The following is a 56830-nucleotide window of genomic DNA, read 5'->3' as shown; positions in this document are numbered from 1 at the left end:
GCGGATGGGGCTTCCAGATCGGCGATCTCGGCGGCGGCGCCCGCCTCGGCCGTCAACTGCTCGAGGAAAGCCTGCTCGCCCATGACTGGATCCGCGCGCAAACGGCGCTGACGGCGGCGGTTCTGGCCCGGTTCGACCAGGATCCGCGCCGGATGGTGACCTTCGCCGCCACCGCCAGGCCGCGCGATTTCGGCGCGTTCGTGCCGGTCGTGTTCGATTTCGCCGACCAGGGAGACCCGCTGGCCGCGCGCCTGCTGGACGAAGCGTCGGCGCATGTCGAGGCAGCCCTCGCCGCGCTCGATCTGCACCCGACGGATCGGCTTTGCCTGCTCGGCGGCCTCGGCGCGCGCATCGCGGCCAGGCTGGGGGCGCCGTTTTCGGCCATGCTGCGGGCGCCGATCGCCGATGCGCTGGGCGGCGCGGTGGCGATGGCGGCACGCCGCTTCGGCGCGGCGGCGGGGCATTGAGATGACGGTGCTGACCCGGCATATCCTGGCCGGCCTGCACGCGGGCGACGGCCACGGCACGCCGCTTTACCTGCGGCTGCGGCGCAGCATCGAGGACGCGCTGAGCCGCGGCGTCATCCGGCCCGGCGACGCGCTGCCGTCGGAACGCGAGATCGCCGCGCGCATCGCGGTGTCGCGCGTGACCGTGCGCAAGGCCGTCCAAGACCTGGTCGCCAGCGGGCTTTTGATCCAGCGCCACGGCTCGGGCACCTTCGTGGCGCCGCGGGTCGACCGGGTCGAGCAATCGCTGTCGCGGCTGACCTCCTTCACCGAAGACATGGCCCGGCGCGGCATGGCCGCGCGTTCGCAATGGATCGATCGCGGCATCTACCCGCCCTCGCCCGACGAGATGATGGTGCTGGGGCTGTCGTCGCGCGAACTGGTCGCCCGGCTGTCGCGGCTGCGGCTTGCCAACGACACGCCGCTGGCGATCGAACGCGCCACGCTGTCGAGCGACGTGCTGCCCGATCCCGGCGCGGTGACGCGTTCGCTCTACACGGTGCTGCAGAAAACCGGCAAACGGCCGGTGCGCGCCGTCCAGCGCATTTCCGCGACCAATCTCGAGGCGGACGACGCCGCGCTTCTGGGCGTGTCGGCCGGCGCAGCCGGGCTCAGCATCGAACGCATCTCCTATCTGGCCTCAGGGCGGGTGATCGAGTTCACACGCTCGATCTATCGCGGCGACACCTATGATTTCGTGGCCGAACTGCGACTGGGCGAGGCCGACGAGACCCCGAGCGCGGAGGCGTCATGAGCGGGCCGACCCATATGTGGCGGGAAATCCGCGAAATCCCGGACGCCGCGGCCGATTTGCTGCGCGACGGCGACAAGGCCCTGGCGGCGGCCGGTACCGCGCTCGCGGCGCGGGATCCGCGCGTTCTGGCCACCGTCGCGCGCGGCTCGTCGGATCATGCGGCGTCGTTCCTGAAATACGCCACCGAACTCACCGCCGGCGTCCCGGTCGCCTCGCTCGGCCCGTCGATCGCCTCGATCTACGGCGCAAGGCTGAAGCTCGCCGGCGCGGCCGCGATCGCGATTTCGCAATCGGGCAAAAGCCCCGACATCGTCGCCATGGCCGAGATGGCGCGCGCGGCGGGGGCGCTGACGATCGGCATCACCAATACGGCCGGCGCGCCGATCGGCCGTCATTGCGACCATGAGGTCGACATTCTGGCGGGCACGGAACGCAGCGTCGCCGCCACCAAGACCTTCGTCAATTCAGCGCTTGCCGGCCTGGCGATGCTCGCGCACTGGACCGGCTCGGATAGGCTTGCCGGCGCGCTGCGCGCCTTGCCGCCGGAGCTGGAAAAGGCGGTCGGCTGCGACTGGTCGCCGCTCGTGGCCGCGCTGCAGCAAAGCGAATCGCTCTACATTCTGGGGCGGGGCCCGGGCATGGCGATCGCCCAGGAGGCGGCGCTGAAATTCAAGGAAACCAGCGGCGTGCATGCCGAAGCCTATTCGGCCGCGGAAGTCATGCACGGGCCGATGGCGCTGGTGAAGCCCGGCTTTCCGATCCTGGCGCTGGCGGTGCGCGACCAGTCCGAACCCTCGATGCTGGCGGCGATCGAGAGCCTGGCCGCGCGCGGGGCCACCGTTTTTGCGACCAGCGACAAGGCGGGCCGCGAGGCGGCGCTGCCGGTCGCGGCGACGGGCCACGCGCTGACCGACCCGCTCGCCCTGATCGCCTCGTTCTACGGCTTCGTGGAAAGCTTCGCCCGCGCACGCGGGCTCGACCCCGACCGGCCGCCCAATCTGCGCAAAGTGACGGAAACCCTATGATGACCACGACCGCCTTTGTCGGGGCCGATATCTTCGACGGCGCGCGCCGCCGCCAGGGCATGGCTCTGATTGTCCGCGACGGCACAGTCGCCGACATCGTTGCGGACGGCGAGCTTCCAGCCGAGGCCGAAACCGTCCGGCTCGACGGCGGGCTATTGGCGCCGGGCTTCGTCGATCTGCAGGTCAATGGCGGCGGCGGCGTGATGCTCAACGACCGTCAGGATGTCGCCACCATCCGCACCATCTGCGCCGCCCATGCCGGATTCGGGACGACGGCCCTGCTGCCGACCCTGATCACCGATAGGCCGGCCGTGAGCCGGGCGGCGATCGAAGCGGCGGCCGAGGCGGCCGCCGACGGCGTGGCGGGCCTGATCGGGCTGCATCTGGAAGGACCGTACCTGTCGCCGGCGCGCAAGGGCGCGCACGACCCGGCCCTGATCCGCCCGATGGACGACGACGACGAGGCCTTCCTCCTCGCAGCGCGCAAGACGCTGCCGGCCCTGCTGGTGACGCTGGCGCCGGAGGCGGTGGCGCCCGAGCGGATCGCACGGCTGACCACGGCCGGGATCGTCGTCAGCCTGGGCCATTCCAACGCCAGCTACGCGGCGGCGGCCGAGGCGGCCGAGGCCGGGGCGTCGATGGTCACGCATCTGTTCAACGCCATGAGCCAGATCGCCAACCGCGAGCCGGGCCTGGTGGGCGCGGCGATCGATCTCGGCGCGCTGTCGGCTGGGCTGATCGCCGACGGCATCCATGTCGACGCCGCCAATATCCGCACCGCCCTCAAGGCCAAGTCGAGGCCGGGGCGCATCTTCCTGGTCACCGACGCCATGGCCACGATCGGCACGACGATGGAAAGCTTCACGCTGAACGGGCGTACCATTCGCCGCCGCGAGGGGCGACTGACGCTGGAGGACGGCACGCTTGCCGGCGCCGACCTCGACATGATCTCGGCGGTTCGCTTCATGCATCGCCGGATCGGGGTGCCGCTCGAGGAAGCCCTGCGCATGGCCTCGCTTTATCCCGCCCAGGCGATGGGCATCGACGCCCGCCATGGCCGGCTCGCCCCGGGCACGCGCGCCGATATGGTGCATCTCAGCGATGCGCTGGAAATCGCCGGCGTGTGGATCGGCGGGCGGGCAGCCGCGCGCTGAAGGCGCGAAAGCGGCCGTGCCCGGACCGGCGATGCCGGCCGGCAACGCCTCAACCAATGTGACCCGGCGATTCCCAACGTGATGGACCCCCGGTCCGCCGGGCCCAGCCGGCGCCACATTTCGGCCATAGCCGGCTTGCGACGGAAATTGCCCGGGGTTTTTCACACCAATGACATCACGCATCACTTCGCTCGCCGGCCGCCTGATCGCCGGCGGCATCGTCCTTGCCGCGTCGGCCGGCGCCGCCTCGGCCGATTGCGGCCGCGCCTCGTGGTACGCGCTCACCTCCAAGACCGCCTCGGGCGAGCGCATGAACCCCCAGGCGATGACCGCGGCGCATCGCACCTTGCCGTTCGGCACCAAGCTGAAAGTGGTCAACCAGCGCAACGGCCGCTCGGTGGTGGTGCGCATCAACGATCGCGGCCCCTTCATCCGCGGCCGGGTGCTCGATCTTTCCAAGGCGGCCGCCCAGCAGCTCGGTTTCGTGCGCGCCGGCCACACCAAGATCTGCATGAAACGCGTCGGCTGACCGCGCCCGCCGGCCGGATCAGGCGATCTTCACCCTGGGTTCGAAACGGCCGCGCACCGGCCTGTCGATCAGGAAGGTCTTGCCGGCATCGGGCTCGGCCTTGCGCTGGCGCTCGCTCCTGCCCTTCCAGGCCGAGGTGACGACGAGCCGCGACGCGTCGGGGCCGGCAAAGGCCGGGCAGGTCGCCTGCGCAGCGGGAACGGCGATCGTGCGCAGCCGGCGACCGTCCGGCGACCAGGCATCCACGGCCCCGCCGGCCCAACGCGCGTTCCACAGCACGCCATCGGCGTCGACCACGGACCCGTCGATGAAGCCGTCGCGGCCGCGCCAGTCGACGAAGACGGCCGGCTCGCCCACCGGCAGGCCGGTTTGGGGATCGCAGTCGACGCGGTAGAGCAGGCCGCGCGGCGTGTCGGTGAAATAGGCGGTGCGCCCATCGGGCGAAAAACAGATCGAATTGGGGATCGACAAGGGCCGGTAGAGCGGGCGCAGTTCGCCGCGGAAAAACCAGTAGATCGCGCCCCGGTCGCGGCTTTCGTCCTTGGCCATGGTGCCGATCCAGAACGCGCCGCACGGATGCACCCTGGAATCGTTGGCCCGGGTCAGCGCATTGTCGGCCTCGATCGGCTGCAGGAGCGTCAGCGCCCCGGTCGCGGCATCGCGCACATGCAGGCCGTTTTCGGCTGCGACAAGCTGGCGGCCGGTGTCGATCACGGCGATGGCGCTCGCCATGAAGGGCAGGGCGTGCACCACGGTGTCGCCGTCGGGAAACGATCTTTCCAGCAGTCTTTTGCCGGTGATGTCGAACCAGAACAGCCGGTTGGTTTGAGGATCGTAGGACGGCCCCTCGCCGAGTTCGCAGGCGATGTCGCACAGGATCGAAACTTCGTCGGTCATCGCTCGGCCCTTTCGGTTCCGCGTCGGCCTGCAAAATCGCTCCGGGGTCGGCCCCTAGAGCGAGCCCGCATCGACGATCAGCGTTTGGGCGGTCACCATGCGCGCGGCCGAGGAGGCGAGGAACAGGCACGGCCCGACCATGTCGGCCGGCGCGATCTCCCGCTTCAGGCATTGCCGGTCGATATGGGCCTTGAGGCCGGCTTCCGTCACCCACAGATCGCGCTGGCGTTTGGTCATCACCCATCCCGGCGCGATCGCGTTGACGCGGATGCCGAACGGGCCGAGCTCGCCGGCCAGCCCCTTCGTCAGCCCGACCACGCCGGCCTTGGCGGCGGTGTAGGAGGCGAAGCCGCCACCGTTGATCATGTAGGAGGTTGAGGAGAAATTGACGATCGCGCCGCGCCCTGCCGCCTTCATCGCCGGGACGACGGCCTGAATGGCGAAGAAGTGCGGCCGGAGATTGACCGCCTGGTTGGCGTCCCAGAATTCCGGCGTCACGTCCTCGACCGCGTGGCGGTCGTCGCGCGCGGCATTGTTGACGAGGACCCCGGCCGGCCCATGCGCGTCGGCGGCCTCGGCCACGGCGGCGCGCAACGCCGCGACATCGCGCAGATCGGCCGACAGAAAAAGCGGCCGCTTGCCGGTGTCCTTCTCCAGGCGCGCGCACAGGGCCAGGCTTTCGGCTTCGGCGATATCGAGGAAGGCGACCCGCGCGCCCTGGCGCGCGAAGCCCTCCGTCAGGCAAGCGCCGATCCCCGTTCCGCCGCCGGTAATGACGACGGCAGTATCGCGCAGATCCGGAAAGGTCGCATCGGTCATGGTCGCTTGTTTTCCTCTCCTGCGGTCCGAGCGGCAGACTTTCGGCAATCGCGCTCCACCTGGCAAGCCCCGCCGCCGGCCCGGCAGGACCGGCGGACCGGCCGGGTCGCACAATCGGCCAAGCCGCGCGAGGGGAAGGCGCGTTTGGGACGCGCGCGCTGAAACCGGGATCAGGACGCGGCCGGCAGCCTGGCGAAACCGGCCAGTTGGCGCATCGTGGCGGCGGCGCCGGCGGGTTTGCCGAACAGGTATCCCTGCCCGCCGCGGCAGCCGAACTCAACCAGGCGGGCAGCCTGTTGCTCGGTTTCGATGCCTTCGGCCACCACTTCGATATCGAGCCCCTCGCACATTGCCAGAATCGCCCGGATGATGTGCTCGGACGCGCGATCGTCGAGGATCGAGGCGACGAAGGCCTGATCGATCTTCAGCTTGTCGAAATGGAATTCGCGCAACCGGCCGAGGCTCGACTGCCCGGTGCCGAAATCGTCCAGCGAAATGCGCACCCCCTCCGCGCGCAGGTCCTGGACGATCTTTTCGGCCGAGACGGGATCACTCATCATGCCGGTTTCGGTGATCTCCACCTCCAGCCGGCGCGGGTCGAACGAGGCGCGGGACAGCGTGGTCAGGATGTGGTCGGCGGTGTTCTGGTCGACCAGTTGCGACGGCGACAGGTTGAAGGAGAGGAAAAGCTCGGCGGGCCAGTCCAGGGCGGCGCGGCTCGCCTTGCGCAACAGCAACTGCGACAGCGCGCCGATAATGCCGCGTTCCTCGGCGATGGGGATGAAGACGCCCGGCGACACCGAACCCAGATCGCGATCGGTCCAGCGCGCGAGCGCTTCGAAGCCGATGATCCGCCGCGTCGCCAGATCGACGATCGGCTGGAAATAGGGCTCCACCTCCTCGGCCGAAACCGCCCGCCGGAGCGCCTGCTCGATGCGTGTGTCGCGCTTGGCCGCGTCCTCCATCTCCTGGGTGTAGACGACCACGCCGCCGCGGCCGTTGCGCTTGGCGTGGTAGAGCGCGGTTTCGGCCTTGCGGACCATGTCCTCCGCGCTTTCGCTGCCGACATAATAAAGCGCGCAGCCGACGGAGGCCGAAAGCCGCGCGCTGCGTTCGCCCAGATCGTAGGGCGCCGACAGGATCTCGATCAGCATGCGCGCCTGCTCGCAGACCGCGACCTCGCTGAAGGTCATCGGGAACAGAAAGGCGAATTCGTCGGCCCCGATGCGGGTGATGGTGGAATGCCGGTCCATGGCCGCATGCAGCCGCAACGCCACCTGCATGAGGATTTCGTCGCCGGCGGCGCGTCCGAACAGGTCGTTGATCGGCTTGAACCCGTCGAGATCGATGATGCCGATCGCGAACGGCGCCGGATCGTCGGCGCGTTCGCAGATCAGGCGCCGGATCTTGGTGACGAAGCGCCGGTTGTTGCCGAGCCCGGTCAGGGGATCGGTATATGCCAAATCGCCGCCGTCCCTGTTTTCGTTGATGCCTGGCATCGGCCCGTTCATGGAATTTTCTAGCTTTAGACCTGTCTGATTGAGCGTATTCTTGCGTAAAACCGTTTAGGAAGCGTATCGCCTGCTCCAACCTGACGGCGAGCACCGGGCCGGCCGGCCGCGGGCGGCGGATTGGCTTTCGCGCCGGAATTGGATAGATGGCTTCACCCCCTTGTCGCCTCGGGGCCCAGACGCGGAGTTGTCGATGTCCTTGAAAATCGCCATCCAGATGGACCACGTTTCCACCGTCACCATCGCGGGGGATACGAGCTTCGCCCTGGCGCTGGAGGCGCAGCGGCGCGGCCACCAGCTTTTCCACTACACGCCCGACAGTCTGTCGATGCGCGACGGCACGGTGTTCGCCTGGGCCGAGACGATGACGGTGCGCGACGTCGCCGGCGACCATTTCGCGCTCGGCGAACCGCAGCGCCTCGACCTTTCCGATGTCGACGTGGTGCTCCTGCGCCAGGATCCGCCGTTCGACATGAACTACATCACCACCACCCATATTCTGGAGCGTATCCATCCCGCCACCCTGGTGGTCAACGATCCGGCCTGGGTGCGCAACAGCCCGGAAAAGATCTTCGTCACCGAATTCGCCGACCTGATGCCGGAAACGCTGATCACCAAGGATCCGCGCGAGGTCGCCGCGTTCCGGCGCGACTATGGCGACATCATCGTCAAACCGCTCTACGGCAATGGCGGCGCCGGCATCTTCCATCTGCACGAAGCCGACCGGAACCTCGCCGCGCTGCTGGAAATGTTCGGCCAGATGTTTCGCGAACCCTATATCGTCCAGCGCTACCTGAAGGCGGTGCGCGACGGCGACAAGCGCATCATCCTGATCGACGGCGAACCAGTCGGCGCCATCAACCGGGTGCCGGCCGAACACGATTCGCGCTCCAACATGCATGTCGGCGGCCGGGCCGAACATGCCGAGCTGAGCGAGCGCGAGCGCGAGATCTGCGCGCGGATCGGACCGGCGCTGAAGGAACGCGGCTTCATCCTCGTCGGCATCGACGTGATCGGCGGCCTGCTGACGGAAATCAACGTCACCTCGCCGACCGGCGTGCGCGAGGTCAAGAAATTCGGCGGCGCCGACATCGCGGCCCTGTTCTGGGACGCGGTCGAGGCACGGCGGACCTGAGCGGCGGCGTTGCCGTTCCGTTCACGGCAATGCAATCCCATGCAACCAATATGCACGTTAAACGCTAGATTGTTCTTGTAATGTTCTTGAGACTTACGCCTATCTGTGCTTAATTCGACCCGAGGGCGCGTGCGGGCGAACGCACCGGTTGCACGGCGCTCCCGTGGTCGGGGAGAAGCGGAGATGGTAGCGCGGGTCAGCACCGTCGCCTTCCAGGGCATCGAGGCGGTTCCGGTCGACGTTCAGGTGATGATCGCGCCGGGCAAGATCAACATGCAGATCGTCGGCCTGCCCGACAAGGCGGTGGCCGAGAGCCGGGAGCGGGTGCAGGCCGCGCTTCATGCCTCCGGCCTGTCGATGCCGCCCAAGCGGGTGACGGTCAATCTGGCGCCCGCCGACCTGCCGAAGGAGGGCAGCCATTACGACCTGCCGATCGCGCTCGGGCTGATGGCCGCCCTCGGCGCGGTGCCGGCCGACGCGCTGGAAGGGTTCGTCGTGCTCGGCGAATTGTCGCTCGATGGCACGATCACCCACGTGCACGGGGCGTTGCCGGCCGCGATCGGCGCCAACGGCCTCGGCAAGGGGCTGATCTGCCCCCACGCCGCCGGCGCGGAAGCCGCGTGGGCCGACGGCGAGATGGAGATCCTGGCGCCGCGCAGCCTGATCGCGATCGCCAATCATTTCCGCGGGACGCAGGTCCTGTCCCGCCCGGTCGCCGAAATCCGCTCCGCCTGCGGGACGCTGCCGGACCTCGCCGACATCAAGGGCCAGGAGACGGCAAAACGCGCGCTCGAGGTCGCCGCGGCCGGCGGCCATCATCTTTTGATGTGCGGTCCGCCCGGTGCCGGCAAGTCGATGCTGGCGCAGCGCCTGCCCTCGATCCTGCCGCCGCTGGCGCCGCGCGAATTGCTGGAGGTTTCGATGATCCAGTCGATCGCCGGCGAACTGGCCGAGGGGCGGCTGTCGGATCGCCGGCCGTTCCGGGCGCCGCACCATTCCGCCTCGATGGCGGCGATGGTCGGCGGCGGCCTGCGGGTGCGCCCGGGCGAGGTGTCGCTAGCGCATAATGGCGTGCTTTTCCTGGACGAACTGCCCGAATTCACCCCGGCCGTGCTGGACTCGCTGCGCCAGCCGATCGAATCGGGCGAGGCGGTGATCGCGCGCGCCAACAGCCATGTCTGCTATCCCGCGCGGGCCCAACTCGTGGCGGCGATGAATCCGTGCCGGTGCGGGCGCGCCGGCGAGCCGGGCTATCGCTGCGCACGCGGGCCGCGCTGCCGCAGCGACTACCAGGCCCGGATTTCCGGCCCGCTCCTCGACCGGATCGATCTGCGGATCGAGGTGCCGGCGGTGTCGCCGCAAGAGCTTTTCCACATTCGCGACGGCGAGGCGAGCCAGGCCGTGGCCGCCCGTGTCGCGGCCGCGCGCGCGATCCAGCGCGACCGGTTCGCCCGCCTCGGCGCGAAGGATGTCGCCACCAACGCCCTGTGCTCGACCCGGCTTGTGGAGGAGATCGCGCGGCCGGACGAGGCCGGTGCGGCGCTGTTGCGCGACGCGAGCGAAAAGCTCGGCTTTTCGGCGCGCGCCTATCACCGCGTCTTAAAGGTCGCGCGCACCCTGGCCGACCTCGACGGCAAGGACGCGGTCGGCCGCATCCATCTGGCGGAGGCGATCTCGTATCGGATGGGGAGCGAGGGCCTGGCCCAGGCGGCCTAGAGCCGCTCTGCTTTTCACGGATTGGCAGACCGGCTCCACCTTGTTGTCTTGACGCGTTTGCGAACGGCGAACCGGCTTCCACTTCGCCTGGAAACGCGTTGGGTCGCCGCCCTTTCCGCCACGGACGCGCGGCCGCCTTTTCTCCCTCGGACTGGCCGAAGCCCTCGGGCGAGCGGCGGGGAAGCGCTTTATGCGCGCGGCCGCCGTGGACGACCGAAATCGGGTCAGACGCGCGGCATCCCGGCCCGCCCACGCGAGGCACCCCCGGCACCGGCCACCGCGACCCGCGGCGATCCGGATTCGACCCGCGCGTGCACGAAACCGTCCCGCGGGCTGCAAACGTCCTTGCCGAAAAGGTCTTTCGGCCGGGCGGCGGCCGCGCTATCGCAGTCGGGTCGCCAAGCCGGTCAACACAGGTCATTCCCGGAGCGTTTCATGGCCCCCTTCGCAAACAGACTGCGTCTCGCCGTTTTGTTCGGCGGCCGTTCCGCCGAGCACGAGGTGTCGGTGCTTTCGGCGACCAATGTGATGCGCGCGCTGGCGCCGGCCCGCTACGAGGCGGTGCCGATCTTCATCACCCGCGCGGGGCGGTGGCTGCTCAGCAGCTACGAGAACGGGGCGCTGGCGCGGCCCTCGCGCGGCACGCAGATTTGCCCGGTGCCGGGCGGGGAAGGAGAGATGCTGGCGATCCCGGCCGAGGGCGCGCCCTTCGCCCTGCCCAAGATCGACATGATTTTTCCGGTGCTGCACGGGCTTCATGGCGAGGACGGCGCGGTGCAGGGGCTCGCGGCGGTGGCGCGGGTGCCGCTCGCCGGCTGCGATATTCTGGGCTCCGCGGTGGCACTCGACAAGGACATCGCCAAGCGCCTGCTCGCCGAGGCCGGGCTGCCGACGGCACGGTCGATCACGATCACGGCCAATGACGTCCCGTCATTCGACGCCCTCAGGCGCGCCGTCGGGCTTCCGTTCTTCGTCAAGCCGGCACGCCAAGGATCCTCGGTCGGGGTGAGCAAGGTGGCGAGCGAGGGAGACTACCAGGCCGCGCTCGCCGAGGGCTTCGACAACGACCGCAAGCTGCTTGCCGAAGAGTTCATCGACGGCCGCGAGATCGAGTGCAGCGTGCTGGAGGACGAAGACGGCAGCCTGTTCGTCTCGCGGCCCGGCGAGATCGCGACGGCGCAAAGTCACGGTTTCTACAGCTACGAGGCCAAATATGTCGACGAAGACGGCGCGACGCTGACCGTGCCGGCGACACTGCCGGAGGCGGTCGAAGGGGAGCTGCGCGCGATGGCGGCCAGGGCCTTCCGCGCCGTCGGCTGCGACGGCATGGCACGGGTGGATTTTTTCCTGACCGCAGACGAGCGCTTGTTGGTCAACGAACTCAACACGATTCCGGGCTTCACCGACATCAGCATGTATTCCAAGGCGATGGCGGCGAGCGGCGTGAGCTATCCCGAGATACTGGACCGGCTGGTGGCGCACGGGCTGGCGCGGGCCGGCCGCGCGACGTAGGCGTTCGAAACGCCGCATGAACCGGGGCGCCGGATAATCCAAACCCGGCACCGGCCCCATGGCCTCGATGCCCAAACAGCATGGCGTTCCGGAAGCGGGATCGAGCGCCCGACCTTCACGACATGCCGGCGGCTGACCGCCCGACCTGCGGGCCGACGCGGCGCGCCGGCCCGCAGCCCCGTCATTTACCGCTGGTGGAAAAAAGATATTTCACCAGCGCGGCGGCTCCCAGCACGAGCACCACGATGACCAGAAGCCACACCAGGCCCATGCCCCACATCGCCATTCCGCCCATGCCGTCCCACATATAGTCCCGACCGTTCATCATCGTTTCACTCCTTTGCCATTGCGATTGTCGACGCTTCGCCGGCACCGCCCATGCCCGGAAGAACCCCGCGGCATGCCGGGCAGGGTCAAGGCCTGGATGTCGGGACGTTCGCCGAGCAGTCGTCCGACCACCCCGGCCGGCACATGGCCGCTGACTGCATAGGTTCCGGTCGTCGACAGATTGTAGGGTTGACCGTTGCCGGCAAGACCGATCTCACGGGTCGCTTCCGCGGTCACCGTGAGGCCGCCACGCCGATAATCACGGCGGTCGCCGCCAAGGCGTGGATCGATCTGCGCATTCTTGCGTCTCCTTTCGGCTGGATCCGGCATCAGGCGACGCGAATGACGCCCATCATTCCCGACATCTGGTGTTCGAGAATGTGGCAATGGAACATCCAGTCGCCGGGGTTGTCGGCCACCAGGGCGATCTCCACCGTCTCGCGCGGCGCCATCAGCACCGTGTCCTGCCATTCCCGATAGGGCGTGGGGTCGCCGTTGCGGGAGACGACGCGGAAGGAATGTCCGTGCAGGTGGATAGGATGGGGCCAGGCGGTAGCGTTGGTCATCGCCAGGACATGGCTGCGGCCGCGCTTTAGCGTCAGCATCGGCTCGAGCACGGGCCCCTTTGCCGCCATGCCGTTGATCAGCCAGATGCCGTCGCCATGCATCATGCCCATCATCGAGCGCATCCGCCCCATCATGCCACCGCCGGACGCATCGCGCCCCAGACTGCCGGCCATCTCGTCCATCACCATGCGGCCCATCATGCCGCCGGTGAAGAGCACCTGATGACGGGTGGCGGCGCCGATATCGGGCTCGGCGAGCGGATTGGCGGCGAGCTCGAGCGGCCAATCGGGCGGGGCGTCGCGCAACGGCTCGGCACCGTAGGCGAGTTCGACCAGGCCGTATTCCAACCCCTCATAGAAGCGGTCGACGACCATGGCGCGGCTGTCGACCCGGCCGGTGCAGTCGAGCACGAGGTCGGCGCGCATGGCCGGGCCGAGCACGACGCGTCCGCCCGCGGGCCGATGCGGCGTCACCGGCTGGCCGTCCAGCGCGACGACGAGCGGCGCGTGGTCGGCGAAATCGAGCGCGAAAATCCTGGCGTTGGCGGCATTGATCAGCCGCAGCCTGATGCGCTCGCCCCTGCGGACCGCGAAACCGGTTGCCACGCGGCCGTTGATGGTGACGACGTTGCCGATCCGCCCGGCATGCATCATGTCGTGCCGGCCGCCGAAATCGCCGGCAATCGCCGCGTCCTCGCCAAGGCGCCAGTCGTCGAGAACCCAGGTGACGTCGCGGTCGACGCGCAGCGGTTCGGCCTCTTCGACGATCAAGGGACCGTAGAGACCCCGCCCCACCTGTTCGAAACTGCGCTGATGGGGATGGTACCAGAAGGTTCCGGCATCGACGGCGTCGAACTCATAGCGGAAGGTTTCGCCCGGCGCGATCGGCGGCTGGGTCAGATGGGGAACGCCGTCCATGGCGTTGGGCGTGCGCACGCCATGCCAATGGACCGTGGTTTCCTCATCGAGGCCGTTTTCGACCGCAATGCGCAGGCGCTCACCCTGCCGCACGCGGATTTCCGGACCGGGAACGGCATCGTTATAGCTCCATACCGGCGTTCGACCACGGGGGGCGGGCAGCAGCGCCGATCGGCCCGGGGCGGCGCGCAAGGCAAGGTCGCGAACGACCGGCGCCCCGGCCAGGCCGTGCCGGACCGGCAGGAGCGTCGCCGCGGCGGTTCCCGCCACGCCGGCGAGCAGGTTTCGACGCGTCAGCGTCGGCGGAAGGAAGATGGACATGGTTGTCATCCCGAAACGTGAATGAGATCGCGGACATGGCGGCGAAACGGCCGCCAATGCGCCTCGGCCACCGGCGGCACAACGCCGTGAACGGTCGCGTCGGCGGGGTCGGACCAGGTCCGGCCCGTCAGATCGGGATATTTATTGCGGGGGCTGTTGTTCGGGTGGACCAGAACGGCCGGCGATCGCCCGCGCGCGCGGCAAAGCAGGCTCGACGGTCGGGCCATCCCAGAGCGCGGCCCGCAGCGCGGGAAGGGCCGTCAGCGGCTGGCCGCAGGCCTGATCGCAATCCATGGCGGCGCCCTCCACGTCGACGCAGCAATCGGCCGCCATGTCGTCGATACCGGCCATCGACATGCCGACGGACATGCCGGTCGTCGCGGCCGCATTCGCGACACTGCCCGCCACGAAGGCGGCGAGCAGGAGAAGGGCGAGCATGCGCAGGAAGCTTGGCATCGCGACAACGCTAAACCGGTCGGCGGAAACTGTCTACGGCTCGATTGCCGCAGGCCCGCCTCATGCCTTCAACGGACGCCGGTAGAGCCACAATTGCGCCGGCGGCAGGTTGCGAACGATGAAATCCAGATGCTTCACCGTGTAGTTGCCGCGGCGCGGCGGCACCGGCGACAGCGGACCATAGGTGATTTGCACCATCGGCCGGCCCTCGGGAACCCTGTCCAGCACCTGCTCGACAAAGTCTATGCGCTGTTGGACAGGGAAATTCAAAAGAGGAACGCCGGAGACGACCGCGTCGAACATCATTCCCGGATAGGGCGACAGCACGGTGTCGAGATCGAAGGCGTCACCATGCAGGATGTTGACGGCGGGAAAGCGCGTGCGCAGATGCTCGACGAAATCGGCAGCGTATTCGACCGAGAACAGATCCTGCGGCTTGACGCCGTGATCGATGATCGCCTTGGTGATGACGCCGGTACCGGCGCCGAGTTCGAGAACCGGCAGCCCGGAACCGAGATCGATCACGGACGCCATCTTGCGCGCGGTGACGGAACTGGTGGGGACCACCGATCCCACGGCCTTCGGCTTGTCGATCCAGCCCTTGAAAAAGCGGATTTCCTCGTCGAACCGTTCCGTCAGCGCCCTGCGCTTGTCTGTGCCGCGCATCATCTCTCCAATTCCCGGGCACATCGGCCGCGCCCCAGCCATCACTAGACTACAATAAACCGAGACCGTAGTCGAAACCGTGCCTCAAATTCGGGCGAAGGACCGCCTGGCTGACGCCTAATCGCTGAAGGATTCGAAGAAATCCTTCATGCGCGCAAAAAAGCCGCTCGACTGCGGACTGTTGTCCTTGGAGGAAAGTTTTTCGAACTCCTCCAGCAGCTCGCGCTGTTTCTTGTTCAGGTTCTGCGGTGTCTCCACCGAGACCTGGATGATGAGATCGCCCATGGCGGGCTGACGCAGCACCGGCATGCCCTTGCCGCGCAGGCGGAAGCGGCGGCCGTTCTGGGTGCCTTCGGTGACCTTGACCCGGGCCTGCGACCCGTCGAGCGTGGTGACCTCGAAAGCCCCGCCGAGCGCGGCCGTCGTCATCGAGATCGGCACGCTGCAATAGAGGTTTTCGCCGTCGCGCTGGAAAAATTCGTGCGGCGTCACCGACAGGAAAATATAGAGATCGCCGGACGGGCCGCCACGCAGGCCGGCCTCGCCCTCTCCGGCAAGCCGGATGCGGGTTCCGTCCTCGATGCCGGCGGGGATGTTGACCGACAGCGAGCGCTCTTCCACCACGCGGCCCTGGCCCGAGCATTTCTTGCAGGGATCGGCGATGGTCTGGCCGCGGCCCTGGCAGGTCGGGCAGGTGCGTTCGATGGAAAAGAAGCCCTGCGCGGCACGCACCCGGCCCGATCCCGAGCACATGGTGCAGGTGACGGGCTGGGTTCCGGGCTCGGCGCCGGTGCCCGAACAGTCGTCGCAGGCCACCGAGGACGGCACGTGGATCTGGGCCGTCTTGCCGCCGAAGGCCTCCTCGAGCGAGATTTCCATATTGTAGCGCAGATCGGCGCCGCGATCGCGGCCGCCGGACGAACGCCGCTGACGTCCGCCCATCATCTCGCCGAAAATGTCCTCGAAAATATCCGAGAAGCCGCCGCCGCCGCCAAAGCCGCCGAAACCGGGCCCGCCGCCGGCGCCGCCATTTTCGAAGGCGGCATGGCCGAAACGGTCGTAGGCGGCGCGCTTTTGCGGATCCTTCAGGACCTCATAGGCCTCGTTGATCTCCTTGAAGCGCCGCTCGGCCTCGCTGTCGTCCGGATTGCGGTCGGGATGGCACTGCATGGCCAGCTTGCGAAAGGCCGCCTTGAGGTCCTTTTCGTTGGCCTCCTTGCTCACTCCGAGGGTCTCGTAAAAATCGGCCTTCATTTCGTCCCGCAATTGATCCTGCTGACAAACGTCGTGCGATGCTGCTGGTGTGACGGCATGCCCCCCGATTTAGGGAGGCCCGGCCGGCAGCGCCATAGCATGTCTGGCCTTGCATGCAAATTTTTCGCCGGTTCCGCGCCGTGCGGGCGCAGCAATGCGCCGGCGCCGGACAGGCAAAACCCCCGAACCGGCGGCCCGGGGGGGTCGTGACAAGACCGCCGGACGGCTCCTACTGCGCGCCCGTCTTCTGTGCCACCCAATCGCGGAACTCCGACAGGCGGGTGTAGACGCCATAGGCGTTTTCGTGACCGCAGGCGATGTTGGAGCTCAGCGGGCCTTCGCCCCAGCTCACGATGCCGACCTGGACCGGACCGTCATCGCCGGTGGTGAAAAGCGGGCCGCCGCTGTCGCCGTTGCAGGCGTCGCGGGCGCCGCTCGGCACACCGGCGCAGATCATGTTGCCGGTCAGCGGATCGGCCATGGTTTCGGCGATCAGCGAGGTCGCCCGCTCGATGCCGTCCTGGGAAATGCGCATGCGCCGACCGTAATCGCTCAAGACGAGCCTCAGGTCGCGCGCGTAGATGTCCTTGATGCCGGCATTGCAGGCATCGTTGGAAAACAACTCGACGTCGGCCTGCATCAGCGTATCGGGAAAGCCGCCATTTTCCATCTTGCCCCAGCCGATCACCCGCGCCGCGCCGGTTTCCAGATCCTCGCGCGTCATGCGGATCGGCGCCTGGGTCGCCGGCCGCGCCAAGCGGATCAAGCCGACATCATTGTCGAAGGCCTGTGGGTCGTAATTTTCATGGGCGATGATCTCGGCCACCTCGATGCGCTCGCCCTCAGCCAGATCGGTCGCGCCGACCAGAGCGGTGACGCTGTCGGGTTTGACGAGCTCGCCGAACTGGAACAGGCAGTGCGCCGCGGTCAAAACCCACTCAGGCGCGATCAGGCTGCCGCCGCAGAACTGGGCGTCGAGCTGGGTCAACGGGTCGGGGTCGAGCAGGCCGCTGCTCAGCAACGCGACCTGGAACGGATAGGCGTCCTTTTCGGCTGCGGTGCCGCCGATCACCCGCGAATCCTCGCCGCTTTCGCGCTGGGCCTTGCGCAGTTCCGGCACCCGGCCGAGCGGCGAGGTTTCGGCTTTCGCGCCCGCCCGCGCGCCGTCCTGTGCCAAAGCCGGCCCCGCCGACGACAATGCGGCCAGGCTCAGCACCGTGGCCGCTGCGAAAGCGAAAAATCCCTTGTCGCGCTTCATGGTTATCTCCCGAGACGATCCGGCGCGCGGCCGGCAAATTTCTTCCAAGCCCGACCACTTTTAATGCGCGGGCCGGGCCAAACAAAAGCGATTTCTTGGCCCGATCGGGGAAATATTGCGGCGACACGAACTCGCGCCATCGCCGCCCGGCGGATACGGAACGCCCGAGACCGGCAGCCTGCCGAGCGCGGCGCGCCGACCACGATATAGACATTTTTTGTCTGTTGTGTTCGATTTCTCATTGGGCTTGGGAGCTTACTCAACATGACAAAGAACCTTATCGCAATTCTTGCCGGAACCTTCCTGGTGTCGGCGGGTCTACCGGCCACCGCCTTTGCCGACAGCGTCTCCGGCGGCCAGGGCAGCGGCGAATCCGCCCGCGGCGCGCTGGACGAGATGCCGGATCTTTCCAGCCGCAGCATCGTCGACCTGAAACCGCCGCGCATCAAGACGGACGAGGCCAGCCGCGACTTCTCCATGCCGACGGAGGAGGAGCTGCAAAAGGCGTTCTCGACGCGCTCGCGCTCCGGCGACGGCAAGGTCACCCCGCCGAGTGAGGAGCTGAAGGAGATCATTCGCGGTCTCGTCAACGGCGACGGCGCGGATGCGGGCGACGCCCGCGAACCGGCGGACGATCCCGTGCTCGACGAAGCGTCGCGCCAGGTGATCGGCGAAGACGACCGCGTGCAGATCACCGAGACGAAGAAATATCCGTTCAACGTGATCGGCCAGATCTGGTCGCAGACCAAGGACGGCGACTGGGGCATCTGCACCGGCACGCTGATCGGCAAGCGGGCCGTCTTGACGGCCGCGCACTGCCTGTACAACCACGATGCCGGCGGCTGGCTCGCCAGATACGAGTTCTTTCCCGGCCTGAACGGCCAGAACGATGCGCCCTACGGGCGCTACAGCTTCGTCGACGCCTATATCCTGGAAGGCTACATCACCAATTATCAGGGCGTGTACGGCTCGGTCGTGCCGTGGGATCTGGGCATTCTGATCCTCGACAAACCGGCCGGCGAGGAAATCGGCTGGCTCGGCTACGCCACCTACGATCCGCCCTATCCGTTCACCGCCAACATTATCGGCTATCCGGGCGACAAGCCGCAAAGCACGATGTGGCAGGCCAGCTGCGACGTCGATCCGGGTACGGCGACACAGAACAATTTCTCCTATCTGTGCGATACCTATCCGGGCTCGAGCGGTAGTGCTGTCTACCACTATGACGGCAAGACGCAGGAGCGCTACATCGTCGGCGTCAACATTGCCGAGACCGAAAAGGAAAACATCGCCCTGAGGCTGAACGGCCCCTATTTCAACTGGGTGCGCAGCATCGCCCAGGAATAGCGCTTCTGCGCAAGGCGTCCTTCCAAGGCGGCGGCCGCACCAGAGCGGCCGCCGTTTTCTTTCGCCCGCCGCCGGGCCGCTCGACGCACAAGCCGGTTGCCTCCGATATCCGCAGCGGTCTTTAATAGGCCGCGACACGGCGTATCGGGGGAGCGTTTCATGATCCGTTTGCGGATGGCGGGGCTTGCCGCCTTTGTGGCCGTCCTGTGCACCGCCCCGCCGGCGGTGGCCGGGGCGCAGCAGGGGCGCTGGAGCGAGCGGGCACAGGTCTTTTTCGACACCGACGCCGGCACGGTGTTTCGGCGAACCGTCCGGGCCTGGGATGTCCATCCGCAAAAGAATCTCGATTTTCTCTGGCACCCCGCCGCCGGCACCGATGTCGCCCTGGGCGAGGACGGCGCCATAAACGGGCGCGGCAAGCTCGTGTGGCGGGTGCGCGGCGCAGCCAGCTACGATCCCGCGGCGGTGTTTGCCACCTATCAGGGCATGATGGCCGGGGGCCGGCCGCACGGCCGGGGACGGCTGGTCTATCGCAGCGGCGAACGTTTCGAAGGCGACTGGTCGAACGGCGCGCTCGACGGGCACGGCATGCATGTCGACGAACGGGGCAACCGCTACGAGGGCGAATTCCGCTCCGGCGTGCGCAACGGCCGCGGGCGTCTGCTTCTGGTGAACGGCGAAATCTACCAGGGGCCGTTCGTCGACGGCAAGCGCCATGGCGAGGGCCGCACCACCCTGCCCGGCGGCACCAGCTATACGTCACGCTGGCAACACGGTCGCGAAATCGGCGAGCGCCCGGACATGGTCGCCGACGCGGGAGCCGGCGGCCTGATCAAGGTGCAGACCGGCCAGGACGCGGCGGCGCGCACCGAGTTCGCGATCACGGTCGACGAACGCATGAACCAGCGCTCCGAGGCACGTTATGTCCACCTGATGCGCGACGACGATATCGCCATCTATCCCGAAGCGCAGGACATGAACGACGCCTGGAACGGGACCGGCGAAATCTCCGAGTTCGGCCATTCGTTTACCGTCGTCGACTGGGACGATGCGCCGGTCTTCGTGGAGGCCGAACTGGCCACCACCGACAAGTCGCGCGTGCGCGTCGACACGATCGCGCTGGAGGTGGCCGACAGCCTCGCCTATCGCAAGCCGATGCTGACGATCCAGAGCCATCGCGGCTGCGTCGGCTTCCGGCCGAGCTTCTCCTTCGTCAACCATGGCTGGGGCCGGGCCGAAAACGCCACGATCTCGGTGCGCTTCACCGAACAAAAAAGCTACGCGGAAAACCCGCCGCCGCAAAAGACGACGCGGGAATTCACCGGCGCGATCGCCGATTTCGACGAAGGGGTGGACGTATCGCTGCGCGCCATGCTGGCCGAGGCCGGGGTCGACGTGGAGGCACTGGAAACCAAGCGCTTTTCCTGCCCATCGATCGACAGCCTGGCCGTGTGCAAAAGCCAGGTGTTCAATGCGGTCGATTTCGGCGAGCTGACCGACGTGGTGTGGGGCGACCGGTTCCTGTCGACGCGGGCCGTCGGGACCGTCAGCTACGACTGGTCGGACGATCGCGGCAATCGGCAGCGGGCCGAAGAGGCGTTTTCGGCGGACGTGTCGCTGGCCGTCATCGAGATGGAGGAAAGCACGGCCGAATGCGGCGACGGCTTCGGCGGCTCGCCCGAAGCCTTGCGTTATATCGACGTCGAGCTGCCCGTCGAACGGCAGAACTACGCCATCGACATTCCCATGCGCGGCAACCGCAATCTGCGCAGCTACACCGCGCGGCTAAAAATGTCGGCCGCGATGTCGTCGCTGCACCAGTTCCGCGCCGTGGCGCGTTTTGCCGACGGCAGCGTGCGGCGCAGCAAGCCGGTGTCGCTGTTTTATTTCCGGCCGCGCCTCGTCGATTACATGCCGACGGTGCAAACGCCGGCCTGCTACCTGTCGGACGACGATCTGCCGTCCTGCTGAGCCCGGGCCTGCGTGCGCGCAAGCTCGAACAGGTTTGGCAACGGCATCAGCCGGGCAAAGACCGTGCCCTGGTCGAAGACGGTGAGTTCGACGAGCGCACCGGATGCCTTGTCCGCACCCTGGTCGAACAGGAAATTGCCGAGCGAATAAAGCTGCAGCGTGTCGCCGCCGGCCAGCGCCTGCATGGCAGGGCTGGCGACGTGCGAATGGCCTCCGAACAGGCCGGCGACCCCGCGCCGCGACAGCTCTTCGGCGAGATAACGCTCCCGCGCGCCGGGATCGGTCGCATATTCGCGGCCCCAATGAACCAGCGCGATCAACGGCCGCTCGGCCGGCCGGCCCGACAGCCGGGCGAGCATGTCGGGCGTGATCAGGTCGTTGCGGTAGGAGCCGTTGACGTCGAGATCGGTCAACGCCACCAGCTCGACGCCTTCGATCGCGGTCAATTCACCCTGGCCGAGGGCGACGATGCCGGCGGCTTCGAGCGCGCCTCTCGTTTCGGCAAGCCCGGTCTCGCCCAGATCGAGCGCGTGATTGTTGGCCAGGCTTACCGCCGCGACGTTCAGGCGCTTCAGCCAGGCAAGCGTCAGATCCTGCGGCATGGCGAGCGTCATGTGGCCAAGCCCCTCCGGCAGGTTGGGCAGGACGACGCCCTCCAGATTGACGACCAGCGGCCGACCCTCGGTACGCTGCAGGATTTCCGTCTCCAGGCGCGCGCTCGCACGCTCGTCAAGCAGCGCCTTCATCATCGCGCGGCCGAAACTGGTATCGCCGCCGAGATAAAGATGCCGCGCGCCGCGCCGGGCGGGGGCGGGTTCGTCCATCGGCATGGGGCCGAACAGCACCACCATGTAACTGGTGGTCTCGTGCGTCGGCAGCGGATCGTATTGCTGCGAGTTTTCGTTGGCCGCGACCAGCGTCACCGCGCCGTAGACCTCGCGCTGCAATTTGAGCTGGACATAAAGCGCGCCGAGCGAATCGACATGTTCCGGCTGGCGCAGCCGCGCGATCTGGTCGAACGTGCCGGCGGCGAGCAGCGCGAGCGTCTGCTGATCGTGGGCGCGCGCGGCATGGTGCGGCAGATAATGCGAAAAATCGGTCGACTGGACGATCAGCGTGTCGGCGTCGGCGAGCGGACCGAGGGCGGCGGCGAGACGCTCCCAGTCCTGGCGGCGGCTTGCGATCGAGACCGCGACCGGCACCACGCGCACACCGGGCAGGAAACGGCTGAGGAAGGGCAGGATCGCCTGCAGGCCATGGTCGCGGCCAAACAGGCACGAGCGCGCGTCGATCACCTCGCCGCCCCGCGCAAGCAGACCGGCAACCGCCTCGCCGTCGACGGAGAGCCGGCCGAAAACCGTGTCGAAATCGCGCCGGGTGGTCGCAAACATCGTGTCGGTTTGCCGGAAATGGTCGGGGAAGAGCACGACCACGCGCTTGTAGCGCTGGCCCGACGCCGCCTTGATGCCCTCGGCAATCAAATGGCCGGCCAGGAGATGGTGCGGAACCGTGACGCCGCTCAGCCGGCGAGGGGAGACGGGCGCGTTTTCGGCATCGGCAAGCGCGCGCCGGAAGAGGTCGTCGCGCTGGTAGAGCGAGGCGAAGGCCGGGCCGTCGCCGCCGCAATCTTCGCCTGCGGCATAGGCTGCCGGCGACAGCAGCGCGGCGAGCAGGACGGCAAGCAAGGTCAGGACGCCGCGCAAAAGCGCCGTCGCGCGCCCCACGGCGAGCCGGCGAACGGCGGCACTCACGGCTTGGCCACGACGAAATTGTCGATCTTGGCGATATAATATTCCGGCACCTGGCGGGCATTGGTGAGCCGGCGTACTTCCCGGTCGATATAGTCGGCCAGCGCCAGAAGCCGCACGCCCTCGCCGGTCGGGTCGGCGCCGCCCTTCAGGCCGGCGAGCAGCGAATGGGTGAAGACGCCATGGCCGAGTTCGGGCAGCTCGGCGGCGGTGTTGTTGGCCGCGGTCGCCGAAAACACGATGATGCGCGCGTCCTCGGCGTCCTTTTCCAGACGCGGGTTGAACGCATTGGCCGCGTGGCAGGTGTCGAGCAGCATGAAACGGCGCCCCTTGGCCCGCTCGACGCCGCGCTGGATCGTCTCCCAGTCGACCAGCGAGCTGCGGCGCCAGCGGTCGTCGCGCTTGCGGCCGTCGGTGGGGATGAAATAATAATCCTCGTCGATATTGATGCCGTGACCGGCCACGAACACGATGGTGGTGTCCTGCGGCCCGGCCTGATCGAGAAAATCCTCGATCTCGTCGAGAATGGTGTCGCTTTCCGGCTCCAGCACCCTGGTGCCGGCGGGCAAGGCCGAAAGGGCGGCGTCGAGCTCCGGGCTTTCCTCCAACACCGACCGGTTGACGAAGATCTGTGCCTTCATGCGCTCGTAAAGCGGGGCGGCCTTTTGCGCGACCAGGCGCGCGAACTGGACCGCATCGTCGACCGGATAGGCAAGGTCGCAGGCGCGCCCGCCGCAGGCCGTCGGCAGCAGCGGATAGGACTCGACCCCGATCGCCAGCAGGTAGAGCGTGCCGGCGCGCTCCCGTCCTCGCGCCTTGCGGCCGACCGCCTTGACCGAACGTTCGGTCAAATAGCCGTATTCGTTGACGCCCGAGATGACGATCTCGTTGTCGCCGTCCTCGACGGGAACCTCCACGACGATGGCGTCGCCGCCGCCCGCCGCCGAGCGGGTGGCGAAGGACGCGACCCGGCGCGCATTCGACAGGATCGCGAAATCGGCAACGCTGGTGCCGGCCCGCTCGGCGCCGCTGATTTCGATCGACACGAAACCCTCGCGCGCCTCGTCCTGGTTGTCGACCAGGCGGACCTGGAATTCCGGCGGCTTGCGCGCAAGCAGCCGGTCGAGCTCGGCGTCGGTGCCGCGCAGTTCCCTGACGGCGGCGGCCGAATCGGCAAGCACGATAGCGCGGCGCACGATTTCGGGACTGAACAGATATTGCTTGAGCTGGCGCGCCCTGACGAAGCGGGCCTCGCTGTCGGGACCCTGGTTGACGTGCCAGCCGACCAGGGCGTCGCCGCCCGGCGAGGAATAATAATAACCCTGCGGCACCCAGATGATCCATTCCGCCTCGGCGAAGAACATGCTGGCGATCAGCGTACGGGTCTTCAGGTTCCACAGGCGCACGGTCTGGTCGGCGCTGCCAGTCAGGAGAAGTTGGGCCTCGGCCGCCTCGGCGATGGCATGGATCTCGCCGGTATGGCCGTCCAGAAACTCGCCGCGATACCGGCCGGTCTGAAGCGCGTAGTCGATCAGCGTGCCGTCCGTGCCGCCGGTGACGAGCCCGGTTCCGTCGGCAAGCAACGAGAAGGCGGCATGGGCGAAACCGGTGGTGGCGTCGTTTTCGATCCCGTGCAGCGCCGCGCCGGCGCGCTCGATGTCGAGCACGGCGTTTGCAAGCCCGGCGTCGCCGCCGGCACTGGCGGAAAGCCGCCAGGCGCCGGCCTCGTGCACGGCGCGGGCAAACCGCGACAACGCCGCGCCGGCCGGCGCCGGCCGCTCGAAGAACCGCTCCCCGGTCGGCAAGAGGAGCCGGTCGGTCAGGTCGCCCTGCAGTTCGGGACAGGCGGTGCGATCGGGACAGGGGTTGGCGTTGCCCCAGGCGATCTCGCCGCCGTCGCCGGTGATGCCGACCGCGGTGACCGGGCGGCCGACACCCAGGAGCCGCGCCCTGGCCTCCCCGCCTTGCGGGTCCCAGACGTGGATTTCGTGGCGCGACCCGCCCGCGGTGGCGACCAGGCCGAGGGTCTTTGAGGCGGCGCTGGCATAGACGGTGCCGTCATGGCCGCGATAGTCGAACAGCGTCCGGCCGTCGGCGCGCGCGATCACCTGCTGGCCGTTGCGGCCGGCGCAACGATACCCGCAGGACGCGACCAGCCGGGCGCCGTCGGGCGAAAAGGCAAGCGCGGCGACCAGATAGTCGCGCCGCGGCAGGGCGCGCTCCAGACCGCCATCGGCCGCGCGCCATAGATGCAGGTCGCCCGCATCGCTGCCGGTGGCGAAGCTGTCGCCATCGGGGGAGACGGCAAGCGCGCGCAGCGGCACGTCGCGCAGTGCCTCGGCCTGCGTCGACGCAAGCGCGATCTCGGAGAGATCGCCCATGTCCCACAGCCGGATGCCGTTGTCGGCCGTCGCCGCGACCAGCCGCGCGCCGCCCATGGCGAAGGCGATTTTTTCGATGCGGAAGGAATCGGCGTCGAGACGTGTTTCCGGCAGCCAGTCGCCCGCCTCACCAGCCTTCCACAGATAGACGAACCCGTCCTGCCCGCCGGCGGCCAGACGTTTGCCGTCCGGGGAAAAATCGAGATCGTAGACGACATAGTCGTGGCCGGACAGAACCGCCGTCAGCGCGCCGCTGCGCAGGTCGAACAGGCGCACATCGCCGAAAGGCGGCTCGGCGCCGGTGCCATCGCCATACCAGCCCGCCACCGCCAGCGAGCCGCCGTCGGGCGAGATCGCCAGGGCGAAGTTCTTGCCGTCCTGCCCCGCGCCGATTCGACCGCGAATGGTGCGCACGGTCACGCCGGCGCGCCAGTCCCACACCCGCACGGTCTTGTCGTCGGACGCGCTGACCAGCAATTCGCCGTCGGGCGTAAACGCCAGATCCTTGACGAAGGCGCGATGACCGCCAGTGTCGAGATCGAGGAAGAATTCCGGCCGCTCCTGGGCCAGAAGCGGCGCGGCGGCCAGAAGCATGACCGCCAGGCCGAGCACGAGCACGGCCGGCAACGCCGCGCCCGGCCCGACGGCCGCGCGGGCCGAAAGGCGAAAAGCGACCCTTGCGGCCGCGTGCGCCATTGCGTTGTCACCCGCGTCCCTCACCGCGAGCCCCCCTATCGTTTGGCCGTCACGTAATCCTCGATGGCGCTGGCGAAATTCGGCGCGCCGCGCCTGCGCTGTTCGGCCACGAAGCCGCCGAAATAACCCCAGAACGACTTGGCGAAATCGAAGAAATAGGCATCGGCGACCGCCTGCGAGCACAGATTGCCCTCGACGCAGAACGACAGCCGGTTGAGAAAATAGACCAGCCGGTCGAAAGCCTCGCGGAAGTCCTCGACCGGCATCGCCCCGCCCTCCGGCTTCATCGCCTCCAGGCCGATGCGCTCGTAATAGATGGCGATCTCGGCTTCGCTCGGGCTCTTGCCGAGCAGACCGGCATGTTTTTCGTTCAACGCACTCAGCCGCTGCTTGAGCGCGCGCTGTGCCTCCTGATATTCGGACCGTTCCCACAGTTCGACCAGCTGCAGCGTGCGCTCGATGCGCTTTTCCTCACGCGCCTGCATATATTGATAGACCGAAAAGATCGCCGCGAGCACCAGAACGATACGCAGCGCGAAGCCGGTCCAGGCGTAGCCCAGCATGCGCCAGTCGGGATCGTTGAAGGGATTGGGCTCCTCCTTCAGCTCATGCGCCGGCACGTCGGGAAAGCCGGTCACCGTTTCCGGCAGTTTCCTGCGCTTCTTGCGGCCCGCGCCGTCCCCTCCGGCCTCGCTCATCCGCACGTGCCCAGATCGATCCGCGTGACGGGATCGCGCACCAGGCCGGGCTCTTCGAGGCGGCTCTTCAGGCAATCGAGCTGGGGACGCGACAAGATGAATTTCAGGTCCGGCTCGTCCGGTTCGCCGCCGACGGCGGGCAGTGCCTCGACGATGCCGCGCTCGGTTTCGCAATCGCTCAGGTCGACGGCGATCACGCCATTGCCGCTGGTGGCGAGCGTGGCGTAGCGGTCGAGCAGGCATTGCGCCAGCGGCGGGTTGATCGCGACGGCCACCGCGCACAGGCCGCACGGCTCGGCCGCCGGCGCGGGCGCGACCGCGAAAAGCCCGGCAAGCAGCGCCGCGGCCGGCCGCAGGCGCGGCACGACGCGTCCTGCGCCAGTCCGGTTCGACCTCTTGTCCATCATCGCGGCAAGCATCGCCTCATCCCTTGGGCACGGTCAGCACCGGGAAGAAGCGGACCGACCCTCTCGCCTTGCGGCTTTGCGTGCCGCCGACCGCCTTGGCCGCGCGGGTCGCACCGCCCATGCCCATCGCCCGGATCGCGTCGGCGATCGAGGCGGCGCCGCCGCGCATGGTCTGTTTCAGGCCGTCCTGGGCCAGGAAGCCGAGATCCTCGGTCTGACTGCCGTCGAACGCCTCGGTGAAAATGGCGACCATGGTCTCGCGACCGAAACTCTCGTCGGTGAATTCCAAAAACACCTCGTCATAGGTCGCCGACGGCTGCAGCCGCTCCTTGGCCATGTGGGTGATGGAATAGTCGCTGCCGATGTAGAGAATGTTCAGATCGACCAGATTGTCGGTGTTGTTGGTCGCCGTCACCCGCACGCGATCCTGCGGCACGGCACGCGGGGCGGCCGTCGCGCTGATCAGTTCCTCCTTGCCGCTCGCCATGCGCTGCAGGGTGAAATCGACCGTCACCTCGTCGGGGCCGTAGTCGGAGCCCTCGCTGATGCGGGCGAGATTGGTCGCGCGATAGATGCGCGACAGATAAAAGGCCAGGGCCTCGCCGACGGCGTCGTCGTCGCCGCTTTGCATGATGATCGAGGGCGGACGCCGGCCGTCCTCCAGCGTCATCGTGCCGGCCTCGGGCAGGAACCACAGGCCGGGTGCGGCGCTGGCGTCGAAAGCCGCGTCCGGCAGGCTCGCCTCCGAAAACACGGCCAGCCTCAGATCGGCCGGCTGGCCGGGATCGACGAGTTCGACGCTCATCTGCCGCGTGTCGTCGCCGGCGACCGCGTCGAGCAGCGCATTGACGCCGGCGACCGCATCGGGGAATTCGTCCGAAGGACCGGGACGGGCGACCCTGAGCACGAAATCGAACTGGGTCTCGACCAGCCGCGCGAAGGCGTTTTCGGGAATTTCGGAAACGGTCCCGATCAGGGCACGTCCGGTCTCGTCGGCGGGTTCGGCGGTCGCCGTCATGTCGCTGGTGTCGGCGGTTTCGGCCGCGTCGTCCGGGCCGGCGATGACAAGCCGGCTCTTGAACGTGTCGAGCGACGTCACCTCAAGGTAGCCGATCGCCTCCTCCTCGCTCGCGCCCGGCTTGTCGAGGATCGCCAGCCGCGCGCCCTCGCTCAGACCGTGGATGCGCCCGGCCGGTATCTCCACGCCGCGTTCGCCGATCGCGATCGGCCACTGCGGAATGAAGTCGTCGAGTTCGGTGCCGAACACCGGCGCGTCGAGGTCGCCTTCGAAAAGCGGCGTCGTCGAAGACCGGTTGATGGCCGCATAATGCTGCAGGATGCCCTGGGCGAGCTGGCGGTAACTGACATTGGGATTGGCGCCGAGCTGCGAAAACAGCGTGTGGGTGAACAGCCCGTATTTCGGCGCGCCCTTCGCCCCGCGCGGCAGCGGCATTTCGGGCGTGGTCTCGTCGGTCTGCGCGGCGAAGAAGGCGACCATGCCGCCCATCTCGGCCGTCTCGGACGGCGCCGTGTCGATCTCCATCGGCGCGGCCGCGGCCGCCTCGCCCGACAGGCTGCGCGCGCCGTCCGCCGGGATCAGGATTTCGGCCGGCATCCCGACCGCCTCGGGATCGATCTTGCGCTCCTGCACGTCGTCTCCGGGCGCGGCGCGGGTGGCGGTGCCGGAATGACAGGCGTCGAACACCACCCAGACGAAGGCGCCCTTGGCGCGAATCTTGGTCAGCGCCTTGCCGACCTCGTCGTCGACCAGCGCGTTGGGCATGCCCTTGGCCCGGTCGACCCAGCGACCGGTGTCCTTGGGCAGGAAGATCTCGTCGAGCCCGTCGGTCTCCGTGCTCGGGTCGGCCGCCGTCTGCTGAAACCCGTGGCCGGAAAACTGCAGATAGACGAAATCGTCGGGGCCGGCCTTTTCGGCGATCTCGTCGAGCGATCCCAAAATGCCGGCAAGCGTCGGCTCCCTGCCGCCCTCGACGTCGTCGGCCAGCACGAACACGTTTTGCGGCTCGAAGGGCACATGCGCCTGGGTGGTCAGGAAGTCGCGCACCAGAAGCGCGTCGTTGCGCGGCCCGACCAGCCAGTTTCGCTTCGGCAGGTTCGGATAGGCCGTCACGCCGACGACCATGGCATAGTTGGTGCGCGCCAGCGCCTGGCCGATGCCGGCCGTGAACACGGCCACCAAGGCCGCCGTGCCGGCGGCAAGCAGCGTTGCGCGATGCAATATCCGCTTCATCAAACTTCTCCCAAGCCCAGTCCCTCGCCCACAGAGGTCGCCCAACAATAGGGCCGTTTTTGGAAAACTACTCAAGCTGCGCCCAAGAACAAGCAAAACCCGCAAGAACGGGCCGCTGCCGGGGATGACGCACCTCCGACCGCGCCGGCCGTGTTGACACGGAGCGCGCGCCGCTGCAATCCGGTTCGCACCGTTGCAGCGGCCGCACGAAAGGATTCCGCGTCATGCCGATGAAGTCGATCATTGCCCCCTCGGTGCTGTCCGCCGATTTTGCGCGGCTCGGCGAAGAGGTGGAAGCCGTCGCCGCAGCCGGTGCCGACTGGATCCATCTCGACGTGATGGACGGCCATTTCGTGCCCAACATCACCTTCGGACCGCCTGTCATCAAGGCGGTGCGCGCGCGCACCGACAAGGTGTTCGACTGCCATTTGATGATCGCGCCCGCAGACGCCTATCTGGCCGCCTTCGCCGAGGCGGGCTGCGACATCATCACCGTCCACGCCGAGGCGGGCCCGCATCTCGACCGGTCGCTGCAGGCCATCAAGGCGCTCGGCAAGAAGGCGGGCGTCTCGCTCAACCCGTCGACGCCGGAAAGCGTGATCGAATATGTGCTCGACCGGCTCGACCTCATCCTTTTGATGACCGTCAATCCCGGGTTCGGCGGCCAGGCCTTCATCCCGGCCGTGGTCGAAAAGATCCGTCGGATCAAGGCGATGATCGGCGACCGGCCGATCGATATCGAGGTCGATGGCGGCGTGACGCCGCAAACGGCGCCGCTGGTGGCGGCGGCCGGCGCCACCGTGCTGGTCGCCGGCTCGGCGGTGTTCAAGGGCGGCACCCAGGCCGCCTATCGCGACAATATCGACGCCATCCGCACCGCCGCCGACGCCGCGCTTGCCAAGGCGGCGTGACAGGACGCGCCCGCCTGGGGCATGATCCACCCGAACTGGCGGCCGGGTCGCGCACGGGGACGGGCCGCAACGCGACAACGGATATGACGCGACCGCGCCCGGACGCGCCCCGACCCGGCTGAGGAGAGTGCCACATGGCTGCGATACCCCCCGTTTGCGAATTCGGCTGGCCGGCCGTCGATGCGATCCTGCCGGGAACGGACGGCAACAAGCATCAACTTTCCGACCTGGCCGGGCCTGGCGGTCTGGTGGTGGCCTTCATCTGCAACCATTGCCCCTACGTGAAGGCGGTGATCGGACGCATCGTGCGCGATGCCAGCGACCTGCGCGACAACGGCATCGGCTTCGTCGCCATCAACTCCAACGACGCCACGAGCCATCCCGACGATTCGTTCGAGAACATGAAGCGCTTCGCCGAAAAGCACCGGTTTTCCTTTCCCTATCTGCACGACGAGGACCAATCGGTCGCGCGTGCCTATGGCGCGGCCTGCACGCCGGATTTCTTCGGCTTCAACGCCGACCTGAAACTGCAATATCGCGGCCGGCTGGACGCCTCGCGGCGCGAAGAGGGACCGGCCGACCTGCGCCGCGACCTCTACGAAGCCATGCTGCAGGTCGCCCGCACCGGCGAGGGCCCGCGCGAGCAGATCGCCTCGATCGGCTGCTCGATCAAGTGGAAGGACGCCGCGTGAGGCACAACGGCAAGCCAGCCGGCAGTGTTGCCGTACTGTTCGATCTCGACGGCACGCTGATCGATTCGGTGGCCGACCTCGCCGCCGCGGTGAATACGGTGCTGGCCGCACACGGCACGCAGCCGCTCGATGTCGCCGCGGTGCGCGGCATGGTGGGCAACGGCGTCGCCAAGCTGGTGCAACGCGCCTTCGAGGCACGCGGCCGGCCGCTCGACGCCGCCGGCAGGGCCGCAGCCACCGACGCCATGATGGCGGCCTATCGCGACGGCCTGACCGCGCGGACCACGCTGATGGCCGGCACGGCGGCCGCCCTCGCGCAGCTACGCGCCAGGGGCGCCGCGCTCGCCGTCGTCACCAACAAGCCGCAGGACGCGACGGAGGCGATCCTCGATCATTTCGGCCTGTCACAGGCATTCGGCGCCGTGGTCGGCAGCCGGCCGGGCCTGGCGAGCAAGCCGGCGCCCGACATGCTGTTTGCCGCCTTGGACGCGATCGGCGCCACGGCGGACACGGCGGTGATGGTCGGCGACAGCGCCGTCGATGCCGAGGCGGCGCGCGCCGCCGGCCTGCCCTGCGTGCTGGTGCGCGGCGGGTATGCCAGACAGGCGCTGGAAACGCTCGGCGCCGACGCGGTCGTCGACGATCTTTCCGGCCTCGCAGACGCCATCGCGGCCGTGCAGAAAGCACCGGCCGCCGGCTGACGGGACGCCCGGCCGACGGTCGCACGGGCCGGATCTTTCCGGGAAGAGCAACGGCGATCGGCATGCAAGTCGCGGGCGCGGCACGCCTGCGACTTGCACCCGAGGCGCGGCTGGCGCACAAAGTGGGCCATACGGCAGGATATGAGATGAACGCCAAGGCAGAGCTTACCCGCAACCAGGCACTCGTTCTCGAAAAGCTCGAGGGCGCGGCAGGGCCGCTCAGTGCCTACGCGCTGCTCGATCTTTTGCGCGACGACGGCTTTCGCGCCCCGCTGCAGGTCTATCGTGCGCTCGACCGGCTGATGAAGGACGGGCTCGTGCACCGTCTCGAAAGCCTCAATTCCTTCGTCGCCTGCACCGGCGACCATGCCCATTTGCACGGCATCACCGCTTTCGCGATCTGCGAGAAATGCGGCCAGGTGGCCGAGTTCGCCGACCCGGTGGTCGGCAAGCGGCTGGAAAGCTGGGTGGCCGAAAGCGGCTTCCGGCCGAACAAGGCCGTGATCGAGTTTCGCGGCCTGTGCGCGGCCTGTGCCGCGGCCGAACCCGACGAACGCCTGCGCGGCAATGCCGGCTAGCGCCGTTCCGCCCCTCACGGCGCCGCAGACCGGCTCCACCTTGTTATTTTAAGACGTTTAGCGATCGGCGAACCGGTTTCCACGTCGCCTGCAAACGCGCTAGCGCGCAGTCGACCAGCCGAACCACAAGGCGACCAGCGCCAGCATCCCCGACAGGACCCGACGTGCCAGGCGTTCGCGCCGCGCATTGTTGAGCAATGGCTCGAGCGCGCCGGCCAGCGTCACGATCAGCACATGCACGAGCGTTGCCACAACAACATAGGTCGTCGTCAATGTCAGCGTTTGCGCCAGGGGCGGATGCCCCGCCTCCAGGAAGGTCGGCAAGACGGCGACGTAGAACACGGCCGCCTTGGGGTTGAGCAGGTTGGTGATCAGGCCGCGGGCGAAATATTTTTCCCTGGCGGCGGGCCGCACCGTCTCGGCGACAACGTCGACGCCGCCACGCCAGCCGTCCCAGGCCAGGTAGAGCAGGAACGCCACACCGGCCCAACGCAGCGCCTCATAGAGCAAGGGAGAGGCCTGGACGATCTCGGCAACGCCGAAGGCGGCGGCAAAGCCGATAACCGCCAGTCCGAGCGAGACGCCGGCGACCGTGGCGTAACCCGGCCGCCGCCCCTCCTGCGCGGCGACCAGCGCCAGATAGGTCATGTTGGGGCCGGGCGTGAGCTCGATCAGGAACGAGGCCAGCGAGAACGACAGCAACTTTCCGGCCGAGACCGGCAGAAAACCGTCCAATTAATGCGCCTCGTCCCAATTGTCGGCCGCGCGCGCATCGACATGCAGCGGCACCGCCATCGAAACCGCCGGCATGGCCGCGTTTTCCATGATGTCGCGGATGACCGGAATCGCGGCCTCGACCTCGTCGCGCGGCGCCTCGAAAATCAACTCGTCATGCACCTGCAACAGCATCTGCACGCTGTCGAGGCCGGCATCTGCCAGCGCCTTTTCCATGCGTACCATCGCGCGGCGAATGATGTCGGCGGCCGAGCCCTGGATCGGCGCGTTGATGGCCGCGCGTTCGTTGAAAGAGCGCTGGTGCGGGTTGGGAGAGCGGATTTCGGGATAATGCGCGCGCCGGCCGAAGATGGTCTCGACATAGCCGTTTTCGCGAACCTGTGCCTTGGTCTTGTCCATATAGTCGCGAATGCCGGGGAAGCGCTCGAAATATTTCTTGATATAGCTGCTCGCCTCCTCGCGCGGGATGGAGAGCTGGTTTGCCAGCCCGAAGGCGGAGATGCCGTAGATGATGCCGAAATTGATCGCCTTGGCGCGCCTGCGCACCTCGGCGGGCATGCCCTCGACCGGCACACCGAACATTTCCGACGCGGTCATGGCGTGAATGTCGATCCCGTCGGCGAAGGCCTGCCGGAGCTGGGGAATGTCGGCGATATGGGCCAGCACCCGCAGCTCGATCTGGCTGTAGTCGGCCGAGATCAGCTTGCGGCCGGGTTCGGCGATGAAGGCGGTGCGGATCTTGCGGCCCTCGACGGTGCGGATCGGGATGTTCTGCAGGTTCGGATCCGAGGACGACAGCCGCCCGGTCGAGGTCGAGGCGAGCGCGTAGGAGGTGTGGACGCGCTTGGTCTCGGGGTTGATGAAGCCGGGCAGCGCGTCGGTATAGGTCGATTTCAGCTTGGTGAGCTGACGCCAGCCGACGATCTTGCGCGGCAGTTCGTGCCCCTCCGCGGCCAGATCCTCCAGGATCTGGGCCGAGGTCGACCATTGGCCGGTGGCGGTCTTGCGCGCGCCCTCCAGTCCCATCTTGCCGAACAATATGTCGCCGAGCTGCTTGGGCGAGGCGATGTTGAAGCGTTCGCCGGCAAGCTCGTAGATCTCTTCCTCGACGCCGGCGGCCGCCTGCGAGAACTCGCCGGAAAGACGCGACAGGATCTGGCGGTCGACGGAAATGCCGCGCGCTTCCATGCGGCCGATGACGTCGATCAGCGGGCGCTCGAGGCGCTCGTAGACGCTGACCAGCCCATCGGTCGCCAGGCGCGGCTTCAAGACGCGCCACAGTCTCAAGGTGATGTCGGCATCCTCGGCGGCATAGGCGGTCGCCTTGTCGATGTCGACCAGGTCGAAGGTGACGGCGTTGCGCCCGGAACCGGCCACCTCCTTGTAGGGGATCGGCACGTGGCCGAGCCAGCGTTCCGACAGCGCGTCCATGCCCTGGCCGCCCTTGCCGGCGTCGAGGACGTAGGAAATCAGCATCGTGTCGTCGACCGGTGCCATGGCGATGCCGTGCTGGTAGAGCAGCAGCCAGTCATATTTGATGTTCTGGCCGATCTTGAGCACGGCCGGGTCGGTCAACAGCCCGCCGATCGCCTGCAGCGCCTCGTCGACCGGAATCTGACCCTCGGCCAGCCCGCCGCCCAGAAGGTCGCCCGCACCCTGTTTGTGGCCGACCGGCACATAGGCCGCCCGTCCGGGCGCGGTCGCGAGCGAAAAGCCGACCAGCTCGGCCTGCATCGGATCGAGCGAGGTGGTTTCGGTGTCGAACCCGACAATGCCGGCCTCCCGCGCCTCCGCGATCCAATCCCGCAAGGTCTCCATGTCGCGAATGACGACATAGGCGGAGCGGTCGATCGGTTCGGCGGCGGCCGCCTCGGCCCGCCTGGCGGCGAGCGCGGCGGGGGTCGGATCGTCGGCGCCCGAATCCTGCCGGCCGTCACCGGCTTCCGCCGGGCCGTCGCCCGCGTCGAGGTCCGGGCCGCGCGCGCGCCCGGCCGCATCCACCTCGACCGCCGCCGGCTCCACCTCGGCCGCGTCGGTGCCCGTGGCCTCCGCGACCCGGCGCGTCAGCGTGGTAAATTCCAGCGCCTTCAGGAAGGCGATCAGCCTGGGCCCGTCGGGCGGCTGCAGAACCAGCTCGTCGAGCGCCTCGCCGACCGGCACGTCGTCGCGCAGGCGCACCAGGTCGCGCGATATCCGGGCCTTGTCGGCATTGGCGATGATCGATTCGCGGCGCTTGTTCTGCTTGATCTCGGAGGCCCGCTCCAAAAGCGTGTCGAGATCGCCGTATTCTTCCAGCAACTGCGCCGCGGTCTTCGGCCCGATCCCCGGAACGCCCGGGACGTTGTCGACCGAATCGCCGGTCAGCGCCTGCAGGTCGATCATCTTTTCGGGCGGCACGCCCCATTTCTCGACCACTTCGGGAACGCGGATCTCCCGGTCCTTCATCGGGTCGTACATCGTCACCTTGTCGCCGACGAGCTGCATCAGGTCCTTGTCGGAGGAAATGATGGTGGCGTCGCCGCCGGCCTCGCGGGCGAGCCGGGCATAGGTGGCGATCAGATCGTCGGCCTCGAACCCCTCCATCTCGATGCAGGGCAGGTCGAACGCCTTCGTAGCCTGGCGGATCAGGCCGAATTGCGGCACCAGATCCTCCGGCGGCTCCGAGCGGTTGGCCTTGTATTCGGGATAGAGCTCGCTGCGGAAGGTTTTCGCCGAATGATCGAAAATCACCGCGAAATGGCTCGGGGTCACGCCGACGGAGGTGTCGCGGGCGCTTTGCATCAGCTTCCAAAGCATGTTGCAAAAGCCCGACACCGCGCCGACCGGCAGACCGTCGGATTTGCGCGTCAGCGGCGGCAAAGCGTGGTAGGCCCGAAAAATATAACCGGAGCCGTCGACAAGGAACAGATGATCGCCTTTTTTCATGGCGAGAAGGGATAGCGCGGGCGGACCGCGAAATCCATGTGAAAGACGCGCGGCAAACAAGCTGCTGCCATCGGCCTCGCCCTTCGGGCGCTTTCACGGGTTTGTTACAGACTTGTAATCTTTGTGCCCTTGAATCGCCATTTTCAAAAACCATCTTCAGACCATCGGCAGTTTTTGCCGAGTTCGGTCAAAGGCCCGTCCCCCGCCTCGCCGGACACTGCGGCAGCCGCATCCCCCCTCTCCGGGCTGCCGCACGCAACAGGCCACCGTGGTTCCCCCCTCCACCACGGTGGCCGTTTTCTTTCGTCGCGCGGTCTTCCCCCATCGATTTCACCGGACCAGAACCGTTCTGCTTTTCGCGGAATCGCAGACCGGCTCTAACTTATTGTTTTGACGCGTTTCCGAACGGCGAACCGGCTTCCACTTCGCCTGGAAACGCTCTAGGTTGCGCGGCGAACGCGTATCCAGGGAAAACCGATGTCCAATCTCGATTCCGTCCTCGGCGCCATCGACGCCGATCTCGACAACAGCCTGTCGCGGCTTTTCGAGCTGCTGCGCATCCGCTCGATCTCCACCGACCCGGCCTATAAGAAGGATTGCCGCCAGGCGGCGGACTGGCTGGCCAAAGATATGGAATCGTTCGGCTTTCAGGCCTCTGTGCGGGATACGGCCGGCCATCCTATGGTGGTCGCCCATCATGACGGCGCCAGCGCGGATGCGCCGCACGTGTTGTTTTACGGCCATTACGACGTGCAGCCGGTCGACCCGCTGGATCTGTGGCACGACGACCCGTTCGCCCCCGCGGTCAAGACCGGCGAGACCGGCCGCAAGATCATCACCGGGCGCGGCGCCGCCGACGACAAGGGCCAGTTGATGACCTTCGTGGAGGCATGCCGGGCCTGGAAGTCCGCCACTGGCGGCCTGCCGTGCAAGGTGACGATCCTGTTCGAGGGCGAGGAGGAGTCCGGCTCGCCGTCGCTGAAACCCTTTTTGACGGCCAATCAAGCGGAGCTGAAGGCCGATTTCGCACTGGTGTGCGACACCGGCATGTGGGACGTCGAGACCCCGGCGATCTCCACCGCCCTGCGCGGCCTGGTCGGCGACGAGATCACGGTCAGGGCGGCCGACCGCGACCTTCATTCCGGCCTCTATGGCGGCGCGGCGGCCAACCCGATCCACATCCTGTCCAAAATTCTGGCCGATCTGCACGACGACACCGGCCGCGTCACCATTCCCGGCTTTTACGACGGGGTGGAGGAAACGCCCGCCGACGTGCGCGCGACCTGGGAAAAGCTCGGCCGCGGCGCCGACACGTTCCTGTCGGATATCGGCCTGTCGATCCCGGCCGGCGAAAAGGGCCGCTCGGTGCTCGAACTGACCTGGGCGCGGCCGACGGCCGAGGTCAACGGCATTTCCGGCGGTTACGAGGGCGAGGGCTTCAAGACCGTGATCGCGGCCGAAGCCTCGGCCAAAGTGTCCTTCCGGCTCGTCCACAGCCAAGACCCGGCCAAGATCCGCGCCGCGTTCCGCGATTTCGTGCGCGCCCGCATCCCCGCCGACTGTTCGGTGGAATTCACCGAGCACGGCTCCTCGCCCGCGATCCACCTGCCCTACGATTCGCCGCTTCTGCAAAAGGCCAAGACCGCGCTGTCGGAGGAATGGCCGAACGAGGCGGTGATGATCGCCATGGGCGGCTCGATCCCGATCGTCGGCGATTTCCAGAAGATGCTGGGCATGGACTCGCTGCTGGTCGGCTTCGGCCTGCCGGACGACCGCGTGCATTCGCCGAACGAGAAATACGAGATGTCCTCGTTCCACGGCGGCCAGCGCTCCTGGGCGCGGATTCTCGACGCCCTCGCCCGCTGAAGCGCCGGAGACCATCATGACCATCCGTTTTCACCGCAACGACCTTGCCGACCTGTCCGACTACGATGTCGACGCGATCGCCATCGACACCGAGACGCTGGGCCTCAACCCGCATCGCGACCGGCTGTGCGTGGTGCAATTGTCGCCGGGCGACGGCAGCGCCGACGTGATCCAGATCGACAAGGGGCAGAAAAAGGCGCCGAATCTGGTCAGCCTGCTGAAAAACCGCAAGATCACCAAGATCTTCCACTATGCGCGCTTCGACCTGGCGGTGCTGTCGCACGCGCTCGGCGCGATGCCGCAACCGGTGTTCTGCACCAAGATCGCCTCGCGGCTGACCCGCACCTATACCGATCGCCACGGGCTGAAGGACATATGTTTTGAACTGCTCGGCGTGTCGCTGTCGAAGGCGCAGCAGAGCTCGGACTGGGCGGCCGAGACGCTGACGGCAGAGCAGCTCGAATACGCCGCCTCCGACGTGCTCTATCTGCATCGGCTGCGCGCGGTTCTGGCCGAGCGTCTGGAGCGCGAGGCCCGGACCCGGGAGGCCGAGGCCTGTTTCGCCTTCCTGCCGACACGGGCCAGGCTCGACCTGATGGGCTGGCCGGAGGCCGATATTTTCGCCCATAGCTGAGTCTATCGCGGCGGGCGGGTGCGGCGGACACAGGCCCGCCCGCCGCGCCCGCTTAACCCGGCCTTAAACCGCGCGTCCTACTTTTCCGCCCAACGCCCGAGGGACCGGGCGGCGCGGACATCTTATGGCCAGAACGAAGACCTCCAAACGGATCGAGCCGACCTTCGGCGAGACGAAGGCCAGATCCGGCACGTCCGGTTCCGGGACGCGCGGCAGCAAGGCGGCCAAGAAACCGGGGCCGCGGCCGAAAAAATCCACTCCGTCCAAATCCACCGCCCGGCGCAAGCCGGCGGCCGGCAGGGCGCGGCGGCGGCGGCGCGGCGCGCTGTTTTCGCTGCTGCGCGGCGGTGCCTACTGGTCGCTGGTGATCTCGATCTGGATCGGCATCGCCGGTGTCGGTCTGATCGCCTTTTACGGCGCGCGGCTTCCCAGCGCCACGACCTGGTCGATCCCCGACCGGCCGCCCAACGTCAAGATCCTGTCGGTCAAGGACGAACTGATCGCCAATCGCGGCATGACCGGCGGCGAGGCCGTCGGACTGCACGAAATGTCGCCCTATATCCCGCAGGCGGTGATCGCGATCGAGGACCGGCGCTTTTACTCCCATTTCGGCGTCGACCCGATCGGGCTGGCGCGCGCCATGCTGGCCAATCTGGTGCACGGACGGCTCGTCCAGGGCGGATCCACGCTGACCCAGCAGCTCGCCAAGAACCTGTTTCTGGAACCCGACCGCACCATCGAGCGCAAGGTCCAGGAAGTGCTTTTGGCGCTGTGGCTGGAACAGCGCCACACCAAGGCGCAGATCCTGGAAATGTATCTCAACCGGGTCTATTTCGGCTCCGGCTCCTATGGTGTCGAGGCCGCCTCGCGGCGCTATTTCGGCAAATCGGCGCGCCAGGTCACCCTGTCGGAAGCCGCCCTTCTGGCCGGCCTGCTGAAGGCGCCGTCGCGGCTTTCGCCGGCGCGCGATCCCAAGGCGGCCGAGGCGCGCGCGCAGATCGTGCTTTCGGCGATGAACGAACAGGGCATGATCAACGGCCGCGAAATGACGACGGCGATGAGCGCGCCGGCGACGCGGGCGGCCGCCTACTGGTCGGGCGCGGAGCACTACGTGGCCGACCGGGTCATGGAAGAGCTGCCCGGCCTGATCGGCGACGTGCGCGCCGACGTGGTCGTGGAAACGACGGTCGACCTCACGCTGCAGAAACTCGCCGAAGGCTCGATCCGGCGCCTGATCGGCGAAAACGGCGAAACGCTCCGGGTCAGCCAAGGCGCGCTGGTGTCGATCGACGGCACCGGCGCGGTGCGCGCCATGGTCGGCGGCTACGATTACGCCAACAGCCAGTTCGACCGCGCCTCCGAGGCGCGCCGCCAGCCGGGCTCGGCCTTCAAGCCGTTCGTCTTTCTGGCCGCGCTGGAGCAGGGCCGCACCCCCGAAAGCACGCGCAACGACGCGCCGGTGCGGATCGGAAAATGGGCGCCGGACAACTACAAGGGCAAATATTACGGGCAGGTGAGCCTGACGACGGCACTGGCGAAATCGCTGAACTCGGTCGCCGCGCAGCTTGCCATGGAGGTCGGGCCGCGCGCCGTGGTGGAAGCCGCCCACCGGCTCGGCGTGGAATCGCAGCTTTCCGCCAACACCTCGATCGCGCTCGGCACGTCGGAAGTCACGCCGCTGGAAATCACCGCCGCCTACGTGCCGTTCGCCAATGGCGGCTATCGCCCGCAAGTCCATATCGTGCGCCGCGTGCGCACTGTCGGCGGCAAGGTGCTTTACGAGCACAGGCCAGGCACGGTGCCGCGCGTGCTCAAACCCGACATCGTGGCGATGATGAACGCGATGATGGCCGAGACGGTGCGTTCGGGAACCGCACGCAAGGCCACTTTCGGCTGGCCGGCCGCGGGCAAGACCGGCACCAGCCAGAAGGCGCGCGACGCCTGGTTCATCGGCTACACGGCCAATCTGACCACCGGCGTTTGGTTCGGCAACGACGACGGCACGCCGACCAAAAACGTCACCGGCGGCACCCTGCCGGTGCTGGCCTGGCGCGAGTTCATGGAAGCCGCGCATCGCGGCGTGCCGGTCAAGGTGCTTCCCGGCGCCGGCTGGCGGCGCGCACCCGCGCCCGATCAGGCGCCGCGGCCGGCGCTGCCCGTGGCCACCAAACGAGACGACCCCGGCGCAGCCGCGGTGGAACGAACCAGCACGGCGTCGATCCCGCGGCCGAAAGCCGGGCTCGGGGCGTCGCCAGAGGACGCGCCGCGCTCGATCGTCGACATCATCCTGGGCCGCTGACCCGGCGCGGCGCTTTCGCGCTTGCTCCGCAGCGCGTCTGCCGGCGGGGCGGCGTTCAGTGCGGCATGCCGCTCAGGCCGGCGAGCAGTTCGGCCACGTTGGCGGCGTGGTATTTCTTCAACAACCGGGCGCGATGCGCCTCGACCGTGCGCGGCGAAAGCGACAACAGCCGAGCGATGTCCTTGCTGGTGCGACCCTCGCCCAGATGCATGACGATCTGGCGTTCGCGCGTCGTCAGCCGGGTGACGGGGCGCGAGGCCGACAGGTCGGCGAAGGTCCAGACCGCGCGCGCCAGCGGTTCGTCGCGGGTGAAGGAATGGCCGCGCACGCGACACCAGAACAAGGAGGAATCCTTGCGCGCCATGATGCGCTCGTCGGAATAGCGATTGGTCGCCCTGAGCGGCTCGACGCCGACATCGCGAATGCGCACGAACTCCTCGAAAGAGGGGTAGAGGATGGCGAAGGACTGGTCGACCAACTCGCCCCGGCCATAGCCGAACATGGCGGCGAAGGTGACGTTGCAGGCGCGGATGACGCGGTTTTCGGTCAACACGATCCCCACCGGCGCGTGCTCGAAGGCCAATTCCCGCAGCGTGTCTTCGCGATCGATCATGCGTATTTGTACGATATTGCACCAAATCCCGGCCAGTCGGATAGTACCAAGGCGCGCGGCTGCGCAACACTAGAATGGCATCGGGCCGTTTTTCGCGCGCACTTGGGAGGAAAACCGGCATGAACCTGGCCATCCGGCTGGTCAGAAGCGCTCGGACGCGCCCGGACCGGACCGCGTCGACGCGCGGCACCGCGCCGGCGGCGGATTGTCGTGTTTCCGCCGCTGCATCGAATATCCCGTCCGCCACCGTGACGACGGCCTCGCCGCGCACGCCACCGACCCGTCATGGCGCCCCAACCGGCTGCCGACACATCCCGAATCCATAGGAGGAACCCCGATGAAAAAAATACTGTCCGCCTTATCCCTCGCCACGGCGCTGGCCGTGGTCGGCGTGGCCAGCGCGCCCGCCCAGGAAGACCCGGTCAAGATCGCGCTCGTGCACGGCCTGTCGGGATCGCCGCTCGAGGCGTTTTCCAAACAGACCACCAACGGCTTCACTCTCGGTCTCGAATACGCCACCAACGGCACGATGGAGATCAAGGGCCGCAAGATCGAGGTGATCGAAAAGGACACCCAGTTCAAACCGGACGTCGCCCGCTCGGTGCTGGCCGAGGCCTATGGCGACGACGAGGTTCTGATCGCCGTCGGCGGCACCTCCTCGGGCGTGACCACCGCCATGCTGCCGATCGCGGCCGAATATGAGCGCCTCCTGCTCGTCGAGCCGGCGGTCGCCGATTCGCTGACCGGCCCGGACTCCAACCGCTACGTGTTCAAGACCTCGCGGAACTCGTCGATGGACATGCAGGCCCAGGCGCTGGCGCTGAAACCCGACGAGACGCTGTTCGTGGCGACGCTCGCCGAGGACTACGCGTTCGGCAAGGACGGCATCGCCGCCTTCAAGACGGCGCTCGACGGCACCGGTGCGACCGTGGTGGCGGAGGAATACGTGCCGCTGAAGACCACCGACTACACCGCCACCATCGAACGGCTGTTCAACGCGCTCAAGGACAAGGACGGGCGCAAGGTGGTGCTGATCTACGTCGCCGGCTCGGGCGATCCGATGGGAGCGCTGGTGTCGGCCGATCCGTCGCGCTACGGCATCGAGATTTCGACCGGCGGCCACATCCTGCCGGTGCTGCCGACCTACAAGCGCGTGCCCGGCATGGAAGGCGCGATCTATTATTATTACGAAAACCCGGACAACGCGATCAACGACTGGCTGGTCGCCGAACACAAGAAGCGCTTCGACGCGCCTCCGGACTTCTTCACCGCCGGCGGCATGGTGGCCGCGCTCGCCATCGCCAAGGCCCTGGAGACGGCAGAGGACTGGGAGACCGAAACGCTGATCGCCACCATGGAAGGCATGAGCTGGGACACGCCCAAGGGCCTGATGACCTTCCGTCCCGAAGACCATCAGGCGCTGCAGTCCATGTATCATTTCAAGATCAAGGTCGACGATGCCGTCGACTGGGCGATCCCGGAACTGGTGCGCGAGATCAAGCCGGAGGAAATGAACATTCCGATCGGCCGCAACAACCAGGAGTGACGGTTTTGCGCTCCCCGCGAACGGGGAGCGGCACCGACAGCCGGGATGCGGGCATGGCGACCACGACCTGCCCGCGTCCCTCCTCCTTCCCCGACCGGGCGGCCCACACGCTTGACGTCAGGACCCCTTGCCGATGTCTGACCGTTTTTCCCTGCGCACCGAAGACCTGACGATCCGGTTCGGCGGCCACGCCGCCGTCGACGGCGTGAGCTGCGCCTTTCGTCCCGGCGAGCTGACGGTGATCGTCGGCCCCAACGGCGCCGGCAAGACGACATGGTTCAACCTGGTTTCCGGCCAGCTTCGACCCACAGCCGGCCGTGTCTTCAAGGACGGGCGCGACATCACCGCGCTGTCGCCGTCGGCGCGCGCCAAGGCCGGGATCGGCCGCGCCTTCCAGCTCACCAACCTGTTTCCGCAGCTCTCCGTGCTGGAAAATGTCCGCCTGGCGGTGCAGGCGCGCCAGGGCGCTGGAGCGAGCATCTTCCGCCGGGCGGCGCGCCTTGACGATATCCGCGACGAAGCCGCGCGGCATCTGGAGAGCGCGCGGCTCGCCGGCGTCGCACATTATCCGGCAGCCGCCCTGCCGCATGGCGACCAGCGCAAGCTCGAGGTGGCGATGCTGATCGCCATGCAGCCCGACATCTACATGTTCGACGAACCGACCGCCGGCATGTCGGTCGACGAGGCGCCGGCGATCCTCGACCTGATTGCCGAGATCAAGAAGGACGCGGCGAAGACGGTGCTTCTGGTGGAGCACAAGATGGACGTGGTGCGCGCGCTCGCCGACCGCATCGTCGTGCTTCACAACGGCGAGCTGGTCGCCGACGGCGCGCCGGACACGGTGATGACGCTGCCGGTGGTGCGCGAGATCTATCTGGGCGTCGGCGCCGACGACGAAGAGGAGGTCGCCTGATGAGCGATGCCATCCTGCGCCTCGACGACGTGCACACCGATATCGGCCAGTATCATATTCTGCACGGCGTCTCCTTCGACGTCCCGGAAGGCGGCGTGCACGTGCTCCTGGGCCGCAACGGCGCCGGCAAGACGACGACGCTGCGCACCATCATGGGGCTGTGGCGCGCGCGCAAGGGCGCGATCGTATTTCGCCATCACGACATCACCGCCCTGCCGACGCCCGACATCGCGCGCCTCGGCATCGCCTACGTGCCGGAGAACATGGGCATTTTCGGCGGGCTGACGGTCGAGGAGAACATGCGGCTCGCGACCGGTTCGGGCCAGTTCGACAAGGACCGGCTCGACCGGGTCTTCGCGCTGTTTCCGGCGATGGAGAAATTCTGGACCAAACAGGCCTTCGCGCTGTCGGGCGGCCAGAAGCAGATGCTGGCGATCTCGCGCGCGATCATCGAGAAGCGGGCGATGATCCTGATCGACGAGCCGACCAAGGGCCTGGCGCCGGCCATCATCCGGGCGATGATCGCCGCTTTCCGCGAGATCGCCGCCGACACCACCATCCTGCTGGTCGAGCAGAATTTTCTGTTCGCCCGCGCGCTGGGGCGCGGCGTGACGGTGATCGACGACGGCCGCATCGTGCATGACGGCGACATGGCCGCGCTCGCCGCCGACGAGGGCCTGCAAACGAAACTCCTGTCGCTCAGCCTGGACGCGCAACACTAGGACGATCATGACCGAGATTTCCTCACATCTGAACCGGTTCGGCGGCGTCTACCTGCTACCGGTCGCCATCGCCGCGCTCGCCTTCGCGCTGATCGGCGTGCCGTCGACCTGGGTGACGCTGACGGTTGCGGGGCTCGCGATGGGCATGATGATCTTCCTGATGGCGTCGGGCCTGTCGCTGATCTTCGGGCTGATGGACGTGTTGAATTTCGGCCATTCGGCCTTCGTCTCCTTCGGCGCCTTCATCGCCGCCTCCACGCTGGCCGCGCTGGCCGGCTGGGTGGCCGGCGACAGCGCCATCCTCAACATCGCCGCGCTGCTGCTGGCGGTGGCGGCGGCCACCGCCTTCGGCGCGGCGGCCGGCTGGTTCTTCGAGCGCGTCATCGTCAAGCCGGTCTACAAGGACCATCTGCGCCAGATCCTGATCACCATCGGCGCGCTGATCGTGGCCGAGCAATTGCTGCTGGCGATCTGGGGCGGGGCGCCGGTGGCCGTGCCGCGCCCGAAAGTGCTCGAGGGCTCGCTGATCATCGGCGACGTGGCCATCGAGATCTATCGCATCTTCGCCTTCCTGCTCGGGCTCGCCGTCTATGTGGCGATGCATTTCGCGCTCAACCGGACCCGCATCGGCCTGTTGATCCGGGCCGGCGTGGAAAACCGCGAGATGGTCGAGGCGCTCGGTTTCCGCATCGACCGGCTGTTCATCGGCGTGTTCATGGCCGGCTCGGCGCTGGCGGCGATGGGCGGCGCGATGTGGGCCGGCTATCAGGGGCTGATCACGCCGGCGCTGGGCGGCGAACTGATGATTTTGGTGTTCATCGTCGTCATCATCGGCGGGCTGGGCTCGATCGAGGGCTCGCTGCTCGGCGCCATCCTGGTCGGGCTCCTGGCCAATTACGTCGCCTTCCTGTTTCCCAAACTGTCGCTCGCCTCCAACATGCTTTTGATGATGATCATCCTTCTGTGGCGTCCGTTCGGCCTCAAGCCGGCGATCAAGGGATAAGCGCGATGTCCGACCAGTCGATCACATCCCCGTCCGCGATCCCCGACACCCGCCGCCGCGTGCCGGCCGGCCGGCTGATCGTCTACGCCGTCGCGCTGGCGATCGCGCTCTGCCTCGCCTTCGCGCCGTTCCTGTTTCCCGACGTGCGCGCCCAGGAAGTCGCCGCGCGCATCTGCGTGTTCATCGTGCTGGTCGCCAGCTACGATCTCCTGATCGGCTATACCGGCATCGTCTCCTTCGCCCACACGATGTTTTTCGGGCTCGGCGCCTACGGCACGGCGATGATGCTGAAGGCCTGGGGGCCCGGTTTCGACGCGATCATGATCGGCGGCGGGCTCGGCGTCGCCGCCGCCCTGGTGCTGGCGGTGCTGATCGGGCTGCTGTCGCTCCGGGTCAAGGCGATCTTTTTCGCCATGGTGACGCTGGCCGCGGCCTCGGTGATGATGGTGCTCGCCAACCAGCTCTCCGACTTCACCGGCGGCGAGGACGGTTTCACCTATCAGGTCCCGCGCCTGTTCTCGCCGGCCTTCAAGCTCGTCACCGACGCCGACGGCAAGGTGCTCAGGCTGTTCGACGTGCCGCTGAACGGCAAGATCGCTGCCTATTATTTCGTTTTCCTGGGCTGCCTGGTGCTGTTTCTGGCGATGATGCGCATCGTCGCCTCGCCGATGGGCACCGTGCTGCAGGCGGTCCGCGAGAACGAATTGCGCGCCGAGGCGATCGGCTATCGCGTCGTCAGCTACCGCACGGCGATCTTCTGCATCTCGGCGGTGATCGCCGCGCTGGCCGGCGTGCTGCGGGCGGTGTGGCTGAAATATGTCGGCCCGGAAGTGGTGCTGTCGTTCGCGATCATGATCGACATCCTGTTGATGGTCGTCATCGGCGGCATGGGCACGCTGGTCGGGGCGCTGATCGGCGTCGTCCTGATGAGCCTGGCGCAGTTCTACCTGAAGGATGTGATGGAGATCGCGGCCGAGGCGACGGCCGGCGTGCCGCTCTTGCCGGATCTGCTCAATCCGGACCGCTGGCTCTTGTGGCTCGGACTGCTCTTCATCCTGCTCGTCTATTTCTTCCCCGCCGGGATCGCGGGAACCCTCATGAAAAAGGGACACCATCGATGACCAGCCCCCGCTCGACCTATGTCGCCGCCGGCGGCCACGAACTGCATGTGAGCGAATGGGGCGACCCCGACCGGCCGGCGCTCGTCATGTGGCACGGGCTGGCCCGCACGGGCCGCGATTTCGACGAGGCCGCCGAAGCGCTGAGCGACAGCTATTTCGTGCTCTGTCCCGACACGCTCGGGCGCGGGCTGTCGAGCTGGTCGCGGCCGGGCGGCGCCGATTATTCCTACAAGAGCTTCGGCGAGACCGCGCTTGCCATGCTCGACCACTACCAAATCGACAGGCTGCGCTGGGTCGGCACGTCGATGGGCGGGCTGATCGGCGTGACGCTGGCGGCCGGAGCGTTGAAGGAACGCATGAGCCACCTGGTCATCAACGATATCGGCCCCGACATTCCGCAGGCCGGCAGCGGCCGGATCGTCTCCTATGTCGGCAACCCGCCGGTCTACGACACGGTCGGCGAGCTCGAGGCCTGGCTGCGGACCAACTACGCCCCCTTCGGCCGCAACACGGACGCCTTCTGGCGGCGCATGGCCGATACCTCGATGCGCCGCACCGACGACGGCAAGGTGACCGTGCATTACGACCCGGCGATCGTCACCCAGTTCACCCTGCACAAGGGCGACCTCGACGTGTGGGACAAATACGACGCGGTCACCGCCAAGACCCTGCTTCTGCGCGGCGAAGCCTCCGACGTGCTGTCGCCGGAGGTGGCCGAGACGATGACCCGGCGCGGTCCGGCGCCCGAACTCGTCACCTTCGCCGATTGCGGCCACGCCCCGACCCTGGCAAGCGAGCGCGAAATCGCGCTGTTGCGCGATTTCCTCGCCGGGTAGCCGTTCAGTCCTCCATCAGCACCTTCTCGATGTCGTCGAGCGCGTGGTTGGTAAGCGTTTTGGCCACCTCCGCCGTGACGCGGGCGCTGACGTCCTTGTGCAAGCTCTTGCGGATTTCGCCCAGCACGTGCGGCTGCGCGACCAGGACGATCCGCTTGAACGCGTCCTTCTGTGCCAGCCGGTAAAGCTTGTCCGCGATATCGTCGGCAAAGCGGTCCTTGGCGATACGGTGCCAATCGGTGTCGGCGACCGCGCTGCGATGCCGATTCGGCCCGTCATTGAAGCGTCCCGGCCGGTCCGTGCCCTGGTCGCGGGTAGCCGGATTGTCCTGGCGGGCCTCGTCGACCACCACCAGCGCCGGCTCGAAGGCCGTGCCCTCATTGCGCAAGAACAACGCCTTCTCGCCGTCGGCGACCAGCACCCAGGTTCCGCGTTGCAGTTTCGTGAGGGTCATCGATATCTCCTATTTCGTGGTCTCCGGCATGCCCGGCCGAACCGCCGTCCGAAAAGGTCGCGATCGCAATCGGTGCCAGCCGAAAACAACGTATCGCGAAGCACTGCGTTCCCGATAGGGCGGTGACGGGCCGGACTGAGAGAATTTTATTCCGTGGCCGGTACCGGCCGTGAAAAAGCGATTGCGCGCCCTGGCTGCGCACGCGAGCCCATTTCTTCTGATCCGGCGTCGCCGCACCGACAATACCGGCCATGCAAAGGAGATTGGCCGCAATGGCTGCGCATGCCGGCACATTGAACGCTTTTCCCGTTTTCATGCGGGTCAAGGACAGGACCGTCGTGATCGTCGGCGGCGGCGAGGAAGCGCTCGCCAAGGCCCGGCTGATCGCGCAATGCGACACCGCGATCCGCATCGTCGCCGACGCCCCCGCGCCGGCGCTCGCCGCCTTCGCCGCCAAGCGGGGCGCGGAGTTGCTGCGCGCGCCCTACGAGGCGGCGCAGATCGACGGCGCCGTGCTGGTGTTCGCCGCCACCGGCGCGGAAGCGCAGGACGCACGCGTGATCGCCGACGCCCGGGTGCGCAGCATTCCCGCCAACGCCGTCGACCGGCCGCAGCTTTGCGACTTCCTGACGCCGGCAATCGTCAACCGCGCCCCGGTTACCGTGGCGATCGGCACCGAGGGCGCCGGCCCGGTGCTGGCGCAGATCATTCGTGCCCGGATCGACCGGATGCTCTCGCCTGCGCTCGGACCGCTGGCCCGGCTCGCGGCCGGGCTGCGCGATACGGTTGAGAACCTCGTGCCGCGCGGCAGCGCCAGGCGACGCTTTTGGACCGACTTTTTCGACGGCGAGCCGGCCCGGCTGATGGAGATCGGCCATATCTCGGAAGCGCGCGCAGCGGCCGAACGCCTGCTTGGCCAGGACGCGCCGACGCGCGGCCATGTCGCCCTGATCGGCGCCGGGCCGGGCGCGGAAGATCTTTTGACGCTGCGCGCCCAGCGCCTGTTGATGCAGGCCGACGCGATCCTGTTCGACGCGCTGGTGCCGACGGCGATCGTGGAGATGGGCCGCCGCGACGCCGAGCGGATCGCGGTCGGCAAGCGCAAGGGCTGCCATTCCAAGGCGCAGGGCGAGATCAACGCGCTGCTGGTCGAGCTGGCGGCGGCGGGCAAACGCGTCGTCAGGCTGAAAAGCGGCGACCCGCTGATCTTCGGCCGGGCCGGCGAGGAAATGCAGGCGCTGCGCGATGCCGGCATCGCCTACGAGATCGTGCCGGGCGTGACCGCCGCCTTCGCCGCCGCGGCCGATTTCGAACTGCCCTTGACGCTGCGCGGCGTGTCGTCGTCGATGGTGTTCACCACCGGCCACGACCTCAAGGGATCGACCCTGCCGGACTGGGCCCGGCTTGCCATCGGCGGGGCGACGGTCGCCGTCTATATGGGCCGCTCGGTGGCCGCGGAGGTGGCCGGACGCCTGATCGAGGCCGGACTGTCGCCGGAGACCGCGGTTGCGGTGGTCGAGAACGCCAGCCTGCCCGGCCGTCGGCTTTTGCACGGCACGCTCGCCGACCTGCCCGCGCTTCAGCGACGCGACGAACTGGCCGGACCGGTGATGACGATTATCGGCGATGCCGTCGCCGGCGCCAATTTCGACCGCTCGCAGCCGCTCGCAGCGGTCGCGGCGACGGCGCTTGCCGCGTAATGCACATGATCGGGACCCAGCCATGAAGATCTTGACCGCCAACCGCCTGCATGACGGCGAAGCCGTTTGGTTCGGAACCAACGGACACTGGAACGAGGCGATCGCCGGTGCCGCGATCGCTGTCGACGACGAGGCCGTGACCGCGCTCGAACGCATCGGCGTCGAGGCCTATGAAAACAACCAGGTGGTCGATGTCGAACTGATCGACGTCGCGCTCGCCGACGGAGAGATCCTGCCGAAAAGGCTGCGCGAACGCATCCGCGCCGCCGGCCCGACCAATCGCAGCGACCTGGGCAAGCAGGCGCGCCCGATGATTTCGCGCGCCGCCTGAGACGGGTCGCGCCGGCCAACGAGAACCGAAGCCATGTATCGCTACGACGAATTCGACCGCAGTTTCGTAAACGCCCGCGTGGCGCAGTTCAGCGACCAGGTCGAGCGCCGGCTGGCCGGCGAGATCACCGAAGACCAGTTCAAGCCGCTCAGGCTGATGAACGGCGTCTACCTGCAGCTTCATGCCTATATGCTGCGCATCGCGGTGCCCTACGGCACCTTGAACGGACGCCAGATGCGCAAGCTGGCCCATGTCGCGCGCACCTACGACAAGGGCTATGGCCATTTCACCACGCGGCAGAACATCCAGTTCAACTGGCCCGCCCTGTCGGACATTCCCGCGATCCTGGAAGAACTGGCGAGCGTGGAGATGCACGCCATCCAGACGTCCGGCAATTGCATCCGCAACGTCACGGCCGATCATTTCGCCGGCGCCGCGGCCGACGAGGTCGCCGACCCGCGCCCCTATGCCGAGATCCTCAGGCAATGGTCGTCCGTGCACCCGGAATTTTCCTACCTGCCGCGCAAATTCAAGATCGCGGTGACCGGCGCCGAACGCGACCGCGCCGCGATCCAGGTGCACGATATCGGCCTGCATCTGAAGAAGGATGCGGATGGCCGGCTCGGCTTCGCCGTCTATGTCGGCGGCGGCCAGGGCCGCACGCCGATGATCGCCAAGAAAATCCGCGACTTCCTACCCGAGGAGGATTTGCTGTCCTATACGACGGCGATCGTGCGCGTTTACAATCTTCACGGGCGTCGCGACAACAAGTTCAAGGCGCGCATCAAGATCCTGGTGCACGAGACCGGCACGGAGGAACTGACCAAGCAGATCGAGGCCGAATTCGCCGCGCTGCGGGACGGCGAACTCAAACTGCCGGATAAAGACATCCGCGCCATCGAAACCTATTTCGCGCCGCCGCCGCTGACGCCGCGCCCGGAGGGCGACGACGCCGTGCGCCAGGCGCGGCTGGACTCGAAGGATTTCGCCGACTGGCTGGGCCAGAACGTGACCACCCACAAACATGCCGACTACGCGGCGGTGACGATTTCGCTGAAGGCCATCGGCGAGGCGCCGGGCGACGCCACCGACCAGCAGATGGAAGCGGTCGCCGCCCTCGCCGAGCAATACGGTTTCGACGAGATCCGGGTGAGCCACGAACAGAACCTGGTGCTGCCGCATGTCGCGCGCGCCGACCTGAAAGCCGTCTACGACCGGCTGGTGGAGACCGGCCTGGCGACGGCGAACTCCAATTTGATCAGCGACATCATCGCCTGCCCCGGGCTCGACTATTGCGCGCTCGCCAATGCGCGCTCGATCCCGGTCGCGCAGGAGATTTCGCGCCGGTTCGCCTCGCTGGAGCGTCAGCGCGAGATCGGCGAGCTGAAGCTGAAGATCTCCGGCTGCATCAACGCCTGCGGCCATCACCATGTCGGCCATATCGGCATTCTGGGGGTCGAGAAGAAGGGCAGCGAGCTCTACCAGATCACGCTCGGAGGCTCGGGCGACGAGACGAGCTCGATCGGCGAGATCGTCGGCCGCGGATTCGCGCCCGACGCGATCACCGACGCCATCGAAACGGTGGTCGAGACCTATCTCGGCCTGCGCAGCGACCCGTCCGAACGCTTCATCGACGCCTATCGCCGGGTCGGGCCGGCGCCGTTCAAGGAGGCGCTTTATGGTCGCGAAGCCAGGGCGGCCTGAGGCCGAGGCGCGCGCCCGCGCCGCCGAGCTCGAGGCACGCCATGGCGGGCTTGCGCCGATGGCGGTCGTGGAAAAGGCGGCGCGCGCGCTTTTTGCCGGCGAGATCGCGGCGGTCTCCTCCTTCGGCGCCGATTCGGCGGTGCTCTTGCACATGCTGGCGGCGGTCGATCCCGCCGTTCCGGTGCTGTTTCTCGATACCGGCAAGCATTTTTCCGAGACGATCGCCTATCGCGATCTGTTGGCCGACGATCTCGGCCTCGCCGATCTCAGGGTGATTACGCCGCGCGACGATCTGCTTGCGGCCGGCGATCCGGACGGCACGCTGCACCGGCGCGACACGGATGCCTGCTGCGACATCCGCAAGGTCGAACCGATGGCGCGGGCGGTCGAGCCGTTCGCGGCCTGGCTGACCGGGCGCAAGCGCTTCCAGGCGAGCTCGCGCGCCGGCCTGCCGGTGTTCGAGGCGGTGGGAACGCGGATCCGCATCAACCCGCTCGCGTCGTGGACCACGCACGATCTCGCCGCCTATATGCGCGCCAACGACCTGCGGGAAAATCCGCTCACCGCCTACGGCTATCTGTCGATCGGCTGTTTCCCATGCACGCAGCCGGTCAAGCCCGGCGAAGACGCGCGCAGCGGACGCTGGGCCGGTTCGGCCAAGACCGAATGCGGCATCCATCTTGCCGGCATGAGCGCCGCCGATCCCCGAATTCGAGGCTGAGAATGAACGACCAGGCATCCGCTTCCAACTGCCGGCTGTGGACACCGGACGGGTTTCGCGACGATTTCTGGCGCCATTCAGACAGCGCCGAGGCGCTTGCCGGCCATGACAGCGTGATCCTGCCGCTGGCGGCGTGGCTGGCGCTCGACGCGACCACGCGCCGGGCCGAAAGCGGCCGCATCGGCGTCGCGCTCGCCCCCGGCGACGACATCGCCGCGATCGTCGGCGAGCTTGCCGACATTCCCCTCGTCGCGCTCGCCTTTCCCGGCTTCGCCGACGGCCGCTCCTATTCGAAGGCCGCGCTGCTGCGAGAGCGCCATGGCTATCGCGGGCGGCTGCGGGCGACGGGGCAGGTGCTGATCGACCAGATCGCCTTGATGCTGCGCACCGGCTTCGACGAGTTCGAGGTCTCGCATCCGACCGCGTTGGCGCGGCTTGCAGCCGGTCGGGTCGGCGGGCTGCCCGTGCACTACCAGCCGGCGGCAAAGGGCGCACCGGCCGCGGCCGGTTATGCCTGGCGGCGCCTGCCGGCGGCCTCGTAGCCGCCACGCCCCCGCTTTACAGCGCGCCATCGACTTGCTCATATCCTTCAAAGCCGGGAAACCGGCGCGCGGGAGGACGCGGGCATGGCTTACGACTATGTGATCGCCGGCGGCGGCTCGGCCGGCGCCACCCTGGCGGCGCGGCTTTCGCAAGACCCGGCCGTCTCGGTATGCCTGGTCGAAGCCGGCGGCGACGGGCGCGACCTCTTGATCCGCGCGCCGGCCGGGGTGGTCGCGCTCTTGCCGGGGCGGCCGAAACTCAACAACTGGGCGTTCGAGACCGTCCCGCAGGCGGGCCTCAACGGCCGGCGCGGATACCAGCCACGCGGCAAGGCGCTCGGCGGATCGAGCGCGATCAACGCCATGCTTTACGTGCGCGGCCACCCCGGCGACTATGACGACTGGGCCGAGGCGGGCTGCGCGGGCTGGTCGTGGGACGAGGTGCTACCCTATTTCCGGCGGGCGGAGGGCAATCAGCGCGGCGGCGACGCCCTGCATGGCGGCGACGGTCCGCTGAAGGTCGGCCAACAGCAAGAACCGCGTCCGATCAGCCATGCCTTCGTCGAGGCCTGCGCCCAGACCCAGATCCGCGGCAACGACGATTTCAACGGCCCCGAGCAGGAGGGCGCCGGGCTCTACCAGGTCACCCAGTTCTGGGACGGGCCGCGCACGGGCGAGCGCTGCTCGGCGGCGGCGGCCTATCTGCATCCGGCGATGGAGCGGGCGAACCTGACCGTGGTCACCAAGGCGCACGCGACGGGCATCGCCTTCGACGGCAAGCGGGCGACGGGCCTGCGCTACCGGCGCAAGGGCCGCGACGAGCTGGTCGAGGCCCGGCGCGAGGTCGTGCTGTGCGGCGGGGCGTTCGGGTCGCCGCATTTGCTGCTTCTGTCGGGCATTGGACCGAAGGACGAACTTTCCCGGCACGGCATCGCAACGCTGCACGAACTGCCGGGCGTCGGGAAAAACCTGCAGGACCATCTCGACTTCATCCAGTCCTGGAAATCGGACGAGACCGACCTGTTCGGCATCGGCCTGCGCGGAACGGCGAAGCTGGTGCGCCACATGCTGCGCTGGCGGCGCGACGGGTCGGGCATGATCGCGACCCCGTTCGCCGAGGCCGGCGCGTTTATCAAGTCCGACCCGGCGCTCGCCAGGCCCGACCTGCAGCTTCATTTCGTCATCTCGGTCGTCGACGACCATGCCCGCAAGCTGCATCTGGGATACGGATTTTCCTGCCATGTCTGCGTGCTGCGGCCGCATTCGCGCGGCACCGTCAGCCTGGCGAGCGCCGATCCGCTGGCGCCGCCGGCGATCGACCCGGCCTATCTCGCCGACGACCGCGACGCGGCCTTGCTCTTGAAAGGCGCCAAGACGATGCGCGCCATCCTGGACGCGCCGGCGCTGGCGCGCTATCGGCGCAAGCAGCTTTATCTCACCGGCGGCGAAACCGACGCCGAACTGATGCAGCATATCCGCGCCCGCGCCGACACCATCTATCACCCGGTCGGCACCTGCCGCATGGGCACCGACGCGATGGCGGTGGTGGATCCGCAATTGCGCGTTCACGGCGTGGACGGGCTCAGAGTGGTCGACGCCTCGGTGATGCCGACCCTGATCGGCGGCAACACCAACGCACCGACGATCATGATCGCGGAACGGGCGGCCGAGATGATGCGGGCCGCGCACGGCTGACGGCGCGCCCGCGCCTCAGCGCGCGGATCGTGCCGACAGGGCCTTGTGCAGATGGACCATCATCGCCGCCGCGAACAGCGGCGTCAGAAGGTTGAGGAGCGGCACCGCGAGGAATGCCGCAATCACCAAACCGGCCATGAACACCGTGCCGGCATGGCGCCGGCGCAGCGCGCGCGCGTCCTCTTCGGAACGGAAGCGCAAGGCGGCGAATTCGAAGAACTCACGGCCGAGCAGATAGCCGTTGACCAGGAAGAAGGCGGCGATGTTGACGCCGGGAACCAGCAGCAGCAAGAGCGCGACCAGATTGGCCAGGATCACGACAGCGAAGAATTTCAGCGACAGCCACAGCGCGCGCATGGCCGGAAGCGGCTGACCGGGCGGGTCCTGCGGATAGTCGGCGGCCTCGACGATCTCGGCGACGTCGTCGAGAAAAAGCGCGGCGATAAGCGCGGTGACCGGGGCAACCAGGAGCGCGAGCCCGATCGCCAGTCCGAGGCCGAACACCAGCGCGGCGACGAAGCCGAGCCAGCCGGCCCAGGCCGGGAAGCCGGGCAGCATCTGGTCGATCCACGGCATGGCGAGGATGTCGAAAAGCTGGCTCAGGCCGAACCACAACGCCACGAGGGCCAGAAGCGTCAAGCCGAGCGACTTCAGGAAGACCTGGCGGAATTCGGCGGTGAACAATTGCGCCGCCGCCGCGCGCGCCGCGTCAAGGATCATGGGCTGCTCCGTCGTGCCCGCCGCAGATAGGAACCCGCTCGCCGCTTGGCAAGCACAAGCGATGCGCGCCGGCAGGGGGGCTTGTCACGCTCGGCAGATGCTTTAAACCGGCAACGAATCCTCCCCGAAACAATCCAGCGGAACCTAAGGTGACCTCAGCCAAGCCATTCGACGTGTTGTGTATCGGTAATGCCATTGTGGACGTGTTCGCACGCTGCGATGATGATTTCCTTGTCGAAAACGGCATCGTCAAAGGAGCCATGAACCTGATCGATGCCGAACGCGCCGAGCTGCTCTACAGCCGCATGGGTCCGGCCATCGAGGCATCGGGCGGAAGCGCCGGCAACACCGCCGCCGGCATTGCGAGCTTCGGCGCGGCCGCGGCGTTTTTCGGCAAGGTGGCCGACGACCATCTCGGCAAGGTCTACGCCCACGACATCCGCGCCCAGGGCGTGGCCTTCGACACGCAGCCGCTCAATGGCCAGACGCCGACCGCCCGGTCGATGATCTTCGTCACACCGGACGGCGAGCGCTCGATGAACACCTATCTGGGCGCCTGCGTCGAGCTTGGCCCCGACGATGTCGAGCGCGACAAGGCCGAACGGAGCAAGCTCGTCTATTTCGAGGGCTATCTGTGGGATCCCCCGCTGGCTAAGGACGCCATCCGCCTGACCGCGCAGCACGCCCACGCGGCGGGCGGCGAGGTGTCGATGACCCTGTCGGATCCGTTCTGCGTCGACCGCTACCGCGACGAGTTCCTGGACCTGATGCGCTCCGGCACGGTCGACATCGTGTTCGCCAATGAGAGCGAGCTGAAATCGCTCTACCAGACCGCCTCGTTCGAAACGGCGCTGGAGGCGATCGGCAAGGATTGCAAGCTCGCCGCCGTGACCCGCTCCGAGCACGGCTCGGTGATCGTGCGCGGCGCCGAAACCATCACCATCGACGCGGTCGAGATCAACGAGCTGGTCGACACGACCGGCGCCGGCGACCTCTATGCGGCGGGCTTCCTCTACGGCTACGTCACCGGGCGCGATCTGGTCGATTGCGGCCGGCTCGGATCGCTTGCCGCCGGCATCGTCATCCAGCAGATCGGCCCGCGCCCGCAGAAGAACCTGCGCGAAGCCGCCCAGCAGTCCGGCCTTCTTTAGGCCGCTCGCCGGCGGTCGTCACAAAATGTCCTCCGGGCGGCGGCCCGGGCGGCTGCGGTAGCGCGGAAACGCCCAGCCGAAGCGCAGCGCCCCGCCGCGCACCGCAAAGGCCACGGCAAAGGCGGCGAACGCCGCCGCGGCCGGGCCGATGCCGGCAAGGTCGAGCGCCACGAAGGCGGCCGCGCCGCCCAGCGCGGCCGTGACATAGATTTCGGGACGAAGCAGCACCGACGGCTCGCCGGCAAGCAGGTCGCGCAGAATGCCGCCGAAGGTCGCCGTCATGATGCCGGTGACGATGGCGACCAACGGCGAGGCGGCAACCGCCAGCCCCTTGGCCGCCCCCATCACGCAATAGGCCGAAAGGCCGAGCGCATCGAGCCACAGAAGCAGCCGGTAGCGCGATTCGACCAGCGGCGCGGTGAAGAAAACCAGGACGGCGACCGCCCCGCAGACCAGCAGATAGGCCGGGTTCACCACCCAGAACACGGGCAGCTCGCCCAGCACGAGGTCGCGCAGCGTGCCGCCGCCGACCCCGGTCACGCCGGCCAGGAACAGGAAGCCGATAATGTCGAGTTCCTTGCGCGATGCCGCCAAGGCGCCGGTGGCGGCAAACACCGCCACGCCGGCATAATCGAGCAATAGAAGCGGGTTCATCGCAGCGTCCCAGCACTCCGGCCATGATCCCGAAGACCGGAGCTCGGTCTTCCGCAAAGGTCATGCCCCGACGGGACGATAGACCATGAAGGCGGCGCGGCGAACCGTCTTCACGATCCAGGCCGTGCCGGGGTCGTGTCCGGTCCGCCTCCGGGAGCGCGGACGCCGCCCTGCGGCTCAGGCGTCCTTTTCGGCCTGTTCGTTGACCGGGCCCGGTTCGGCCGCCTCGTCCTTCGCAGC

General features: G+C 67.6%; 52 protein-coding genes (2 of these 52 running past the window's edge). 30 read left to right on the top strand and 22 right to left on the bottom strand.

From position 1 onward, the window contains the following. The 5 genes from EP380_RS17730 to EP380_RS17710 form a co-directional block, all read left to right on the top strand. A protein-coding gene (locus tag EP380_RS17730; RefSeq protein WP_127599730.1) for a glucosamine kinase nucleotide-binding domain-containing protein crosses the window boundary here: on the top strand, positions 1-467 show its 3' portion. Its footprint begins 406 nt before the window's first position; 467 of the gene's 873 nt are visible here — the last part of the coding sequence; its start codon lies off the left edge, out of view; the stop codon is at positions 465-467. A gap of 1 nt (position 468) precedes the next feature. Next, on the top strand, positions 469-1260 hold the full coding sequence (locus tag EP380_RS17725) for a GntR family transcriptional regulator (protein WP_127599728.1): 792 nt from the start codon (positions 469-471) through the stop codon (positions 1258-1260). Further along, complete coding sequence (locus EP380_RS17720) at positions 1257-2285, top strand: SIS domain-containing protein (protein ID WP_238719911.1); 1029 nt, start codon at positions 1257-1259, stop codon at positions 2283-2285. Before EP380_RS17725 ends, EP380_RS17720 begins: the two co-directional genes overlap by 4 nt. Then, positions 2282-3439 (top strand): N-acetylglucosamine-6-phosphate deacetylase, encoded by a 1158-nt coding sequence (gene nagA, locus EP380_RS17715; RefSeq protein ID WP_127599726.1) that lies wholly within the window; start codon positions 2282-2284, stop codon positions 3437-3439. Before EP380_RS17720 ends, nagA begins: the two co-directional genes overlap by 4 nt. Before the next feature lie 169 nt (positions 3440-3608). After that, positions 3609-3968, top strand: a complete 360-nt coding sequence (locus EP380_RS17710) for a septal ring lytic transglycosylase RlpA family protein (RefSeq protein WP_127599724.1) — start codon at positions 3609-3611, stop codon at positions 3966-3968. 18 nt (positions 3969-3986) lie between these two features. On the opposite strand, the gene EP380_RS17705 is transcribed toward EP380_RS17710, so the two are convergent. The 3 genes from EP380_RS17705 to EP380_RS17695 all read right to left on the bottom strand — a co-directional run bounded on the left by EP380_RS17705 (position 3987) and on the right by EP380_RS17695 (position 7195). Beyond that, on the bottom strand, positions 3987-4865 hold the full coding sequence (locus EP380_RS17705; protein WP_127599722.1) for an SMP-30/gluconolactonase/LRE family protein: 879 nt from the start codon (positions 4863-4865) through the stop codon (positions 3987-3989). A 54-nt stretch (positions 4866-4919) separates the two neighbouring features. Next, positions 4920-5684, bottom strand: coding sequence for an SDR family NAD(P)-dependent oxidoreductase (locus tag EP380_RS17700; RefSeq protein ID WP_127599720.1), 765 nt, complete (start codon positions 5682-5684; stop codon positions 4920-4922). Between the two features lie 170 nt (positions 5685-5854). Then, positions 5855-7195 (bottom strand): putative bifunctional diguanylate cyclase/phosphodiesterase, encoded by a 1341-nt coding sequence (locus tag EP380_RS17695; RefSeq protein WP_106573032.1) that lies wholly within the window; start codon positions 7193-7195, stop codon positions 5855-5857. 193 nt (positions 7196-7388) lie between these two features. On the opposite strand from EP380_RS17695, the gene gshB reads away from it, so the two are divergent. From gshB to EP380_RS17680, 3 genes are all read left to right on the top strand, one after another. Further along, positions 7389-8330: a glutathione synthase gene (gene gshB / locus EP380_RS17690; protein WP_127599718.1), complete on the top strand. Its 942-nt coding sequence runs from the start codon at positions 7389-7391 to the stop codon at positions 8328-8330. 183 nt (positions 8331-8513) lie between these two features. Continuing rightward, positions 8514-10046, top strand: coding sequence for a YifB family Mg chelatase-like AAA ATPase (locus tag EP380_RS17685; RefSeq protein WP_106570473.1), 1533 nt, complete (start codon positions 8514-8516; stop codon positions 10044-10046). Between the two features lie 435 nt (positions 10047-10481). After that, entirely contained in the window at positions 10482-11558 is a 1077-nt protein-coding gene (locus EP380_RS17680) for a D-alanine--D-alanine ligase family protein (RefSeq protein WP_127599716.1), read from the top strand. Between the two features lie 181 nt (positions 11559-11739). Here the strand turns inward: EP380_RS17680 and EP380_RS23620 are convergent, their stop codons facing one another. The 7 genes from EP380_RS23620 to EP380_RS17650 all read right to left on the bottom strand — a co-directional run bounded on the left by EP380_RS23620 (position 11740) and on the right by EP380_RS17650 (position 17324). Beyond that, positions 11740-11886: a hypothetical protein gene (locus EP380_RS23620; protein WP_164749906.1), complete on the bottom strand. Its 147-nt coding sequence runs from the start codon at positions 11884-11886 to the stop codon at positions 11740-11742. Further along, the gene (locus EP380_RS17675; protein ID WP_127599713.1) at positions 11883-12215 is read right to left on the bottom strand and encodes a DUF411 domain-containing protein; all 333 of its coding nucleotides are present in this window, start codon (positions 12213-12215) and stop codon (positions 11883-11885) included. The genes EP380_RS23620 and EP380_RS17675 overlap by 4 nt, the downstream gene beginning before the upstream one ends. Next, positions 12215-13690, bottom strand: a complete 1476-nt coding sequence (locus EP380_RS17670; protein ID WP_127599711.1) for a multicopper oxidase family protein — start codon at positions 13688-13690, stop codon at positions 12215-12217. Before EP380_RS17670 ends, EP380_RS17675 begins: the two co-directional genes overlap by 1 nt. Positions 13691-13831: 141 nt before the next feature. Beyond that, entirely contained in the window at positions 13832-14128 is a 297-nt protein-coding gene (locus EP380_RS17665; RefSeq protein WP_106570469.1) for a hypothetical protein, read from the bottom strand. 78 nt (positions 14129-14206) lie between these two features. Then, complete coding sequence (gene pmtA, locus EP380_RS17660; RefSeq protein ID WP_106570468.1) at positions 14207-14815, bottom strand: phospholipid N-methyltransferase PmtA; 609 nt, start codon at positions 14813-14815, stop codon at positions 14207-14209. A gap of 114 nt (positions 14816-14929) precedes the next feature. Continuing rightward, positions 14930-16066 (bottom strand): molecular chaperone DnaJ, encoded by a 1137-nt coding sequence (dnaJ, locus tag EP380_RS17655; protein WP_106570467.1) that lies wholly within the window; start codon positions 16064-16066, stop codon positions 14930-14932. 229 nt (positions 16067-16295) lie between these two features. Beyond that, positions 16296-17324: a S1 family serine peptidase gene (locus EP380_RS17650; protein WP_127599709.1), complete on the bottom strand. Its 1029-nt coding sequence runs from the start codon at positions 17322-17324 to the stop codon at positions 16296-16298. 264 nt (positions 17325-17588) lie between these two features. Here EP380_RS17650 and EP380_RS17645 point away from each other — a divergent pair, with 264 nt between their 5' ends. Beyond that, a complete protein-coding gene (locus EP380_RS17645; RefSeq protein ID WP_106570465.1) occupies positions 17589-18671 on the top strand; it encodes a trypsin-like serine peptidase in 1083 nt (360 codons plus the stop codon). 159 nt (positions 18672-18830) lie between these two features. Continuing rightward, on the top strand, positions 18831-20642 hold the full coding sequence (locus EP380_RS17640) for an MORN repeat-containing protein (protein ID WP_127599707.1): 1812 nt from the start codon (positions 18831-18833) through the stop codon (positions 20640-20642). Here EP380_RS17640 and amrB read toward each other — a convergent pair. The 5 genes from amrB to EP380_RS17605 are packed head-to-tail and all read right to left on the bottom strand — an operon-like array spanning position 20609 to position 28823. After that, entirely contained in the window at positions 20609-22393 is a 1785-nt protein-coding gene (gene amrB / locus EP380_RS23615; RefSeq protein ID WP_164749905.1) for an AmmeMemoRadiSam system protein B, read from the bottom strand. The genes EP380_RS17640 and amrB overlap by 34 nt on opposite strands. Next, entirely contained in the window at positions 22390-25467 is a 3078-nt protein-coding gene (locus tag EP380_RS17620; RefSeq protein WP_127599705.1) for a caspase family protein, read from the bottom strand. Before EP380_RS17620 ends, amrB begins: the two co-directional genes overlap by 4 nt. Before the next feature lie 35 nt (positions 25468-25502). Further along, on the bottom strand, positions 25503-26165 hold the full coding sequence (locus EP380_RS17615; protein ID WP_127599703.1) for a DUF4760 domain-containing protein: 663 nt from the start codon (positions 26163-26165) through the stop codon (positions 25503-25505). After that, a complete protein-coding gene (locus EP380_RS17610) occupies positions 26162-26584 on the bottom strand; it encodes a hypothetical protein (protein ID WP_238719910.1) in 423 nt (140 codons plus the stop codon). Before EP380_RS17610 ends, EP380_RS17615 begins: the two co-directional genes overlap by 4 nt. A gap of 4 nt (positions 26585-26588) precedes the next feature. Continuing rightward, entirely contained in the window at positions 26589-28823 is a 2235-nt protein-coding gene (locus EP380_RS17605; protein WP_127599701.1) for a caspase family protein, read from the bottom strand. A 224-nt stretch (positions 28824-29047) separates the two neighbouring features. Here EP380_RS17605 and rpe point away from each other — a divergent pair, with 224 nt between their 5' ends. From rpe to EP380_RS17585, 4 genes are all read left to right on the top strand, one after another. Beyond that, complete coding sequence (gene rpe / locus EP380_RS17600; protein WP_127599699.1) at positions 29048-29734, top strand: ribulose-phosphate 3-epimerase; 687 nt, start codon at positions 29048-29050, stop codon at positions 29732-29734. 134 nt (positions 29735-29868) lie between these two features. Continuing rightward, positions 29869-30426 carry a thioredoxin family protein gene (locus EP380_RS17595; protein ID WP_106570460.1) on the top strand — a complete coding sequence of 186 codons (558 nt, stop codon included), beginning with the start codon at positions 29869-29871 and terminating at the stop codon, positions 30424-30426. Further along, the gene (locus EP380_RS17590; RefSeq protein ID WP_127599697.1) at positions 30423-31127 is read left to right on the top strand and encodes an HAD-IA family hydrolase; all 705 of its coding nucleotides are present in this window, start codon (positions 30423-30425) and stop codon (positions 31125-31127) included. Before EP380_RS17595 ends, EP380_RS17590 begins: the two co-directional genes overlap by 4 nt. 146 nt (positions 31128-31273) lie before the next feature. Beyond that, the gene (locus tag EP380_RS17585) at positions 31274-31705 is read left to right on the top strand and encodes a Fur family transcriptional regulator (protein WP_106570458.1); all 432 of its coding nucleotides are present in this window, start codon (positions 31274-31276) and stop codon (positions 31703-31705) included. A gap of 99 nt (positions 31706-31804) precedes the next feature. On the opposite strand, the gene EP380_RS17580 is transcribed toward EP380_RS17585, so the two are convergent. Together EP380_RS17580 and polA are read right to left on the bottom strand one after the other, a co-directional pair. Continuing rightward, on the bottom strand, positions 31805-32440 hold the full coding sequence (locus EP380_RS17580) for a LysE family translocator (RefSeq protein ID WP_127599695.1): 636 nt from the start codon (positions 32438-32440) through the stop codon (positions 31805-31807). After that, positions 32441-35365: a DNA polymerase I gene (gene polA / locus EP380_RS17575; protein ID WP_127599693.1), complete on the bottom strand. Its 2925-nt coding sequence runs from the start codon at positions 35363-35365 to the stop codon at positions 32441-32443. A gap of 477 nt (positions 35366-35842) precedes the next feature. Here polA and EP380_RS17570 point away from each other — a divergent pair, with 477 nt between their 5' ends. The 3 genes from EP380_RS17570 (at position 35843) to EP380_RS17560 (ending at position 40164) form a co-directional block, all read left to right on the top strand. After that, complete coding sequence (locus EP380_RS17570) at positions 35843-37231, top strand: dipeptidase (protein WP_127599691.1); 1389 nt, start codon at positions 35843-35845, stop codon at positions 37229-37231. Positions 37232-37247: 16 nt separating this feature from the next. Then, on the top strand, positions 37248-37865 hold the full coding sequence (locus EP380_RS17565) for a ribonuclease D (protein ID WP_106570454.1): 618 nt from the start codon (positions 37248-37250) through the stop codon (positions 37863-37865). A 124-nt stretch (positions 37866-37989) separates the two neighbouring features. Continuing rightward, positions 37990-40164: a transglycosylase domain-containing protein gene (locus EP380_RS17560; RefSeq protein ID WP_127599689.1), complete on the top strand. Its 2175-nt coding sequence runs from the start codon at positions 37990-37992 to the stop codon at positions 40162-40164. 55 nt (positions 40165-40219) lie between these two features. Here the strand turns inward: EP380_RS17560 and EP380_RS17555 are convergent, their stop codons facing one another. Further along, entirely contained in the window at positions 40220-40777 is a 558-nt protein-coding gene (locus EP380_RS17555; protein ID WP_106570452.1) for a LuxR C-terminal-related transcriptional regulator, read from the bottom strand. Between the two features lie 337 nt (positions 40778-41114). Here EP380_RS17555 and EP380_RS17550 point away from each other — a divergent pair, with 337 nt between their 5' ends. The 6 genes from EP380_RS17550 to EP380_RS17525 all read left to right on the top strand — a co-directional run bounded on the left by EP380_RS17550 (position 41115) and on the right by EP380_RS17525 (position 46918). Next, complete coding sequence (locus EP380_RS17550; protein ID WP_127599687.1) at positions 41115-42323, top strand: substrate-binding domain-containing protein; 1209 nt, start codon at positions 41115-41117, stop codon at positions 42321-42323. 133 nt (positions 42324-42456) lie between these two features. After that, the gene (locus EP380_RS17545; RefSeq protein WP_127599685.1) at positions 42457-43236 is read left to right on the top strand and encodes an ABC transporter ATP-binding protein; all 780 of its coding nucleotides are present in this window, start codon (positions 42457-42459) and stop codon (positions 43234-43236) included. Beyond that, positions 43236-43958, top strand: coding sequence for an ABC transporter ATP-binding protein (locus tag EP380_RS17540; RefSeq protein ID WP_127599683.1), 723 nt, complete (start codon positions 43236-43238; stop codon positions 43956-43958). Before EP380_RS17545 ends, EP380_RS17540 begins: the two co-directional genes overlap by 1 nt. A 7-nt stretch (positions 43959-43965) precedes the next feature. Further along, the gene (locus tag EP380_RS17535) at positions 43966-44961 is read left to right on the top strand and encodes a branched-chain amino acid ABC transporter permease (RefSeq protein ID WP_127599681.1); all 996 of its coding nucleotides are present in this window, start codon (positions 43966-43968) and stop codon (positions 44959-44961) included. A 5-nt stretch (positions 44962-44966) separates the two neighbouring features. Beyond that, a complete protein-coding gene (locus EP380_RS17530; RefSeq protein WP_127599678.1) occupies positions 44967-46082 on the top strand; it encodes a branched-chain amino acid ABC transporter permease in 1116 nt (371 codons plus the stop codon). Continuing rightward, the gene (locus EP380_RS17525) at positions 46079-46918 is read left to right on the top strand and encodes an alpha/beta fold hydrolase (RefSeq protein WP_127599676.1); all 840 of its coding nucleotides are present in this window, start codon (positions 46079-46081) and stop codon (positions 46916-46918) included. Before EP380_RS17530 ends, EP380_RS17525 begins: the two co-directional genes overlap by 4 nt. 4 nt (positions 46919-46922) lie before the next feature. Here the strand turns inward: EP380_RS17525 and EP380_RS17520 are convergent, their stop codons facing one another. Further along, the gene (locus EP380_RS17520; RefSeq protein ID WP_127599674.1) at positions 46923-47372 is read right to left on the bottom strand and encodes a baeRF12 domain-containing protein; all 450 of its coding nucleotides are present in this window, start codon (positions 47370-47372) and stop codon (positions 46923-46925) included. Positions 47373-47644: 272 nt separating this feature from the next. Here EP380_RS17520 and cysG point away from each other — a divergent pair, with 272 nt between their 5' ends. From cysG to EP380_RS17490, 6 genes are all read left to right on the top strand, one after another. Next, on the top strand, positions 47645-49072 hold the full coding sequence (gene cysG, locus EP380_RS17515; RefSeq protein WP_127599672.1) for a siroheme synthase CysG: 1428 nt from the start codon (positions 47645-47647) through the stop codon (positions 49070-49072). A gap of 22 nt (positions 49073-49094) precedes the next feature. Further along, positions 49095-49403 (top strand): DUF2849 domain-containing protein, encoded by a 309-nt coding sequence (locus EP380_RS17510; protein ID WP_106570443.1) that lies wholly within the window; start codon positions 49095-49097, stop codon positions 49401-49403. A gap of 33 nt (positions 49404-49436) precedes the next feature. Further along, entirely contained in the window at positions 49437-51107 is a 1671-nt protein-coding gene (locus EP380_RS17505; RefSeq protein WP_127599670.1) for a nitrite/sulfite reductase, read from the top strand. Continuing rightward, positions 51082-51828 carry a phosphoadenylyl-sulfate reductase gene (locus tag EP380_RS17500; RefSeq protein ID WP_127599668.1) on the top strand — a complete coding sequence of 249 codons (747 nt, stop codon included), beginning with the start codon at positions 51082-51084 and terminating at the stop codon, positions 51826-51828. Before EP380_RS17505 ends, EP380_RS17500 begins: the two co-directional genes overlap by 26 nt. A 2-nt stretch (positions 51829-51830) precedes the next feature. After that, positions 51831-52370 (top strand): DUF934 domain-containing protein, encoded by a 540-nt coding sequence (locus tag EP380_RS17495; RefSeq protein ID WP_127599666.1) that lies wholly within the window; start codon positions 51831-51833, stop codon positions 52368-52370. Between the two features lie 84 nt (positions 52371-52454). Next, positions 52455-54065 (top strand): GMC family oxidoreductase, encoded by a 1611-nt coding sequence (locus EP380_RS17490; RefSeq protein ID WP_127599664.1) that lies wholly within the window; start codon positions 52455-52457, stop codon positions 54063-54065. A gap of 15 nt (positions 54066-54080) precedes the next feature. Here the strand turns inward: EP380_RS17490 and EP380_RS17485 are convergent, their stop codons facing one another. Then, positions 54081-54785, bottom strand: a complete 705-nt coding sequence (locus EP380_RS17485; RefSeq protein ID WP_127599662.1) for a sulfate transporter family protein — start codon at positions 54783-54785, stop codon at positions 54081-54083. A 149-nt stretch (positions 54786-54934) separates the two neighbouring features. Between EP380_RS17485 and EP380_RS17480 the strand changes: the two genes are divergently transcribed. Continuing rightward, positions 54935-55936 (top strand): adenosine kinase, encoded by a 1002-nt coding sequence (locus EP380_RS17480; protein ID WP_127599660.1) that lies wholly within the window; start codon positions 54935-54937, stop codon positions 55934-55936. Positions 55937-55954: 18 nt separating this feature from the next. On the opposite strand, the gene EP380_RS17475 is transcribed toward EP380_RS17480, so the two are convergent. Both EP380_RS17475 and grpE read right to left on the bottom strand, forming a co-directional pair. Then, the gene (locus EP380_RS17475) at positions 55955-56590 is read right to left on the bottom strand and encodes a trimeric intracellular cation channel family protein (protein WP_106570436.1); all 636 of its coding nucleotides are present in this window, start codon (positions 56588-56590) and stop codon (positions 55955-55957) included. A gap of 177 nt (positions 56591-56767) precedes the next feature. Continuing rightward, positions 56768-56830: the end of a nucleotide exchange factor GrpE gene (gene grpE / locus EP380_RS17470; protein ID WP_106570435.1), read on the bottom strand. 624 nt of this gene lie beyond the right edge of the window; only the last 63 of its 687 coding nucleotides appear in the window; its start codon lies off the right edge, out of view — the gene reads right to left on this strand; the stop codon is at positions 56768-56770.

This window comes from Nitratireductor alexandrii, assembly GCF_004000215.1.
GTDB classification, from domain to species: Bacteria; Pseudomonadota; Alphaproteobacteria; order Rhizobiales; family Rhizobiaceae; genus Mangrovimarina; species Mangrovimarina alexandrii.
The sequence above is the reverse complement of the archived record's forward strand: the minus strand, read 5'-3'. Positions and strand labels throughout refer to the sequence as shown.

Excerpts from the sequence above, each read along its gene's own strand:
- EP380_RS17725 (WP_127599728.1), top strand. The coding sequence starts at position 469 with ATGACGGTGCTGACCCGGCATATCCTGGCCGGCCTGCACGCGGGCGAC.
- EP380_RS17720 (WP_238719911.1), top strand. The coding sequence starts at position 1,257 with ATGAGCGGGCCGACCCATATGTGGCGGGAAATCCGCGAAATCCCGGAC.
- nagA (WP_127599726.1), top strand. The coding sequence starts at position 2,282 with ATGATGACCACGACCGCCTTTGTCGGGGCCGATATCTTCGACGGCGCG.
- EP380_RS17710 (WP_127599724.1), top strand. The coding sequence starts at position 3,609 with ATGACATCACGCATCACTTCGCTCGCCGGCCGCCTGATCGCCGGCGGC.
- EP380_RS17705 (WP_127599722.1), bottom strand. The coding sequence starts at position 4,865 with ATGACCGACGAAGTTTCGATCCTGTGCGACATCGCCTGCGAACTCGGC.
- EP380_RS17700 (WP_127599720.1), bottom strand. The coding sequence starts at position 5,684 with ATGACCGATGCGACCTTTCCGGATCTGCGCGATACTGCCGTCGTCATT.
- EP380_RS17695 (WP_106573032.1), bottom strand. The coding sequence starts at position 7,195 with ATGAACGGGCCGATGCCAGGCATCAACGAAAACAGGGACGGCGGCGAT.
- gshB (WP_127599718.1), top strand. The coding sequence starts at position 7,389 with ATGTCCTTGAAAATCGCCATCCAGATGGACCACGTTTCCACCGTCACC.
- EP380_RS17685 (WP_106570473.1), top strand. The coding sequence starts at position 8,514 with ATGGTAGCGCGGGTCAGCACCGTCGCCTTCCAGGGCATCGAGGCGGTT.
- EP380_RS17680 (WP_127599716.1), top strand. The coding sequence starts at position 10,482 with ATGGCCCCCTTCGCAAACAGACTGCGTCTCGCCGTTTTGTTCGGCGGC.
- EP380_RS23620 (WP_164749906.1), bottom strand. The coding sequence starts at position 11,886 with ATGATGAACGGTCGGGACTATATGTGGGACGGCATGGGCGGAATGGCG.
- EP380_RS17675 (WP_127599713.1), bottom strand. The coding sequence starts at position 12,215 with ATGCCGGATCCAGCCGAAAGGAGACGCAAGAATGCGCAGATCGATCCA.
- EP380_RS17670 (WP_127599711.1), bottom strand. The coding sequence starts at position 13,690 with ATGTCCATCTTCCTTCCGCCGACGCTGACGCGTCGAAACCTGCTCGCC.
- EP380_RS17665 (WP_106570469.1), bottom strand. The coding sequence starts at position 14,128 with ATGCTCGCCCTTCTCCTGCTCGCCGCCTTCGTGGCGGGCAGTGTCGCG.
- pmtA (WP_106570468.1), bottom strand. The coding sequence starts at position 14,815 with ATGATGCGCGGCACAGACAAGCGCAGGGCGCTGACGGAACGGTTCGAC.
- dnaJ (WP_106570467.1), bottom strand. The coding sequence starts at position 16,066 with ATGAAGGCCGATTTTTACGAGACCCTCGGAGTGAGCAAGGAGGCCAAC.
- EP380_RS17650 (WP_127599709.1), bottom strand. The coding sequence starts at position 17,324 with ATGAAGCGCGACAAGGGATTTTTCGCTTTCGCAGCGGCCACGGTGCTG.
- EP380_RS17645 (WP_106570465.1), top strand. The coding sequence starts at position 17,589 with ATGACAAAGAACCTTATCGCAATTCTTGCCGGAACCTTCCTGGTGTCG.
- EP380_RS17640 (WP_127599707.1), top strand. The coding sequence starts at position 18,831 with ATGATCCGTTTGCGGATGGCGGGGCTTGCCGCCTTTGTGGCCGTCCTG.
- EP380_RS17620 (WP_127599705.1), bottom strand. The coding sequence starts at position 25,467 with ATGGCGCACGCGGCCGCAAGGGTCGCTTTTCGCCTTTCGGCCCGCGCG.
- EP380_RS17615 (WP_127599703.1), bottom strand. The coding sequence starts at position 26,165 with ATGAGCGAGGCCGGAGGGGACGGCGCGGGCCGCAAGAAGCGCAGGAAA.
- EP380_RS17610 (WP_238719910.1), bottom strand. The coding sequence starts at position 26,584 with ATGCTTGCCGCGATGATGGACAAGAGGTCGAACCGGACTGGCGCAGGA.
- EP380_RS17605 (WP_127599701.1), bottom strand. The coding sequence starts at position 28,823 with ATGAAGCGGATATTGCATCGCGCAACGCTGCTTGCCGCCGGCACGGCG.
- rpe (WP_127599699.1), top strand. The coding sequence starts at position 29,048 with ATGCCGATGAAGTCGATCATTGCCCCCTCGGTGCTGTCCGCCGATTTT.
- EP380_RS17595 (WP_106570460.1), top strand. The coding sequence starts at position 29,869 with ATGGCTGCGATACCCCCCGTTTGCGAATTCGGCTGGCCGGCCGTCGAT.
- EP380_RS17585 (WP_106570458.1), top strand. The coding sequence starts at position 31,274 with ATGAACGCCAAGGCAGAGCTTACCCGCAACCAGGCACTCGTTCTCGAA.
- polA (WP_127599693.1), bottom strand. The coding sequence starts at position 35,365 with ATGAAAAAAGGCGATCATCTGTTCCTTGTCGACGGCTCCGGTTATATT.
- EP380_RS17570 (WP_127599691.1), top strand. The coding sequence starts at position 35,843 with ATGTCCAATCTCGATTCCGTCCTCGGCGCCATCGACGCCGATCTCGAC.
- EP380_RS17565 (WP_106570454.1), top strand. The coding sequence starts at position 37,248 with ATGACCATCCGTTTTCACCGCAACGACCTTGCCGACCTGTCCGACTAC.
- EP380_RS17560 (WP_127599689.1), top strand. The coding sequence starts at position 37,990 with ATGGCCAGAACGAAGACCTCCAAACGGATCGAGCCGACCTTCGGCGAG.
- EP380_RS17555 (WP_106570452.1), bottom strand. The coding sequence starts at position 40,777 with ATGATCGATCGCGAAGACACGCTGCGGGAATTGGCCTTCGAGCACGCG.
- EP380_RS17550 (WP_127599687.1), top strand. The coding sequence starts at position 41,115 with ATGAAAAAAATACTGTCCGCCTTATCCCTCGCCACGGCGCTGGCCGTG.
- EP380_RS17545 (WP_127599685.1), top strand. The coding sequence starts at position 42,457 with ATGTCTGACCGTTTTTCCCTGCGCACCGAAGACCTGACGATCCGGTTC.
- EP380_RS17540 (WP_127599683.1), top strand. The coding sequence starts at position 43,236 with ATGAGCGATGCCATCCTGCGCCTCGACGACGTGCACACCGATATCGGC.
- EP380_RS17535 (WP_127599681.1), top strand. The coding sequence starts at position 43,966 with ATGACCGAGATTTCCTCACATCTGAACCGGTTCGGCGGCGTCTACCTG.
- EP380_RS17530 (WP_127599678.1), top strand. The coding sequence starts at position 44,967 with ATGTCCGACCAGTCGATCACATCCCCGTCCGCGATCCCCGACACCCGC.
- EP380_RS17525 (WP_127599676.1), top strand. The coding sequence starts at position 46,079 with ATGACCAGCCCCCGCTCGACCTATGTCGCCGCCGGCGGCCACGAACTG.
- EP380_RS17520 (WP_127599674.1), bottom strand. The coding sequence starts at position 47,372 with ATGACCCTCACGAAACTGCAACGCGGAACCTGGGTGCTGGTCGCCGAC.
- cysG (WP_127599672.1), top strand. The coding sequence starts at position 47,645 with ATGGCTGCGCATGCCGGCACATTGAACGCTTTTCCCGTTTTCATGCGG.
- EP380_RS17510 (WP_106570443.1), top strand. The coding sequence starts at position 49,095 with ATGAAGATCTTGACCGCCAACCGCCTGCATGACGGCGAAGCCGTTTGG.
- EP380_RS17505 (WP_127599670.1), top strand. The coding sequence starts at position 49,437 with ATGTATCGCTACGACGAATTCGACCGCAGTTTCGTAAACGCCCGCGTG.
- EP380_RS17500 (WP_127599668.1), top strand. The coding sequence starts at position 51,082 with ATGGTCGCGAAGCCAGGGCGGCCTGAGGCCGAGGCGCGCGCCCGCGCC.
- EP380_RS17495 (WP_127599666.1), top strand. The coding sequence starts at position 51,831 with ATGAACGACCAGGCATCCGCTTCCAACTGCCGGCTGTGGACACCGGAC.
- EP380_RS17490 (WP_127599664.1), top strand. The coding sequence starts at position 52,455 with ATGGCTTACGACTATGTGATCGCCGGCGGCGGCTCGGCCGGCGCCACC.
- EP380_RS17485 (WP_127599662.1), bottom strand. The coding sequence starts at position 54,785 with ATGATCCTTGACGCGGCGCGCGCGGCGGCGGCGCAATTGTTCACCGCC.
- EP380_RS17475 (WP_106570436.1), bottom strand. The coding sequence starts at position 56,590 with ATGAACCCGCTTCTATTGCTCGATTATGCCGGCGTGGCGGTGTTTGCC.